Raw genomic sequence first — 57,671 nt, 5'->3', positions numbered from 1 at the left:
GCAGTAGGTAATGTAGTAGGAGATCTCCTCGGGGCGGCTGACGCTGCGGCGGGCGATGACCCAGTGTCGGCGGTCCTCACGATGCCAGGGATGGACTTCGACGCGGGCCCAGTCGTAGATCCGCTGGTCGGCGCCTGCGCCGCAGGAACGGCGTCTCCACTTCTGCCGGGGCAGGCCGGGGAACAGGTCGTGGAGGGGATGGTCGATCGACCAGCGGGTGACGACGGTGTCGTGCCCGGTGGTGGCCATGACGTGGAAGACATCGGCCTGTTCCAGCTCGGATCGCCAGCCTTTGCTGAAGCCGTAGGCGGCGTCCGCGGTCACCCACCCGAACGGGACCCGGTCGGCGATCGCCTTGCGGACCATTGCCTTGGCCATCACCACCTTCGTCTCGAAGGCGACGCGGTCGTCGATACCGGCCCGCCGACAGCGTTCCCGGTCGTCCGTCCAGGACGTGGGCAGATACAGCCGCCGGTCGATCAGAGTGCGTCCGCGGTCGGTGACGTAGGCGAGGAACACTCCGACCTGGCAGTTCTCGGTGCGTCCGGCGGTGCCGGAGTGCTGCCGCTGCACCCCGGCCGACCGCAGGCCTTTCACCAGGAAGCCGGTGTCGTCCACGACCAGGACTGCCCCGGGGTCACCGAGGTTCTCGACCACGTAGTCGCGCACGTCGTCGAGAACCTCATCGACGTCCCACTCGATCCGGTTCAGCATCCGCTGGATACGGTCGGGGCCGTCGTGACCGGCTTCCTCGGCCAGCGTCCAGCCGTTCTTGCGCTGCAGCGGAGCGATCAGCCCCGGCATGTAGGCCAGAGCCGACTCCCGAGGCTCCGACCTGTTGAAACGGTGCACAAACCGCTCATGCACCGCGGCCAGCTCACCTGCCCACAACCTGACATCAGCAAGGTCCCCACCCAAAACCACATCAACGAGCAACCTGGCCAACAGTCACGACAAGAACCGTTGCAGTACTAGGGGCCGCTGCTGGTCCCCCTCCATGACCAAGAGCGGGCTGTGGATGCCGTTGCCCGCCTGCATGACGGCTCGCTGACACGTCGGGCACCTACGGTCACTGCCCCTGGTTCTCCGGGATCTTCGTGAACCGCCCGTACGCGCCGCGCGGGGCTGCCAGGCGTCTCGGTCTCCACCGCGGCCCGTACCGGTCGGCGTGCTGCTACGTGGATGTCTCCGAGCTGGAAAGGCTCGCCCTTCCCCATAGGCTGCGATTGTGTGGAAAGAAGCCGCTACCAGGGCCCTGCCCGGCGTGACATTTCGACCGCCGGTGGACCGGGCCGCTCTCACTGCGGCGGAGCAGCGGCTCGGCCGAGGCTTGCCGGCCCAGTTGGCCTCTCTGCTGCTGGAGACCGATGGGATAGTCGGCGCCTACGCGAAGGACGTCGTCTGGTCCTTGGATCGGATCGTGGAACAGAACCTGCTGTTCTGGTCCCCTGATACGTTCCCGGGGCTGTACATGCCCTTCGATCCGCTGCTGTTCTTCGGCGACAACGGCGGTGGCGACCAGTTCGCCTTCGTGTTGACGCCCGAGCGTCCGGACATCTTCGTGTGGGACCACGAGACCGACAGTCGGCTGTGGGCTGCGCGGGAGTTGGAAGACTACTTGCATCGCTCATTCGCGGATGGCGGCGACTGGTGGTGGTAGCCGAACGCGCCACGGCCAGGACCGCTGGGCGGACTGCTGCTCGACATCACCGGCTAGAGCTGTCCGGCCGATCTTGAGACGAATTGGTATGGCCTCTCGGGCTGCTCGCTGGGAGGGTGTGCTCATGAGCGATCTGGACGCGCCGCCATCGCCGCCCGGCCGCGTAGAAGTGGCTGTTCAGTGGCAGGCATTGGCCCAGGGGGAGGTGACCCGTGAAGCGATGCATGCGTGGGCGCGACCTTGGGTGGAGGGCGAGGCGGCGCTCGCTGACTTCGAGGACCCTTTGGTCGTAACGGCCCTGCAGTACCTGCACGGCTGGCCCTCTTCCAGGTGATCAACCCAGGGTGGCCGTGCGGCGCCGTGGGGAAGCGCAGCCGACGGCCGGTCTGTGCTGGCGCCCGTCGCAGGAGGCAGCGCAACGCCACCCAATGATCCCCGCGCGATCGCCGAAGTCTGGGGTTGCACGCCGAACAGCTCGGCTACCCGTGGCCCTACTGATGCCGCGCACGTGATCACACGGGGACGGCGACACCCTGCCGGTTGCGGGTTGCCCTGGCGGCCGGCCCCCCTGGTCATTGGGCCGGCCTGACAGAGCGGTGCGTGCCCCCGTATCAGTGGACGTCGACGTAGTCGGTGACCTTGGTGCTGGCGAGGTAGTGGTTTCCGGTCTGGCGGCTGAAGGCGACGGCCCAGGTGCCGTCCTGTTTGGCGGTGACCCAGCCGGTGAGGTGGCCGTTGTGGTCGCTGCCGAGTTCGCAGACGTAGTGGTAGGTGGTGGAGCCGCGGGGCTTGAAGTAGAGGGTGGGGCCTTCCTGGAGCGGCTTCCAGGTGGTGCCCTTCTTGTACTGGGCGGTGCCGGCGAACCTGATCGGCTGTCCTTTGCGGACGGGGTGGGAGGAGGCGTGGAAGCCGGTGATGCGGGTGGCGTAGCGGTAGAGGTGCACGGGCTTGGTGGTGCTGGTGCCGAGATCGGGGTTGCCGTTGAAGCGGGCGCGCCAGTAGGCGTCGGTGTCCGGCTTGGTGAGGGTGCGGGCGAACGTTTCGTCGAACAGGGGTTTGTTGTGGTGGATCGGGACCGGAACGGTGGCGGCGTCCTTCCAGCCGCTCTTGCCGTCCTTGGAGTACTGCAGGGTGATGGTGGGGTGGGCGGGCCAGTGGGCGCGGGTGTTTTCGTAGGAGACGTAGCCGTGGGTTCGCAGGGACCCGTCGTCGTCGAGTGATGCGCTCAGCCCGATGTGCGTGGTGTAGGCGACGTGGAGGCTGAAGGGTTGGGTGGCGGTCAGCTGGAAGGGCATGTCGTACGTGCCTGCGACGAGTTCGCCGCTCGGGGCGGCGCCGCCCGAGGAGGGGACGTGCAGGGTGTAGTTGCCCTGACTGTCGGTGGTCGTCCGGCCGGCCACATGCGCCGAGTCCAGCAGCGTGATCGTGGTGTGCGGCAGCGGCTGCCAGCCCGAGGTGGTCTGGACTTCCGCGTGGCCGGTGACGGTTCCCGTCGCGCCCTGTTGCAGGTTCAGGGCGTGGGTGCTGGCGGTGAAGCGGATCGGTGCCGGTGCGGTGTGCAGATCCAGGGGGTCCGACCCCAGATCGATCGCCCCCGGGTAGCTGTTGGACGCCTCGGGCCATGTGTACAGCCGGAAGGTCTGCGTCGTGGGGACGAACGCCGCAGTGAAGCGGCCGTCGGTGCCGGTCGTCGTGGTGGTCCAGGTGCGCCCGGGGCCGCCGACGGCGATGGGGATGCCGGCGGCGGGAGCCGGGGTGCCGGGGTCGCGTGGGTCCTGGGCGACGGCGGCACCGCTGACGGAGACTTCCTGGTGGAGGTAGTCCGGCACGCTCGGGGCGGCGGTGAGGCCGGAGAGGGTGATGACGGTCTGATAGCGCAGCGGGTGCGGTGACACGGCCTCGGTGACGGTGGCGCCGGAGGCGTCCTGGAGATCGACGGTCACCCGGTAGTCGCCGAGTTCGGCCAGGTGCACCGGCGCCCGCCAGACGCCGGAGCGGGCGTCCTGCCCCGAGTACTGGGTGAAGTCCTCTGTCGATCCGGCCTCTTGAGCCCCCTCCGGTGCGTTCAGCGGGTAGAAGTGGGCCGTGATGTGTGTGAGCGGGCTGTCCGAGTGCGCCGTCACGAAGAGCAGGCCCGGCTCGTACCAGCCGTCAGCGTCGGACAGCACAGGGCCGCCGGTGGTGCCGTCCGCGTGGGCCGGGGAGGTTCCCGTGAACAGGGATGCGGACAGGGCGGTCGCCGTGGCCGCGGCCAGGAAGGTGCTGCGTCTCATGGTGGTTTCCAAGTGGTGGGGTGCGAGCGAGGGTGCCCGCCCGCACCCGGGGGCTCCAGGTGCGGGCGGGGCGCTGTGTGAGGGCCCGATGTCAGTCGAGCTGAGTCACCTTGGGCAGGTCACCGCTCGACGCGGCGTCTGCCGGGGGCAGGGCGGTGGGGTAGATGCGGATGTCGCTGACCGCGCCGTTGGTGAATTCGCCGTACGTGCCGGAGGCGAGCTTGCGGCCGACCTGGAGGGGGCCGGTGGCGTTCCAGGGGGTGTAGGTCCAGTCCCTGGTGGCGACGAGTTTGCCGTCGACGTAGAGGCGGATCTCCTTGGCTGCGGCGTCGTAGATGCCGACGAGGTGGGTCCACCGGCCGGCCACGGCCTTGCTGCCGTAGGTCGCACGCCAGACGGCACCGTCGGCGTCCGTGCTGTGGCGGCCGAACGCCCAGGACTGGGCGCCGGAGGAGTAGTACAGCTGGAAGCCGTTGTTGCTGGTGCCGTTCTGGGAGAGGAACGTGCTGTTGACGGTCAAAGAGTTGAGCTTGACCCAGGCGGAGACGGTGAAGCTCTTTGAGGTATCCACGGCCGTTCCGGCCGTACTCCCGTAGCCGGTGCTGCCGTTGAGGGTCACCGCGTTGCCGCGGGTGGTGTCGGACGTCCAGGAGTAGCCGCCGGCCAGGGTGGCGTTCAGGGTGCCGGTGCTGTCGGCGGTCGTGGTGCCGCTGCCTTCCGCGAGCTTCCACCAGTGGGTTGCGGTGTCGGTCACCGAACCCAGCGAGACCGCTGAGCCGAAGCCGTAGGTGGGCGGCGAGGTGAGCACCAGGCTCTGGCGGTAGTTGTATTCGACGAGCTGCCCGAACGGCCCGACCGCGTACAGGTCGGGGCTGCCGTCGGGGGCGCCGGGGGTGGTGTCGCCGGGCTGGACGGGGCTGTTGACGTCACCGGGGGAGGCGACGACCGGGTAGAGCGTGGGCGAGAGGGTGAGCCCGAGGCTGGTGCGCACTGTGGGATGGAGCAGGGCCGGCACCAGGGTGGCCGGGTCGACGGTGATCGGGTAGCTGTAGAGCTGACCGGTGGCGTTGTCGCGGGACCACAGGACGGGCTTGTTCTGGAAGGTGCCCGCGGCGATGAGGGTCTGCGTGGTCCAGTCGCCGTCGCCGAGCAGGAGCGGGTTCTTGAGGTGGTAGCCGCCGTCGGACTGGTAGATCCAGAGTTCCTTGTTCTCGACGGTGATGACGGCGGGGTAGCCGTCGGTGTTGCCGAAGACGTTGCCCGGTGCGATGAGCTGGCTGACGTTCCAGGTCGTGGCGTTGTAGTCGGTGCCGCGGCAGCGGGTGTCGTCCGCGACCACGTCGGCCGGTGCGCAGCCGTCCTTGGGGACGCGGTCGAAGCGTCTGCCGACGAAGCCGCCGAGCTTGGACCAGGACATTCGGGGGAACGTCGCGTCGTCGACGGGGTCCAGGTCGTTCTTGACGACGTAGAGGTTCGCGCTGTTCTTGTTGTACGCCCACAGGTCGTCGCCGTCGGCCCCGTGGAGGTTGCCGCGGTGGGCGATGAGGTAGTTGTTCCAGCCTGTACCGTCCGGGGAGTCATCCTTGGTGGAGACGATCACGGGGCCGTCGACTGCCGGGACCGTTTCACCGGTCACCGGGTCACTGTGGACCGGGGTGGTGGCCTGGGCGGGATCGTGGTTGCCCGGGACGAGGTCGAGATCGCCTGTCTTGGTGGTGGCGAGGAGGTCGGGAACGCCGTCACCCGTGATGTCACCGGGCTTGACCTTGGTGGCCGGGTTCCACGGCACGGTGAAGGTGTAGCCGGCGGGGCTGGTGGAGATGTTGCCGGCTTTGTCGACTCCGGCGACGTACAGGGTGTGCACGCCCCAGTCCTGGATCGGGACGGGGATGGTGGCGGTGGAGCGTCCCTGGCTGTCGGTGCCGGAGACCGCGACGCTCTGGCCGTCGGGGTCGGTGGGCGGTGAGTCGAGCTGCCACAGGAAGGACTTCATGCCGCTGGACTTGCAGGCGTCGGGGTCGCAGGTGTCGTCGCTGGAGGGGGCGTCGGTGCCGGCGACGGTGAAGTCGGTGGTCTTGCCGGGGCCGGCGTAGACGGGGTCGCTCTCGCGCGTAGTTCCGACCGGGGGGAAGGCGGGGTTGCCGGAGATGTCCGGGGTGGGCGGTGCGGTGAAGTCGGTGTTGAACCAGCAGTGGTCGGACTTGCCCGAGGTCAGGGCTTGGTCCGAGTCATCCTCGGCGTAGACGTCCCAGCCGTACTGGTGTCCGTCTTTGAGGGTGGCGCCGATTTTCATTGCCGCGTCGGTGCCGGAGGCCAGTGATCCGCTGTCCGGGGTCGAGACGGCGGCACCGTTGCCGTCGCCGTCGGGGTCGATGGTGCGGTCCCACACGTAGTAGTGCGCTTTGACCTTCTCGCCGGAGATCTGGCTGGTGACGGTGGAATGGAGGGTGATGTCGCTGCCGGCGTCGGAGTAGGTGGTGGCGCCGATCCAGCCGACGCCGCTGGTGGTGCACGGGGCCGAGGCGTCGGTGGCGCCCGGGGTGATGTGCAGGTTGGTGGGGATGCCGGGCGGGACGTCAAACTTGGTGGTGAGGGTCAGTGTGGTGGACAGACGAAGGTAGTCGTCGTTGCTCGAGGACTCCGACTCGTTGCCGTAGAGACCGATGGTCCAGGTGTTGGCACCGTCACCGAAGGTGCCGTCCGCGTCGTAGCCGTTGCCGTCTTCGTCGGCGATCTTCTGGGCCTGGTTCTTAACGTGGAACGTGGCGGTGCTGTTGCTGCAGGAGCTGCCGGAGTTGGCGCCGCTGGGCACCGTGTCGGTCACCGGAGGGAAGGCTGTGTCGTGGACCCCGGGGCGGGACAGCCAGTCGGTGCTGGAGCTGATGGCGTTGGTGGTGTGCAGGGTGAGCGGCTGGTTCTGGCTGCAGTCGTAGCTGGCCGCGAAGGTGGTGGAGATCTTCACGTAGGCGTCGGAGATCACGAACGAGGCGTGCAGTCTGTCGGTGGTGATCGCCCAGTAGGACCGCTCCAGCCCTGTCCCGCAGGCGCCACCCCACCGCTGGTAGCCCGCACCTTGTCCGTTCGTCTGCGCCTTGTCGTACTGCGGGGAGTTGTCGCAGGCCGAGCTGGAGTAGACCTCGGTGTAGTGGCCTGCGGTCGAGGAGACGGGGTTGGTGTAGGGGTCGATGTACACCGGGTAGGTGGTGTCCGGGCCGGTGAGCATGCCGGCGTCGGGGGTCAGCGTCACGGCGTCGCTCGTGGCGGTCATGGCAACCGGCTTGGTGGTTGCCTCTGGGCCGGGACCGTCCACGGAGGACGTCACGTCTGCCACCGGACCGCCGAGTTTGGGCGGGGTGGTAGCGGAGTCCCACATCAGCGGTTGCGGGCTGGTGTAGGCCACGTCGCCATCGGTGGTGGTGGCTTTCATGCTGTCGGAGTCGGTGGCGGCGAGTGTGAGGCCGCGAGTGTCGGCGGCCAGCGTGAGCTTTTTCAGACGCGGGTTGGCCGCCGCGTCCGCGTTGTGGACGATCAGGACGTCGCTGAAGCCACCCTGGCTGGTGACGGACACCGAAAGGTCGACTCCGGGCAGCACCGAAGAATACAGCGCCGTGTCGTCGCTGACGCTCGGTGCCGGCAAGGTGAACGGCAGAGTCAGCGCCATGCTGGGGCCATCTGCATGGGTCAGCGTGACCAGAGGGCCGTCGCCGCCGCCGGAGAGGGTGACCTTGTTCGGCGTGGCCTGGGGCGCGTAGTTGCCGTGGCCGTCTGCGGCAAGGGTGGAATCTACGGGAGTCCACTCGCCGTCCTTGAGGACGCGGGTGGGCAGCGCGCTGGTGGTGCTGGTGAAGGTGCCGTCCGGCAGTGCGTCGGTGGTGGAGACCTCCGTGGTCAGCGCGTCCACCGGGACAGTCTTGCCCGTGGAGAGGGCCTCGGTCCGGGCTGCCAGCAGCGGGTCGGCCGGAGCAGGCACGGAGTCGTCGGCGACGGCGGGCAGTTGAGGGAACATCGCCACCAGGCTCATGAGCGCGGTGAACATGGCCAGTCTGCCGGCCGCAACAGCGCGCCTACGGCGGTTGCGTATCGGGGGTCTCAACACCTGGCAGGCTTCCTTCGGTTCGAGAGGCATCGGGGTGGGAGAGCCCGGGTGCCGCAGTGATCTGAGAAGTGATCAATTCCGGCACAGAAACTACACAGGATCTGTCATGGGCATGCATTGCTTCTCCCTCGAATCGGCAAAGCGTCTTGAGTCGTGATCATGAAGCTACCTAACCTCCGTTCGATCGCTCACCTGTGATCGCACTGTGTGACAGCCCATCAAGAGGGCTGTGTCCTGGGGGGTTTACGCGTGAGTGGCAGACGGCGCTGGTTTGCGGGGACATGGCACCGGACATTCCTCGGCGGACTCGGGCTGTGGACCGTTCCGATCGCCCTGCTCGCGCTTCTGGTGCCGGTAGCCATCACCACGGGCTTCGGCATGCCCGGTTTCATGGCAGGTCACTCCGGCGACGACGGCTTCGGGCACCACGGCGGCTTCTCGTTCGACGGCGAGGTGTGGCGGCCCAAGAGGGTTCCCCCCGTCAAGGCTGTAGGGGCGCACCTCTTGCAGCCCAAGACGTCCAAGCACCCCAAGGGCTACAAGGCGCTGGGCGCGTACCGGGCGCAGGCAGCCCACTGGCCCAAGGCCGGCACCGCCGTCGTCGACCTTGGCCCCCAGACCAAGCCCAAGCCGGTCAAGGCGGGCTCACTGCCCGTCTGGGTGGCGCCCGCCGACACCAAGCACAGGGTCGACTCCGTCCGGGTGCAGGCCGCATCGCACACCCAGACGCTGCGCACCGGCGCCAACGGCATGCTCCTGGGCATCACCCCCTCCGGCACGACGTCTGCCCCCGGCCGGGTCAAGGTGGTCATCGACTACTCGGCGATCGCCCGCCAGTACGGCGGCGGTTACGGCTCCCGGCTGCGGATGGTGCAGCTGCCCGGCTGCGCGCTGACCACTCCGGAGAAGACGGAGTGCCAGAAGGCCACCCCGCTGAAGTTCACCAACCGGGCCTCCGCCGAGCAGCTGACGGCGACCGTCACCATGGTCCCCGCGTCCGGCGACGACGGCACGGCCGATCCCAAGCCGACCGACGACATGGCCAGTTCGACGCCGACCGCGAGCGTCGGCCCCTCGCAGGCCCCGGACGCCACCGCCACCGACACCGCGAAGCCGACCACCGGAGCGGAATCTCCGAAGCCCGACCAGGGCACCGCATCCCCCAAGCCGTCCGAGAGTGCGAACGGGCCGGAGGCGATGTCGGAGCGCACCGCACCGCTGACCGCGGCCGCCGGTACCACGGCGCTCGCCGTGACCTCCGGCCCCTCCGGCTCCCAAGGCGACTACGGGGCAACGGAGTTGTCGGGCGCCGGTACGTGGCAGGCATCCGCCACCGGCTCCTTCACCTACTCCTACCCGGTCTCCGTGCCTGCCGCAGTCGGCGGTAACGCGCCCTCGGTGGGGCTGGGTTATGACTCCCAGTCCGTCGACGGGGAGACCACCGCCCGCAACTCCCAGGCTTCCTGGGTCGGCGACGGCTGGAGTTACCAGGTCGGCTACGTCGAGCGGCGCTACCGCGGTTGCAGCTCGCTGCTCGACTCCGAGGGCAAGAAGCTCGTCAAGGGGTCGGGGGACGAGTGCTGGGGCGGGGACAACGCCATGCTCTCCTTCGGGTCGCACTCCGGCGTACTGGTGCCCGACGGTGTCGACTCCGGCGTGCCCGGCGAGATCAAGCAGTGGAGGATCCAGGGCGACGACGGCACGCTCGTACAGGAGCTGTCCGGCGCGGCCAACGGGCTGCACGACGGCGTCTACTACCGGGTGCTGACCTCGGACGGCACCGCCGCTTACTTCGGGGCCGACCACTCGCCGAAGGACCCCGGCACCAGCACCGCCATGCCCGCCGATCCCGCCGACGCTTCCACGCATTCGGCCTGGGGCGTTCCCGTCCTGCACCCGCGCTCCGCGGACCCTTGCCACGATGACGCCAAGGGAAAGTCGTCGCAGTGCGACAAGCCCGAAGGCTGGCGCTGGAACCTCGACTTTGTTGTCGCGCCCGACGGTTTCGTGCAGCGCTACGACTACACCACCGAGTCCAACTACTACGACCTCGGCGGCGGCCAGGCGGCCGCGACCGACGACCCGGACGACACCGGCACCCTCACCTCCTACACCCGCGGCGGCGCACTGACGCTGATCTCGTACGGCTACACCCTGGATGACGAGCAGGCCGGCCGCACCCCTGGCGCCGAGGTCGATTTCGGGCTGGCGCAACGGTGTCAAGAGACTGGCACGTTCACCGACTGCTCGGCCGACAACCTCAAGGACAGCACCGCCACCCACTGGCCGGACGTGCCGTGGGACCTGCACTGTGACTCCACGGACAAGACCAAGCTTCCCGACGGCGCCACCACCGTCCCGGCCGACGTGTGCGTTACTTCCGGCCCCAGTTTCTGGACCACGACGCGCCTGGACTCCATCACCACCAAGGTCCACGTGAAGGCCACCGACCAGCTCACCGCGGTCGACACCTACAAGCTGGGTCAGGTCTACTCGGACGCGGGCGGCACCGTCGACCCGGTCACCGGTACCACGGTGGACCCGAAGGACGCTGGGATGCTGCAGGCCGTGATGTGGCTGCAGTCCCTCCGCCATACCGGCAAGGGCACCTACGGCAACGGCAACAGCGACATCGCTCTGAACCAGGTGTCGTTCACCGGCACCGAGATCGACAACCGGGTCAACGACGACTCCCCGTCCGCGCCACCCTTGTACCGGCCGCGTATCTCCAGCATCCAGACGGAGACCGGCGAGTCGATCGCCGTCGAGTACAACACGGCCCCCTGCGCGGGCAAAACACTCTCGATCTCCCACGCCGACAGCAACACCGAATCCTGTTACCCCGTCTATTGGACGGTCCCCGGCGCCTCCAAGCCGATCGCGGACTGGTTCAACAAGGTCACGGTCGACAGCGTCGCCACCTCCGACCTGACCATCGCCGGCCAGTACAAGCCGGACGCCCAGAACAACCCGGCCGGCTCCGAGACGCAGATCTCGCACTACAGCTACTCAGGTCCGGCCTGGCACCGTGACGACTCCGCACAGACGGACGACCAGTACCGCACCTGGGACCAGTTCCGCGGATTCCGCACCGTCACCGTGCAGACCGGGCAGGCCCCCGAACCCGTCACTCAACAGACCACCACATATCTGCAGGGCATGGACGGCGACTACAAGGCCGACGGCACCCGTCGCTCCGTCAGCGTGGACGCCAAGGTCGACGGCAACACGGTGCTGAGTGTCACCGACGCCGACCAACTGGCCGGCACCGATTTCCAGGACACCAACTACACCCAGTCCGGCGGCACAGTCGACGCAGTCGGCATCAACGGCCCGTTCACCTTCACCACCACTGCCTCCGCCGCCCAGACCTCCTGGACGGCCTGGACCCAGGACGACAATCCCGGCGGGACCAAACCAGATCCCTCGACCCTGCCCGACCTCACCGCACACCGCATCAAAGCCAGCAGCTCCCTTCAGTACGAGCTCCTCGCCAACAACACCTGGCGGCACACCAAGACCGACACCACCTACGACAGCCAAGGACGGCTGTCCACCGTCAACGCCCACGGCGACGGCGTCGACCCCAAGCAGGAAAAGTGCGCCACCACGACCTACGCCGACACACCGTCGTCGAACACGATGATGCTGTCCTACCCCGACCGCGTCACCTCGGTCGCAAGTGACTGCACCACCGCAGCAAGCGCGAGTACCCTGCTGACAGACAAGAAGATCTACTACCTCGGTGACGGCACCCCCACCGGTCTCGGCACCTACGGGAAGGTCTCCGCCACCGGCGCGTCGACCGCGACACAGACGGCCACCAGCTACACCGGCACGACGGAGAACTGGCTGACCACCTCGGCCATGGGCTACGACGGGGCAGGCCGAGTCACCGACGCCTACGACGCCACCGGTCAGAAGACACACACCGACTTCAGTCCCGCATGGAGCACCGCGGGCAACAACACCAACGCCACCGGCGAGACCTCCATCAACAGCAAGGGATGGAAGGTCACCTCCACGCTCGACGCCCTGCGCGGGGCGACTCTGGAGAGCGTCGACGCCAACGGCCGCAAGACCGACATGACCTACGACGCGCTCGGACGGCGCACCGCCGTGTGGCTTCCCGGCCGGGACAAGGCAGCCGGCCAGAGCGCGGACCGCATTTTCGCGTACTCCATCAACCCCGGCGCCGTCCCCGCGCCGGGAGACACGATCACCCAGCCGGGCGCGCCGACGTCGGTGACCACGAAGTCCCTGCGGGACGACGGTACGTACGCGACCTCCGTATCGATCTACGACGGTATGCTCCAGCCCCGCCAGACCCAGGCCACCGCCATGGGCGACTCCAACTCCGGCCGGGTCATCTCCGACACCTTCTACGACTCCCACGGCTGGCAGGTCTCTGCCTACGCGCCGTACTCGGAGCCGACCACCTTCCCCTCGAGCACGCTGTACGCGGCGAACGAGAACCAGATCCCCTCGGAGAGCACCACCACCTACGACGGTGAGGGTCGGCCCCTGAAGGCGACCCTCTGGCACCAGGCCGTCGAGCAGTGGCACGCCTCCACCAGCTACCCGGGCGCCGACGAGGTCGACACCACGGCACCGGCCGGAGGCCGCTCCACCGCCTCCTTCACCAACGCCGTCGGCCAGACCACCAGCACCGTGGTCAAGAACACCGGCTCCACCGTCACCCTGCCCGCAGGGTCGGTGATCCCCTCAGGAACGTCGCTGACCTCCGACAGCGTGCGCCTGACGATGCAGCAGGACGGCAACCTCGTCCTGTCCGCCCTGGCGACCGGCGCGACCATCTGGTCCTCCGGCACCTCCGGCCACGCCGGCGCCTGGGCCAAGTTCGGCACCGACGGAAACCTGGTCATCTACAGCACGGCCGCCGCCCAGCTGTGGACCACCGGCCTGACCGCCACCACTGGCGCCACCTTCCAGGTCCGCAACGACTCCACCGCAGCTGTGGTCGCCTCCAACGGCACCACGACGCTGTGGAAGCAGGGCACCGCAGGAGCCGTCGCGGCTGCCGACGCCACCACCAAGTACACCTATTTCCCCGCAGGCCAGATCGAGTCGATCAAGGACAACGCGGGCAACGCCTGGTCGTACACCTACAACCTGCTCGGCCAGAAGCTCACCCAGAACGACCCGAACACCGGCACAACCACGTTCGACAAGTACGACGTCGCCGGCAACCTGCTCCAGACCACCGACGCCCGCGGCCAGGCCACATCCTTCACCTACGACTGGGACAACCGCCCCACAGCCGAGTACGCCGCCGCCTGGTCGGCCACTCCCGACCAGTCCAAGCTGCTGGTCTCCCACGTCTACGACACGCTGGAGAAGGGCTACGCGACCTCCGCCACCCGCTACGTCGGCGGCGCCTCAGGTACCGCCTACACCCAGGCCGTCACCGACTACAACACGGCCTACCAGCCGCTGGGCACCACGCTGACCGTCCCGGCCTCCGACGGCTTCGCCGCCGCCGGACAGTCCAGCGCACCAGCATCCGGCAGCGTCACCTACACGGCCACCAACCACTACACCGACACGGCCGGCCTGCTGTCCACCACGCACTTCCAGGCGGATGGCAATCTGCCGGCCGAGGACATCGACTACGGCTACACCCAGCAGGGCAACCTCGACGGCATCGGCGGCTTCATCAACTCCGCCAACACCCCCGCCTACCTCGACACCGCCGTCCACGACGCCTTCGGACGTGTGCTGCAGGCCAACTACGGCCGCACCGGCAAGGAGCTGGCGACCTTCGCCCAGTACGACGCCACCACCGGGCGCGTCACCCAGACCAGCAGCATGCTCCAGACCTCGGCCAACGCCCTGGACGTCACCAACCTGCGCTACAACCAGGCCGGCGAACTCACTGCGATCGACGACCTGCAGGACAACACCACGCACGACACCCAGTGCTTCACCTACGACTCCTTCCAGCGCCTGACCACCGCCTGGACCGACACCGCCGGGATCACGAACCCGAGCGCGGCCACGCCCGGCGCGGTCGGCGGCTGCACCACCGCACGGGTGCAGACCACCACCACATCCCCCATCACCGCCACCACCGTAGGAGGCCCGGCCCCCTACTGGCAGAGCTACACCTACGACCAGCTCGGTGACCGCACCGGCACGGTCAACCACGACACCACCGGCAACGCCCTCAACGACACCACCCAGGCCGTCACTTACCCCGGTGCGAACGGCACGGCGCCCGCGCCCCTGCCCGACCAGGCAGGCACGGCCACCCTCACCAGCCCGGCCGGCACGGCGACCATCGCCCCGACCTACACCGACCCCGCCCACGGCAACGTCAACGCCGGCGACACCATCAGCCGGAAAGTAGCCTCCACCGGTCCGCTGACCAGCTCATTCACCATCACCGGCGGCGTCAAGCGGTGCATCGACGACGCCGGAGGCTCCACCACCGCCGGCACCAAGGTGCAGGTCAACACCTGCAACGGCGCCACCAGCGAGAAGTGGACGATCGGCACCGACGGCACGGTGAAGGTCCTCGGCATGTGCCTGGACACCACCGGCAACGCCACCACCAGCGGCACCCTCCTGGTGATCGACACCTGCAAGACCGACGCCACCCAGAAGTGGAAGGTCACCACCACCGGCACCCTGGTCAGCAACGCCAACACCGCGATGTGCCTGACCGACCCCGCCGCCTCCGCCACCACCGGCACCCAGCTCACCCTCACCACCTGCGGCGGCACCGGCCAGACCTGGACCAACGCCGCCACCGGCGCCGTACCCGCCGGCCAGAGCCAGACCTTCACCTACGACGCCGAAGGCCGCACCGCCACCGTCGCCACCACCTCCGGCACCCACACCAACACCAGCAAGTACCTCTACGACGCCCAGGGCGGCCTGCTGGAGCAGACCGCCGCCGTAGACGGCGCCGACAAGACCCGCATCCTCTATCTCTTCGGCGGCGCCGAGCAGATCACCCTCAACGTCTCCGCCAAGACCTGGACCGGCCTGCGCAACATCACCGGCCCGGACGGCACCACCGTCACCCGCTCCAGCACCGGCACAGTCTCCTACCAGGTCGCCAACGGCCAAGGCACCGCCGTCACCGCCGTGGACGCCTCCACCCTGGCCGTCACCCGCCGGTCTTTCGACCCCTTCGGCAACCCCCGCGGCACGAAGCCGAGTTCCTGGGTGGCTGCAGACGAGAACCACGGCTTCCTCGGTCAGCCTGCCGACCCCGTCAGCGGCCTGAACCTGCTGGGCGCCCGCGACTACGACCCCGTCCTGGGCCGCTTCCTCACCCCCGACCCGGTCTTCGAGCCCGGCGACCCCAACCAGATGGGTGGCTACACCTACGCCGGCGACAACCCGGCCAGCTCCTCCGACCCGAGCGGCCTGATGGAGATGATGGACAGCAGCGGCGGAGGCTGCTCCGCCAAGTGCGCCGCCGCCAACGACAAGGTGTACTCCTCCACCTCCACTTCCAGCGGAACGAAGAAGCACAGCAGCGGCTGCTCGGGCTTCTGGGGATGTGCCGGGCACTACTTCACCAAGGCACTCCCGGTCGCCGAGAAGGTCGCGACCGTGGTCGCAGTCGTGGCCGTAGCTGTGGTGGTGGTCGTGGCCGTTGTCACCTGCGCCGGAACCGTGCTCGCGGCCCCCGCATGCCTCATAGCGGGCGGTGAAGCAGTCGGTGCAGTCGGTGGTCTGGTCGGTGGTGCCGATTGCATGGCCATGGGCTGCGGCGGAGGCGAACCAATAGCCGAAGAAGCAGGCGACTCGCCACCCGCAGGAGGCAGCGCCGGTGAGGCCGGCGAGGCCCCGAAGGCTTCGGCCGATGCCGCACCCCACGATGCCGGCAGCGGCTCGGGCGACGCAGCCGCCGCATCGGGCGCGGGCAAGGAATCCACCAGCGACTCCGCCGGCGCCAACGCGGCCGCCCCCAAGAAGGCCAGCTCCCAGGACGAAGCGGCCGCCTCGAGCAGAGCCGCAGCAGCGCCGGACGAGCCCAGCACCGGCAACTCGGGAACCACACCCGAAGGATCGGGCAGCGGCGCACAGTGCAGCTTCTCGCCGCAGACCCCCGTCCTCATGGCAGGGGGAAAGACCAAGGCAATCGGTAAGATCAAGACCGGCGACAAGGTCGAGTCAGCCGACCCCAGGACCGGCAAACTTCGTGGTGCCCGCACCGTTCAGCACATCTGGATCAACCACGACAAGGACCTGCTCGACGTCACCGTCCGCGACAAGGACGGTCACACGGCAACAGTTCACACCACCGCCAACCACCCATTTTGGAACGCCACCACCCACACCTGGAAACCGGCCGGCGAACTTCATCACGGCGACGCTCTCAACACAGCCGACAACGACCACGCCTACGTCGTCTCCACCCGGATCACTCCTGGGGCGGCGGACCGTTGGAACCTCACCGTCCACGAACTCCACACGTACTACGTGCTGGCGGGCGGCACGCCGATTTTGGTGCACAATACCAATGGCGGCTGCCCTGTAAACGTCACTGTGCGGTGGCGTCCTGGAATGCCCAAGAGTCAATTCAACATGAAGGCAGCCGCTCTGAAAGATCTCAGCGACAGGGGGCTACTCTTTAAAGCACCAAACCCGGTCTCGCGTGATACGACGATCACGAGCAACTATAAATCGAATCTAATCGCCAGGGTGTTTGACCAGTTCGGTGCAAGGAATCCGACATTTGCCGAGGTATTGAAGAGTCGCATTCTCGCGCAGATGAATCCAGACCATGTCTGGGAGCTGCAGCTTGGCGGCCCTGACCATGCAAGTAACCTGCATATTCTAGATGCTTTCACAAATCAAGAAATAGGCTTGAGGCAAATCTGGCCACAGATTCGTGGCCTTGCTGACTACACGCCCATCAGTATTACTATTGAAGGCCCGCCATGATCTCACCTGAAGTTGCGCAAATCCTCTCCGTGGCGCGCGAAGCCGTGCGACTGGAGCCTGAGTGGTCGATGATGAACTCCGTGCCAGAAGGGGGGCGTGTACCCCTCGGTACGGAGGGACCCATCGAATACCTGGAATTCCTAACCATTGCAAATGGTGGCATTTTTGGTCGGGTGGTCATCTTCGACGCCAAGACTGTAGGGAAGATGCAGTTCTACGCCGACGAAGCCGAGGGTGTTCCGATTCATCTTGGGCGGAATGAATGGTTTTGTCTAGGTAAAGTCAACGACGATCCGGTGTTTGTTAAGAGGTCGGACGGCTCAGTTTGGGGCTTTCGAGACGAGGGGGTTATCTGGTGGCAGAGCGATGCTTTCGAATGCTGGGCTGAGAGTGTCGGCGATTTCGTCCTAGATTGCGCCCTGGGGGCGGATTATCGCCGCGTCGCTGGCGTATCAGAAAGTGATCAATGGTGGCGACTGTTGGGGCGCATCGGTCGAACTGGATAGGGCATCCTTTGAGGCCTCACCATTGCAGGCAGTTGGCCGTAGGTCGCATTCCGAAGACTGCTCTTTAGTAATAATAGCTCGCGGCAATAGCGCCAATGGGTGTCGAGTATGCGAATGTCGGCAACTGTATCAGCCTTGTAAAATGTCTAGAAAATTTTAAAGTCTAGAGGATTGAATGCACTACGTTATTGTCGGACTTGTCGGACTTGTCGGACTGTTGGCTGGGGTTCGTGTACTGGCGTTCCGCCGCCGACAGTTGAGCGTGATTCCAATATCGTCCTCCCTGGTGATACTTCGTCCGGCGTTCCTCGGTGTGCTCGGGTGGACTGGTATTTCCGCCGGACTCTTCTTGTTGGCGGGTGGAGTCTTCACCCTTGCCCAGGGCTGAAGGTCCATCGGACGAGCTGTTGACGAGGCACCACTACCGCAACACCGATGACCCCTCACCGATCCGGTCAACCTGCCACTCGATGGCTGCCCGTCAGCAACGAACGCGCATCCACCAGCTCGCCCCGCAGCGTCTCGATATTCGCCTGACCCACCCGGCGCTCCTGGCGCTCGGTGGCGAGCTGCTGGGCTCGCTCGCTGATCCTGGCCTGAGCCGCGGCCAGATCTGCAGCCCATTTCTGCTCCCGCTCCTGTGCTGCGGCCAGATCCGCGGCCCTCTTCTCCTCCCGCCCGCGCCCCGGCGAGATCCCCGGCGCGTTCCTGCTCGCGCCGCTCCAGCTCAATTTCCAGACGAGTCACCTCGTGCGCATGCTGCTTTGCCTGCTGTGTCATGCGCACGCGCAGGTCCTCCGCTGCCTGGAGTGCTTCCTGGCAGCGGATCTCTGTGGCCGCGGCCCGGTCGGCGGCCACGTAGTCGGCGTGCCGGGCCGCGTTGATCGTGGCCAGCGCCTCCATGTACAGCTCGCGGGTCCGCTTACGGACCTCGTCGCCGGCCTGGCTCGCTGCCAGAACTATGCCGACGAGTTCTCGGCTGGGCATGCGGGTGCCGCCGTTGCCGTCCACGGCGTTGAGCCCTCGCGACAGCCACGTCTCGCTCCTGCCTTCGCACGCCGCCGCAGCCTTCTTCTGTGTATCGAAGGCCTGCTTCACCAGCGTCCGCATGTGCGTGCACCAGATCTCTAACTGGGCAGACCGGCCCTTGCCTGCTGGATGCGCCGGCTCACGGCTCCCCTCCTGCTCCTCTTCTCCCATCGCTCCCCCACGCTCGTGATCGATTGCCCCTTCCGGCAACCTCTGTCGTCGCTCTCACGGTAGGCGCGAGAGCGGGAGGGTGAGAGAGGACCGGCGAGTAGCCGTCCCACGGCGCCGGACCAGGATCGATCCCCGGACGCAAGGGCCCCGAGTCATCTGCGGGCTCGGATGAGGATGGCGGCGGCGTGGAATGCGGCCCGGCAGGCGACGCCGAGTTTGCCGCATTGCATGGCCAGGCCACGCCCTTGCTCAAGACGGTCGATGCCACGGTCGACGGGGTTCCGCTGCTTTCAGGCTTCGGGGTCGAAGCCGGGCCGGCTCGCCCGCCGAAATCGGGCGGCGCGTACGAGGGTTCCTCTAGCCCACCCGCCCAGCGGCGAGCGCCCTATCGCCGGGCACAGATCTCCCTGCGAATGCGGACCGCCACTGCGCCGCATCAGTGAGCAGCGGAGCCCCACCGAGGATGATTGCTTCGCCACGAGTAGCCAGCCGGTTCGGGCTTCGGCCCTCGGCTGTCCGGTCTGGCAGGTGATAGTCGGGGTATGGCCTTCAGCTCGTCTCGTTTCCCGGTGCCGAACGCGTTTGAGCTGCTCCGCGAGCAGTACGCCAAGCGGCTGCCTGCGCACCTTCAGGATCTGACGGGTCCCACCGGCGGCTCGGTCGACCTGCCGCTGCACGTGGCCTGGTCGGGACGCCGCTCCTATGAGGTGGAGCAGCCGCGCTCGCGGATGAGTCTTTACCGCACCGTCCTGGCCGAAGGGCAGCGCCAGGACCTGGTCGCTTTTTTGAACCGGGATCTGCTGCTCGAGCAGTGGCCGGTACTGCGCACCCTGATCAGCAGGCCGCTGCGGGAGGCATGGGAGGCCGCCTTCCCCGAGCTAGTGTGATGCGCCTGAAATCCCTGCGTGCCTCCTGTGCCCAGGAGGTGGAGAGTGTTCGCGGTCGTCAGGTAAAGAATGGCTGGTTTTCGACTCTACCCGAGTGCGAGTGCGACCAGGTCAGCCGTCGCAATCAAGGTGGCGGCGTCGACTTCGCCGGGCGTGAGGCGGCAGGCGCACTGCTGCCCCTGCGCGCCGTCCGGACTGGCGGGAGGCTCGAGCCAGGCGTGGGTGAGCGTGTTCAGCACCCGGTCGGTGATCCGCTGCGCCATCTCGAGGACGTCGCCGATTCCGAACGATCCCCAATGCTCCACCGGCTTGCTCCTTGCCGGAGGAGCATAGGGTGCAACAGGGCGAGACGGCGGATCCGCTTTAAGAAGTCAGCCCCCAGTTACACCTCATGCTGCGACCCGTGTTGTGGGACAGGAGCCAGGTCAGTGCAGCTGGTGGCGTCAGTGCTGCTAGGCATAGTGCGGGCATGATCAATGACTTGGAGAGCATCGACTGGGCGTCCCTGGGGCACGCTTACGGATCGGCCAACGATGTGCCTGGATGGCTGCGCGGCATCGTGTCGCCCGACGCCAGCGTGCGGGAGGAGGCATTCGGCAAGTTCTATGGCGCGGCGCTCTACCAGGGGAGGGCGGGACAGGACCCCGGAGGGTGCGGCGCGGGTCTGCAGCTCGGGGATGGGTGTAGCCGGGCACATAGCAGGAGATCGATTGGGGGTAGGCCTGGGAGGTTCCCCGGTTCTGCCGCGCGCCCAGCGCATGCGACGGAGGGCTGAGGAGGACATCCCCTCGGGGACGATCGAGGCAGCCATGCGTTCGAAGGTCGGCACGACGTCGATTGCTGGGTCCTCGTCGAACAGCAGTACCGCCACCTGCCGTCGGCACCGGCTCCATGGACCTGCTTAGCGCGCCGGACCGTCAGGCGGTCGGCCACTGCCGCGATTTATTGGTCATGCGGCGGACTGTGCACACGTCGACGACTTACCGTCTCAGGCTGGTGTGGCAGCCGCCTGGCAGGCGCTGCGGTAGAGATCCGGTGATGGCCTCCCGCCAGATCACGTGCGCGGTGATCTGGGCGTTGTTCTCGTTCGCAGTTACGATGACGCTCGCGGCTTTCCGGCGGATCTCGGATCGTTCCGCGCAGGTAAAGAATCTCTGCGCGTCTGCGCGAACATCTCCCTTTGTCGAAGGACTGCCCGTCTTGGATTTCCTACACCCTGAGAACCCTGCCGCTCGACGCCCTGGACGAACGTGGACCGTTCGCGTCTCTGGACACAGTGACCATACGGCTTCCGTCTCGTGTTCGTCTCCCTGCGTCATGCCGCCGCGCTCTCGTGACCTCGCGGCCCTACGGCGTTTCGCAGAGGCTCATGTCAGCGCGCATGCCCGGGCCGCGACCGTGCGTCCCGACGCGGCCTGTGCCTGCTGGCAGGCGCAGTGCGCCTCTCACGAAGGCACCCGCATCCACTGCGCAGGCACCGTGCTGCTCGTGCTGCGGCACGACCCGGCCGTCGGTCAGGTATGGACCCTGATGGAGGTCTGCGCCGCCTGCGCCCCGGTGATGACGCACACGCGTGTCCTTGGCAAGGCCATTCCCCTCTCTCGTACCCGAACTCCTGCCGCGCCCCCGGCCGCGGCGGAACCCACCGGAGCTCCGACGGGTGTACCTGGGGTTGCAGGCGGCTTCAATGCTCCGAGCGGTCCCGGTTTCAACAGCAGTGACGCGCCCGCGGCGCCGTCACGGTCCCGTTCCGGCGGCCGGGGCCGGCCCCAGCCACGGCAGGGCCGCCGGGATCAGGGCCGCACGTCTCGCGGTTGACCGCCGCTGGTCCAGCCGATCGCACAAGCCGCACGGAGGCACTCCATGTGCGCCGAGCCTCTATAGGGATCATCGGAGCAGGGAGCCTCCGCCAGTTGGAAGGCGCAAGTCAAAAGGGCTCAGGAAACGGCTGCCCCGGGACGCGGGGCCCAATAGCCGCTACTGCGCTAGCGCAATCGCTCCACGATGCCCACCCGTAAGGCGGTTCGACGGTGCCTCCCGAGGCCGCCTCCACAGCGCGCGTCCTCTGGACGCGAACGGGCTGCCCGGGGGCCGCCGCCCGGTCCCCCGGCAGTGCGGAATGGCGTGGGCGTTCGCATCGTTCGCAGCGCGGTGACGGACGCCGGATCGGCGCCCGTCGGGTCGAGGACGCGCGCAGCGCCGCGTACTGGGTGGCGGGTGGCTGGGCTCAGATCCAGGTGTCGAGCCACATTCTGGCGTGCCAGTCGGCGTACGGGATCGTCTGTCCGGTGTAGACCGGGAAGAAGTAGATGAAGTTCCAGGCGATGAGCAGGACCAGCAGGCCCGCGGCCACCGCACCTCGTATGCGGCGCCCCTGAGTCGCTCCCGCAGGATCCAACAGGGCTCCCAGCATCATCGTCACGGCCAGGCACAGGTAGGGCACGAAGACGACCGCGTAGAAGGAGAAGATCGTGCGGTCCTGGTAGAGGAACCAGGGCAGATAGCCGGCACCTACCGCACAGAGGATGGCGCCGGAGCGCCAGTCACGGCGCAGCGCCCATCGGTAGAGCAGGTACACGAGTGCGCAGCACGCCAACCACCACAGGAGCGGTGTTCCCAGGGCGAGGATTGCCTGTGCGCAGCCGGCCGTCGCGTGGCAGCCGTCCTGCCCGGGTGCCGGCGACTGGTAATGGAACAGCACAGGGCGACCGAGGGCTGGCCAACTCCAGGGGTTCGACTGGTACTTGTGGGGAGTACTCAGTCCCACATTGAACTGGTAGACGGCGTGCTCGTAGTGCCACAGGCTGCGCAGCGGAGCTGGGATCCACGACCATGTGCCACCCCGGGCGTCCGCCCAGTGGCGTCCGTAGCCGTTGTCGGACAGGAACCAGCCGGTCCATGCCGTCAGGTACGTCAGGACAGCGACCGGGGCGAGGGACAGCACCGACCAGCCGAGGTCCTTACGCAGCGCCGCGCGGTAGGGGCGGCGCGCTCCTGCCACGCGGCGAGCGCCGACGTCCCACAGCAGGGTGAGGATCACGAAGAAGGCGAGGAAGTACAGGCCGTTCCATTTGGTCGAGGCCGCCAGGCCCAGGCACAGGCCGGCGGCAAGCCGCCAGGGTCGCGCTCCCGTCCCGGCACGGTCGCCGGTGTGTCCGTCCGGGCGCACCCGGCCGTCCTCGTCGACCGGCAGAGCTGCCGCGAGCCGGGCCCGCGAGCTGTCGCGGTCGATGAGCAGGCAGCCGAACGCCGCCAGGACGAAGAACATGACGACGAGGTCGAGCAGCGCGGTGCGGCTCATCACGTAGTGCAGACCGTCCACGGCCATCAGCGCTCCGGCCAGGCAGCCCAGCAGGGTCGAACGGAACAGGCGGCGTCCTATTCGGCACAGCATCAGCACCGACAGCGTGCCAAGGAGCGCCGTCATGAAACGCCAGCCGAAGGGGGTGAGGCCGAAGATCCACTCGCCGAGGGCGATGACCCATTTGCCCGTCGGCGGGTGCGCGACGAAGGACCCGGTGTCGGAGAGCGGGATCACCTGCGGACCGGCGAGGATCTGCGGGTCGGAGATCTTGCTGCTGGGCCAGGTGCCCTCGTAGCCGAACCGCAGCATCGACCAGGCGTCCTTGGCGTAGTACGTCTCGTCGAACACGACCGCCCGCGGGCTGCCCAGGTGCCAAAAACGCGGCAGCCCGGCCAGGAGCGCCACCAGCAGCGGCCCGCCCCACTGCGACCAGCGCGCCAGCCGGCGCCCCGCTGCCGGGGAGAACCCGAGCGTGCGCCAAAGCCATGACCCGGGTTCGGGAAACGGCACGACCAGGCGCTCGCGCACGGACACAGACGGACGCCCGACGTGCCCGAAGTCCCGCAGCTGCCGCTCCCAGGAGGCCGGCCGGCCATTCACCCCCTGCCCTGACTCGTCGACCAACACGGGCGTTTTCTCATGGATCACTGGTAAGCCTTCTCATGTGGAGGACAGGACGAGCGGGAGTAACTGCCCGGCAATCGGTGGTCGGTGGTCGTCACGCCGGCTCAGGCCGGCCCTCGCTGACCGAGGCTGCCTGAACCCGGACAAGACGCAGCCTGGAGGGGGTTGAGGCCGACACTGGCCCAAGCGTTGAAGAACGGTGCGTTATCGGCCCCCTCTTGCGGCCAAGGCGGAACGGGCACACGACGGAGCAGGCAGGAGACGGCGCCGGACCGACGTGGCAAAGGACAGAACAAGCCCGCCGCGCCTTCACGTTGGACACGGAATTCACCTACCAGGAGCGATCGGAGGCCCCGCAGGTTCCGCGTTTCCCGAACCGGTAACCCACTTCGGCGCGAACCGTGCCGGACGGGAGCTGTTCATTGACAGGGAAGCTGGTCGCCGTCGCGTCGCCGACCTGCAGCGACCACGTTGGATGTCACTGGTGCGAGAGGCGTCGGCCGTCTACCTGATCCGGGCCGAGGCGTGCGCGACGAAGTGTTGAGGAACGGGGGGCTGCTCGGGTGCCTCGCACGCGATGACGGTGAACGAGACGGTCATCGCGCTGATCCGCCCCAAGCCCGACCTGGACCTGGTCGCGGGGGAGCCGACTGCAGCGGTCGCTGCGTGAACACGGCCCGGCCGGGCCCGCGTTCTGGCGCTTCGGGCGCGAGCAGCGCCAGCCGCTGCTGGAGGCGATCGGCAACCCCCGCCAGGACGCCTACCTCGCCCGCCGCCTGGCCGCCCAGCAGGAAGAGCGGCTCCGTGAGGAGCGGGAAGCGCGGCGGCCGGTGTGCGCGGACTGCGGACGGAAGTTCACCGACCACCGGTGTTAGGCGATCGACACCCGAGGCAGGGACGAGTCGCACCGACACCTGTGCGAGTACTGCAAGGGCCGGGCCGTCGTGGCGGAGCAGTGGGCTGAACGCGAGCGCCAGGAACGGGCACAAGAGCAAGAGCGCCTGCGCCTGGAGGCGGAGGAAGAGGCCGCTGCGCGGAAGGCCGGCGGCTGGTTCTCCCTTCGCGACCATCATGACCAACCGCGAAGGCGACCGGCTGCCGCACTGGATCGCCGACGTCTGCGCGGACGACCAGTGCGGCCTGGCCGGCTTCGCCGCCGGACTGCTCCCCGACCTCGGCGCCGTCGTCTACGGCATGAGCACCGACTGGTCGTCCGGACCGGTCGAGGGCCGCGTCAACGACCTGAAAGCGCTCAAGCGCAGCATGTTCGGCAGAGCGCAAACACCGCTACTGCGCAAACGACTCCTCCTGATCGCCGCCAGCCGCCGACCACAGACCCTCACGGCCCGCTGATCGACGTCACGGAATCCATGCCCAACCCCAAACGACCAGCCGCCGCCGACAGACCGAAACCAGTCGCGGTGGCACCGGCCCCTGCGGAATGCTTGGGTCGTGCGCCTGAATATCGATGGGGTCACCCCGCTGCCGCGGATGCTCTTGATCAGCGAGTTCCTGCTCCACGCCGACTTCCAGGTCGAGCTGGACGGAGCGGTGTTCGTCGCGGCGGGCGACCGGGTCTCCTACGAGGACGGCAGTGTCGTGGTGACTCGCTCGACCGGTGAGCAATACAAGCACCCGATCCGCGACAGCTACTGGATCTGCCGATGATGGCGACGGGCTCGATGCGCATCGCCATCTTGCAACCACCGGCGTGGTTGTGGGAGACACCGAGCGATTTGCTGGCTCGGGCCCTGGCAGTGCCACGCATCAACTTCGGCGATCTCATGCGCGCTCACGTCCGCCAGGGCCCTACCTGGGGATCCGATCCGCCGAGATCATGAACTCCGGTCGGCCGCTCCCGAACGAGATCATCAATAAGATCGTCCGGGACCACCTGTGCCAGGCAACCCTCACAGCTTTCCTCCTCGACCGGCACCCGCTCAACGTCGCCCAGGCGCTTGCTCTGGACGAGTTGCTCCACGAACTCGACACGCCCCTGGACAGCGTGCTGCGCCTGCACCTTCCCGAGCAGGAGGTGGAGGGCCGCGTCCGCCACCAGTCCGCCCGTCGCCTCTGCCGTAACGACTCGGCCCACGTCTACGAGCCAGCGGTGGACACCCTCGACGTCGATGGCGCCTGCAACGTCTGCGGCGGTGAGCTCTATCAGCGTGAGGACGACAAAGAGAAGAGCATCCGCAGTCGGTTCAGCAGTTACGAAGCGATGGTGGAGCCCATCATCCGGCACTACGCAAGGCAAGGGCTCCTCGTCACGGTCGACGCTGTCGGCACACCCGACGAGATAGCCAGTCGCGCGCTCACCGCGCTGGGACAGCATCAGGCATCCACCTGATATGACAGAGCGTCACCCAGTGCACGGAAGCACGATCGGCTTCACGAAATTCGTGCCTGAACCCATTTCAACCGTCGCCGACAGTCTGGCGACACTCGGCGATCTTCGCGAGCTGCCAACCAGGCCCGGAGGCACGCACCTGCGTGCTCCGCAGTCTGCTCTGATGGATGTGAAGTGGATGATGGTTCAGTGACGAACATCAGTGACGACCACGTGAAGGTCCATTTCCGCATGGAGATAGACGAGGACGGTTGGCCGCCAGCGAGTGTCGAGAGCCTGTGGGCTGTCGACCTGGGCGATGGCACGGTGCGGCTGGACAACACTCCCTGGTTCGTCCGCGGAGTCGCCAGTGGCGACGTCGTCAGGGTCCAACCAGATGATGACGGTCTTCTCTGGGCCGGGGAAACGGTGGAGCCTTCGCAGAACTGCACCATCCGGCTCATCGTGCTGAAGGACGACGGATCCGCCGCTGCCCGGCAGAGCGTGCTGGAGGTCTTCCATCGCCTCGGCACGACGGGCGAGGGCATCGAGCGGTTCGGGATGGTGGCCTTGGAGGTCCCGCCGCAGGCAGATCTGCTGAAAATCCGCGAGCTGTTGGAGCACGGCGAGACGAAGGAGTGGTGGCACTGGGAAGAGGGGTGTATCACTGCCGCCTGGGAAGCCACTGCGCGACCGTGAGGGCAGCGGTGCCCCGTCCCAGCCTGCAGTGAGCCAGGCCGCATCGTTCTCGTGCAGGAACCGTCCGATCACGTTCGTCATATCCATTCGCCGATCGCGGCGACCAGGACGGTGGCCTCGAAGCGAACCGCGAGCTTGTCGAACCGGGTGGCCACCGCCCGGTTGCGCTTGAGCCGGTTGATCCCGCACTCGACCGCGTGCCGGGCCTTGTAGTCCTCACGGTCGAACGCAGGAGGCCGACCGCCGGCCTTCCCTCGCCTCTTGCGATTGGCGACCTGGCCGACAGGCTCCGGGATCGTGCAGCGGATGCCCCGCTGTCGCAGGTAGGCCCGGTTGGCGCGGGACGAATACGCCTTATCGCCCCGCACCCGAAGCGGCCGGACAGGGGGACGGCCCAGTCCGGTGCGGGGTACCCGGATGCCTTCCAGGACGGCGGCGAACTGAGGGCTGTCACCACGTTGACCGGCGGTGACCAGCAGAGACAGTGGCCGTTGGCCTTGCTCGCAGGCCAGATGAATCTTGGTGGTGAAGCCTCCCCGGGACCGGCCCAGGCCGTGATCCTCGGGCCCAGTGCCGGTTCCACCTGGCGGTTCCTTCTGGGCCTGGCCGTGTCGGCGGGCGCCCGCGGCGTGCTGATGGGCCCGGCAGATCGTGGAGTCGATGTTGACCTCCCACGTGATCAGCCCTGCCGCGTCGGCCCGGACCTGCAGCTGGGTCAGCAGTTCGGGCCAGATGCCGTCGCGTTGCCAGCGGCGGAAGTGTCCGTAGACCGTCTGCCACGGCCCATACTCCGACGGAAGATCCCGCCACGGAGCACCGGTCCGCACCCGCCACCGGATCCCATCGACCAGCCTCCGCCGGCCCAACGACGGCCGCCCCAGGCCCGCGATCGGCAACAGCGGCTCCAGCACCGCCCACTGCCTGTCAGAAAGATCCCTTCGCCCCACCCCGCGATCATCACGATGCGAGGCGAGAAGTAGAACCGAATTTCAAAACACGACCTAGCGCGCGCTCTCGGCCGCCGTCGCCCCAAGTAGGGTCGGCGGCGGAGTGCAGTTCGTTTCGAACGACCGCCGTGATCAGGCGGTGAGGCTGTAGTTCTGCTGGTCGGGGCTGGGGTAGAAGCGTTGGTGTTCGCGGGCTGTGTGGAAGGTCCAGTAGTCCTCGAAGTCGCCGTTCGTGATCAGTGCGCGGAGTCGGAGGACGGCTTCGGCGCCGTCGAGTCCCCAGCGGGCGCCGGTGAAGTCGAGGCGGTCGGCGATCAGGTGGCGGCAGGCGCCTTCGACGGCGCCGGTGGCGATGGGCCAGCCGGCTGCGAGGGCGGTGTCGTAGTGGAGTTGGTCGAGGTGGCCGGTGAGGTAGCGGTGGCAGGTGGTGACGGCCTCGCGGCGAGTGGCGGGAAGCTGTTCGGCTGTGGCCTGGGCGGTCATCTCGGTGGCGGCGCGGTCGGTGTGTCCGGCGAGGATCGCGGTGAGTTTGTCCGCGGCCCAGGTCTCGGCCTCCCGGCTGCCGGGAGGGTGGAAGGCGTGCGCGGCCGTCCAGCAGTACTCGGCGACGTGGACGAAGTCGAGCAGGGTGTTCAGGCGGATGTGGCGGCGGGAGGCTTCGTCCTGGATCAGGTTGAGTTGGTGGCGAGCGCCGTCGACGAGCACGATCCAGTCCCGCAGATGCTGCGGGCCGCGGGCCTGGGCCTGGTCGAAGGCGTCGGTGATGACCTGCTCCGCAGGACGGATCACCGAGGCGGTGCACCATTTGCGCTCCGCTTTCGGACCCGGCCGCGGCGTCCGGCTCTCGCTGCGGCCGCCGGGCGGATGCACGATGTCGTGCGGCCGGCGCGGGGCGGGTGCGGTGTCGAAGACGCAGGCCACCGTTGCCATGCGCTTGCGGTTGGGTTTCTCCCCAGGTGCCAGGCGTCCGCGCCGTCCGGCCGCCGCGGTCTTGGCCGTGGCCCGACGGGTGGCCTCGCGCAGGGCTTCGGGGCGCATCACCACGCCTTTGCCGTCGACCTGGAGGACCAGCGGCATCTCGCGGGTGCACGGGGTGGGTATCTTCACCGTGTAGTAGGTGGCGATGTCGACGGCGGCGGCGACCACCAGTTCTTCGAGGCGGCGCTTGCCCAGCACTCTTCCGCATCGTCGCTCGATCGCGGCCTGGGCCTGGTCGAAGGAGCCTCTCACGGCGTCCAGGACCGCGAGCCGGGCCAGGCCGCGGGAGTGCCAGCCGGCGGGCAGCGACAACGCTTCGTCGGCCGGGTGCACGTTGGACACGCCCCGGCCGCGGTAGGTGATCCTGTTCACCCGTACCGGCCCGAACACGCAGGTCAGCCAGCGGGGATGGTTGCTCTCCCGCCAGGTCCGAGGCCGTCCTTCCGGCCCGCGCACCACCGGCCGTTCCACGCTGATGCGGGCCGCCGTTTCTTCCGTCCTCGCCCGCAGGTCGAGGTGATCCTGCATCAACTGCCGCAGCAGTTCGCGTCCTTGCTGTTCGAGCAGGCCCTCCAGCTCGTCATGGGCCATATTCCGCGCCGGGGCGTCGGCCAGCGTCGAGACTAGGCGTTCGAAGGCATCACGCGAGGCGGCATACCCTTCAGGCTCGAGTAAGGCGTCATAGGGTTCCATCTGGGGCTCTTCTTCGGCTCTTCTTGCGGTTCGTTCGGTTGGCACCTTCGAATCTACGGAGAAGAGCCCCTTGGTCACCGGGAGTTGACGTGACCGGCGTCCCCGGCATGGCGGGCGAGGGTGAACCGTCCCGGCATGTTCTCGTCCAGCCAGCCCCGCTCCACCAGACGCTTCAGCTTCCCCCGCGTCCCCTCGATCTTCGCCGTGGTGGCCTCCAGCCCGATCCGCGGCACGATCTGCTTGGCCTGCAACGGACCCGGAGCATCAGCGACGATCTCCACGATGTCCCGGTACACGTCCGGCAGCACCCCAGCGAGGCCCTCCCGCCACGGCGGCACCGCCATCACCCCGATACCGTGAGGAGCCGGCGTTTCCCTGGGTTCCGGCGCATCGTGCGCCTCCACCTCCGGCGCCACGTCCGCAGCCGACAACTCCGCCAGTACCTCCATCACGGTCTCCCGCCTGATCTCCAACCGCGACAGATCAGCCCGGGCCCTCTCCAGCCGGGCAGCCATCTCCACAGCCTCGGCCTGGAGTTCTTCCACCCGCTGTCGAGCCGCGGCCTCCCGCGCCTGGAGTTCTTCCGGCAACGACACCATCGCGCCCCACCTCCACCTCGCCACGGTAGAAGTACGACGACACCGCCCACACGTCAATCAGCATCTTCCCAGCTCAGCTATCCCTCGAAAGGATCCGCACCCAATCAAGTTCAGTACCTGTCTGAGGGGTGCGATGCGGGACGGGTGAACAGGTGTGCGTGCCGTAGCCCGGTCTTGCGTAGTTCGTCTGCCACGATGCGTAGCGCAGTGCGGGCCATGTTCGGAAACATCCCGCCCTTGCAGTCCATCCACACGCGGGGGACCGTGTCGTCGACGGCGACGTAGTTGGGGCTGTAGAGGTCGGTGTCGGCGATGACATCTTCGGCCTCTTCCGGCGAGAGTTCGCGGCCGTCCTCGAGTACGCACTTCAGGCGGCGTTCCGCAGCGCTGAGCGCCGCGACGGCACGGGCCGGGTCGTTCGAATCGACGGCGATCTCCCAGTGCTGTTGAAACGCATCGCCATTGCCCCCGCCCAGGATAGGTAGCGCGCCCGGGTCTACTGTGATGCCGCCCGGCTCGCTCTCCGAGACCACGGCCCGGCGCATCCAGAATGCACTTTCGTCGGTTTCCAGGCATGCCTCGGCCACGCGCCAGAGCATCTGCGGGCCGGAAGCGCCAACCGCCTCCTCGAACAGGCTGCGTGCGCGTTCCCAGTCCCCCGAGTTCATGGCCTGGCACCCGCGTCGGAATGCGATCTCGGCAGGGTGGTCGGCAGATGACAGGACGGAGTCAGTGGCATGCACAGCCCCATACTTACCACCCAGTTCTGGCGTACGGTCACTGAGTTGCCGAATCAACGGCAGCGCCGACACAGATCCGACCGGTCAAACTCGCCCGGCAATTGGTCAAGATCACCTGTCAGAGGACACCTACCACGCTCACCGTGCGTTACGCGGGGGTCCCACGCGCGCTGTCGCACTGCTTGTCACGCCCGCTGCCCACCGCTGGCCCACAGGCAGGAGCCGGCGGCGCGCGGTCGGGCCTGAGCGTTCAACGTCTGGGCTGTCGCCCATGGAGGCGGTGATAGGAGGCCGGGGCCACAAGATGGCCGCGGCCTCCGCCGCGCCGTCCGGCCGCATCGGGACGCCGCCTGAACGCAGACGCCGTCAACTCGCACCAAAGAGCCACACAAGCGAGTGAGATAGACAGCTTCGATGATGCCTCGGCTGCGTGATTTCCCTGATGCGGTGCTCCCCAAGAGCATCTACAGTCGTCTCGGTCATATTTCTAGGGGGCGTATGGAATACCGAATGCTGACCGCGGGTGTGGTGAACCTGCTTTTGGGAGACGGGGAGACAACTCCGAAGGGCATCGAGACCACCGCCCTGGAAATGGTCCGCACGGGCCGACTGCGGGGTGAAGAGAAAGCCGACGGTACGGTGACCGTACGGATCGTCGCGCAGGCCGCCGGCTCGGCGCCGCTGCGGCCCGTCGAGGAACTGGTGGTCGAACGGATCCGCCGGCTCTGCCGAAACGGTGTCGACCGCGTGCCGATAGGCGCCCTCGGACCGGGCGACGGCGACGAGTTCTGGGTATGGTGGCGCGGCTTTCAGAACAGTGTCCGCAACGAGGCGACCGCTCTTGGCCTCATACGGCCAGCCCGGAACAAGTACGTGACGCTGTTGTATCGGGGTGTAGCCCTCGCGGCCTGGTTCGGCCCCCTGTGGGCCGGCGTTGCATTCAGTCCCGAGTCGATGCGCATCCTTTTCAAAATGGTCCTCGTGCTCAGCCTGTTGGGGCTGGTGCCGCTGTCGGACCGCCCGCTCGAAACCGGGCCCAGGTTGACAGCCGATGGACGGCAGGCCGCGCGCGAGTGGCGGACCCACGACCGTGCTGGAGAGCATCGGCTGCCCAAACACCAGGTGGGAGCGGCTGGTCCCGAATCGGCGCTTCCGGTACGCGAGTCGCAGCGGATCTGGTCCTCGTACGGCAGATCGTGGCACGTCGTGGACGCCGGGCCGCTGGACACCCCGCGCTGGGGCCACCTGTGGCAGTTCTTGGTCCTGGCCGTGACCGTGTGCGCCGCCTTCGTCGCCGTGGTTGTGGCGACCCTGAACGCGCGCCCGCCGCTCGGCTGGGAATGGGACACCGCTCCGGTGCTCACCGGCGTACTGCTGTGGGGCCTGTGGCTGCCGGCCCGGCGTCGGGTCCTCGCGGTTCCCGACGACTCGAGCTTTCGCGGTGCCGTCATCTCGCGCTGGGTCTACGAGACTCACTACGACGACCCGTACACGGATGTCACGCACTACTGCTGCTCCATCGAGGACCCGGCGACGCGGAAAGCCTGGTCCTTCGAGGTCGACCAGTGGAGCCGGCCGATGTTCCCACGCACAGTGAACCCGGAGCTCAAGGACCGGTTCCGGGTAGGGGACATCGTCGATGTCCACTGCAGCCCGCGTCGGCGCAAGATCCATCAGATCACTGTGGTCGAGGCCGTGCCGCGGACCGACTGACGATCAGATCCGCTCACCGGCACGCGCGCATCCGCTGGAGGCGCGGGTCCCGAGGCACCTGCGGCCTGAGCAGGTCCTGTTTTGCGGCTGAGGCTCTGCGCGGCGTCACCGATACCCAGTCCGCCCTACCCTGAAACCCAGGCACCTGGGCGGCAGGCCATCATGAACGCCTTCAACCAGCACCCCGACCAAGCGTTCCGGGTCCGCGAACTGCACGAACTCCTCGGCATGCCCACCGACGACCCGGCTATGAACGTCACCCGCAGCCGCCTCGGACGCCTCACCCGCCATGGCTTCCTCACCCAACCCGGACGAGGCCGCTACCAGAAACGGACTTAACGCCCCCTTAGAGGTGGTTGTCCAGGATGTTTCGTACCTCGGCGATCGTGATGGGTCCCGTGCCGTGTGCCACCACCTCTCCCTCGTTCAGCAGGACGTAGGACGGGGCTCCGGTGATCCCGTATCGCTTGGTTGCGGCCGGGCAGCGGGTGATGTCGGTGCGGATGGCCGTCAGACGGCCTGTGTATTCGTCGGCGATGCCGCCTACGACGAGGTCCATCGCCCGGCAGGGCTCGATTGCCTTGGGCCAGGACCCGATGAAGTATGCGAGGACCGGGACTTTGCTCATCCTGAGGATGAAGTCGAACTCGGCGTCCTCACGAGGTTGGTGAACCCTCTTCGACATGGAAGCTCCTGACCCTTGCGTTGGTTCTTTCCGTCCCTTGATCTTCGCAGGGAATCCCGGTTTGCCGGTCGGGCGGGAATGCGATCCTTGGCCTGGAGGTGCGAAGCGGCCGGAGTCCTCTGTCTCTGCGGGGTGACGGTCAGGCCGGCCGCCTGTGGTTCTCGATGTAGTCCTTGACGATGCTCAGCGGTGCGCCGCCGCCGGACCCCGCGAAATACGACGGGGACCAGAACACCGAGCCCGTACCGATTCGGTTGATCGGGCCGGTGTAATCCGCGCGCAGGTAGCGGGAGCTGACGCCCTTGAGTCTGTTGACGAGCTTGGACAGCGCGATTTTCGGCGGGTGGTGCACGAGCAGGTGAACGTGATCGCCTTCACCGTGGAACGGGGAGGAGGAACCATCCCCCGCTTGGTGCGGCAGCGGCAGGCCGGCGCGACCGGCCGTTGGCTGACCCGTGGGAACGTAGATACGGGGCCGGTCGCCAGGCTTCCGTGTGAGGTGCGGTATGGGCAGGCGGTGAGGTCCCTGCTGGACGAGCGTGTGATTGCGGCGCGACTGGCTGCGGCTCCTGGCCGTCGGCCGTGGCAGGGTGTCCACTCGGTGGGGACGTTGTGCTTGTGCCGGTCGGGTACGGGGCTGGAACAAGTGGCTTGCGCGCGGAAGGTCAGATGCTCGTTGCCCGGCCAGGTTGTCGGATCGTCCGGTGCGTGGGCGTCGACCAGGCGCGTGGCCCCCGCGTGCTGGTCCCGGCCGATTGATCGGTCACGGTCCCCGTCCCGGTCGTGGCAGTCGGAGGCTATGTCCGTCGGTGTCGGTTCGCCGTTTGTGTTGCGTAGCGCTGTGCTGTGCGGCTCGGTCATGTGCGGGGTGGGCGGGCGCGCGTGGGGCGCGCCCGCCACGGGTCAGCAGGTCGCGCTGCTCGAGATTCTCACGCCGTTGATGGTGAGCCCGGGACTCATCACAGTGGTCGTGTTCGGTCCGACGCAGAGGGTGCCGGCGTTGCTGCGCAGGTAGGCCACGTCGTCGTTGCGGGTGTTGAGGACGATGTAGCCGTCGCGGGAGGTGACGTCCTGGAATCCGCTGGTGATGACCTGGAACTTGGCGGCGGGATGGCCGGCGTTGACGGCGGCCCGGTCCACGTAGAAGCAGACGTACGGGTACGCGCAGCCGTGCTGGACCGGCTCGGCGTTCGCGGCCGGAGCGCCGGCCATGGACGCGGCCGCGACCGCGCCGACGACGACGGCGAGGTTCGCCGCTTTGCGGATGATGGCGTTCATCAGTCCCCCAGGGATTTCGTTCGGTTCGGGTTCATGGGTGAGCGGTGCTTCGACCGCGGGGAGAGCGCACGCCGTGCCGGGCACAGGTCAGGGTGTCGGAGGTGTTCGCCGTCTTCCGCGGCGACAGGTCCGCGCACCATAGGATCTCATGCGGCCGCACGTGTGATGGATCGTCATGGGGTGTACGAATGGCGGGACTTCGCGTTCAGCGAGTTGTCGACATCGACCCCCGGGTTCGCTTCCTTGCCACCCGGATGTGAGGAGTCACATGGGAGTTGGTGCTGCGGCGGCCACATGCTTGGTGAGCTCCAACTACAGTGCAGCAAAGAGTGTTTGAAGGCCCGTCCGGGTGGATGAGGGGCTCGGGTTCGCCCGCTTGGGGTCGAGGAAGCGCGGGTTGGGCGTCGGGGTGATGCGTGGGAGGGGCTCGTCGGCGGTCTGGTGCGGTCGGGGCTCGTCGCTATCGGCGGGCGCCGTCTTTTCTGACTGGGGTGCGTCCGTGGTACTCGAAACGTCGTGCGAGCGTGGTGGTGTGCGCTGCAGCCGAGTACCCGGACGAGTCGATCGCCTTCTACTACGAAGAGGCCATCAACCCGGTCTCCCAGGGGGCTATCACGCGAGCTACTACGCGACCTTGACCTCCGAGGGCGCCGCGGCGCGGGACCTGCACGGCATCCTCGGTCCCACGTTCAAGGAGACCAGCCGCCCCGACGACGAACGGCCCTTGTGGGGCGGCCCGTAGGGCAGAGGCGTCGCGTTGCTTGCATCCGTGTCCTGGCGTACCGGGAATGCCGGGCGAGGCCGGCCGCGGTCAGGGTGGGGATCCCGGCGCGCTGCGCCATGCGGGGCCAGGAACCGGAGTCGACCCCGCCTACTTCGGGTGGCCCGAAGCCTCGCGTTGAAACTGGTGGCGAATGCGGGGCATACCTACCATGTGCTGCCAATGATTCGACCGGCGTCAATGCCGGGCCACGCTGCCGAGCTCGCCATCGTGACCAACCCGACCGCAGCCCAGTTGGAGCAGACTGTGCTGAGAAAACCGCGCGGGCTCCGCGCCGAGGTCACGCTACGCATGCTCGCCCAGCCGTTAGCCGGGCATCCGGACCACGAGGGCGCGGAGTGGGCGCGGTGAGCGGGACGCTACTCGACCTCGCCCAGGACTACGAGAGCGAGGCCGCCGGCCTGTGGCCGTGGCAACGCGCCCGGCGGGCGCTCCGGACGACGGCGCAGCTGTTCCGGCGCATGGTCTGCAACCGTGCGGCAGTCGACCCCAACCGGATGACCATCACCTGGACGATGCTCATCGACATCCCCCAACGCTGGTGCCGACAACACGGCTACGGAGCCGTCCCGGGACCCGACGGATACGTCATTCAGCGCGGCGACGAGCCAGTGATCATCGCGAAGCCGGGCGACACGCTGTTATGGGACGGTGAGCGGCTTGCCGTGGAAGGAGATCTGTGACTTCCGCCGACGGGTGATGCGGCCGAGGGGGACCGTGTTGTCGTTCGACGTGCGCGCATGTTGTAGCAGCCTGAGTTGTCCGTCGACGGTTTGCTCATGACAGCGCCGCGATTACTGCGCCCGTCCGCATCGCGCACGGGCGCCGCTACGCCGAGTGCCTCCGCGTGGACGTAGAGCCTGTCTCTCGGATCCGCCTGTGGGATCGTCGTGCGCATGATCCAGTCTTGGGTGATCGACGGCGGCAGCCGTGCGCCGGTGTCGTCCGACACTGTGCGAGATGTGCTTCGGGCAAGGATCGCCGGAGGGCAGCATGAGACGTGGCTCGCTGGTTCGTCCGGTGACCTCGTGCCTCCGTCTGGGAAGATCTGCGTCGAGTCCACTCTGAACACTCTCAGCGCTCCCGCCAAGTGTGATGCCTACGCGGGACCCGGCCTCTACGACGGTGTCCTACTTGGTGAGTTTGAGGAGCCGCTTTCCGTCAGCACGTACTGGTGGAAAGCGGCTCCGGGGTCACGAGCCTGTACATCGAGGCCTCCCGTGGCACCGGCCGGGGTCATCAACCCCTCCCTTTCTGCACTTGCTGCCGAGCGGCAAGTTGTGGGCGCGGGCAGACACGCGGCATCCCTGCGGTTCGCGGAGAACGTTCCGTTCACCGCAGCACGCTGTGGATGCGATGGACTGGAGAAACGTGGACGGGCCGGTGACCCACGCTGCTGCGACTTGCCTGGTACGCGGTGAAGGCGGCGAGCCATTCACAGTCCTGTCGCCGGGACCCGAGCTGTACGCACCGACATCACTCCGCTGAACCCAACCTGAACCACCCCGCCTCGGACGAAGGGGGGGGCCGTTTCCCGCGCGAAGCAGCCCCCCTTCTTTCGTCAGCGTCCGGCGCGCAGGCGCGCCTGGCGGGCGATGACCAGGCCAGGCCAGCGGGTGTGCTGTTCGCTGTCGAGCCACCGTGCTGGTGACGGGGAGTCGAGACGGAGGCCGCTCGCATCCCTGAGAGCGGTCAGTGCGCCTGTATTTTGAAGGCGCCTTACGTCACGTTCCGGATGTTGTTTCTGGGCTTCAGCCACACAGCCGGGTGAGATGGCGACTCACACAGGCGGTTCTTCGGCTCGATTCAGCTTCCTCGTCGTGCCGCCCCCGCCAGAATCCATGCTTCGACCGCCTCGTACTGCTGGCGCTGTTCCTCCGCCTTCTGCCGCCCGGAGATCTTCGTCCCTGCCCAGCCGAAAGCGAACCCCAGGGGTATGGAGACCAGGCCGGTGGTGGTGAACGGGAACCAGTTGAAGTCGGACTGGGGGAAGGCGGAGAAGGGGGAACCGGAGACGAGGTTGGTGCCGGTCATGAGGACGAGGGTGGCGAGTGTGCCGCCGATCAGGGTCCACAGCAGACCCGTGCGGGTGTAGCGGCGCCAGAAGAGGCTGTACACCAGTGCCGGTGCGAGCGCGGATGCACCGATGGAGGCCGACAGCAGAGCCAGTGGCTGCAGATTGTGATGCTGGACGAGGGTGGCGAGCAGGATGGTGGGGGCGCCCACCGCCAGGGCGGAGACCCGGGCGATGGTCATCTCACGGCGGGGAGTCGTGCCACGGCGGGCGAGCAGGTCGTGCGCGAGGGTGTTGGCACAGGCCAGGATCATGCTGGCGACCGATGCGAGCAGGGTGAGGAAGAGCGCCGTCGTGACCATGGTGAACAGGAACGTCTCGGACGTCGAAACGCTCGTTCCGAGCGCGGCCCGTGAGCCCAGCAGATAGGCAGTCCTGCCCGTCGGGTCGGCACCGGCGATCGTCGTGCGCCCGATCAGCGCGGTTGCCCCGATGCTGACGACCGTGCAGATCAGCATGAACAGCGCGACGCACGACACCGCCCAGGACATCGACCGGCGCACCTGACGGGCACTGGTCGCGGTGTACATGCGCATGGTGACGTGCGGCAGGCAGGCGCCGCCGAGGATGACGGTGAGCTCCGAGCTGATCATGTCGAGCCGGGGGCTGGGGCCGCCGGCAAACTCGAGACCGGAGTGCAGGAAGGCCGGCCCCACGCCGCTGTTCGCCGCCGCGGCGGCGAACAGCTTGCCCAGGTCCCAGTCGAACTGCCGCAGAATCAGCGCGGCCACGACCGCGCCGGAGCCGAAGAGCATCACAATCTTCAAGACCTGGATGAGGGCGGTGCCCTTCATGCCGCCGATCGCCGCATAACTGATCATCAGTGCGCCGATCCCGACGGTGCATCCGGTCTTCAACGAGTCACTGGAAAAGCCGAGGATGAACGCCAGCAGATCGCCGGTGCCGGCGAGCTGGATGAGCATCATCGGCAGCAAGGCCGTGATCGTTGCCCCGCACGCGGCGATGCGTACCTTCCGGCCGGGCATCCGCCGAGCTAGTACATCGCCCATGGTGAACCGGCCCGCGTTGCGCAGCGGTTCGGCCAGCAGGAACATCAGCAGCATGAGGGAGAGCGCGATGCTCAGCGCCAGGACGACGCCGTCGTACCCGTCGAGCGCGATCACCCCGCCTGTGGACAGGACCGTCGCCGCGGAAATGTAGTCCCCGGCGATGGCAAGGCCGTTGCGCATCGGCGACAGCGACCCGTACCCGGTGTAGAACTCGTCGAGGTCGTCACCGTCAGGTCCTGTCATCACGCACAGCAGCAGGATGATCGTGGCGACCGTCGTGAAGGCCACCAAGGACATTGCCTGCGTGGAACTGCTGAAACCGCTCACCGAGCCCCTCCCCGCTTCACGTCCAGCTCGGCGTGCCTGCGAATGCGGTCCGCGATCGGGTCGACCCTGCGGCGCGCCGTGTGCTCGTACAACCCGATCGACAGACAGGTGACAGGAACCTGGAGCAGCCCGAGAAGCAGACCCGTGGACAGGCCACCCGACACAGTGCCCGTCATCAATGACGGCGCGAACGCGGACAGCACAAGGAAGAGCGTGAAGTATCCGAGCGCCGTGAACGTCGCCACGCGCCGCTGGGTGCGGTAAGCGCGGCGCAACAGACGCAGGTCGCCATGGTGGCCGAGCCTCGGCTGAGGCGATGTCGTCTCCTCGCCGAACTCCTGATGCGGCGGCCACGTGTAAATGACATCGGAAGCGGAGAAGTCAGGCGGTGGACTGTACGGCACCCCTGGTCGGTGCGCCGGGTACTCCGGATACGGGAACGGCTCTGGCATCCCGTTTCTCCTCATGCGGCTCATGGACCCATACGGGACCGAAGGGAAGCGGGGGGCGAGCGCACGCTAACCAACAGGTATGGACCTGCACCAGGACTTTGGCCAAACTGAGCGGTTGGTATGCAGCAGATCGATGGCTGTATCAACTACTTCCGTTCGATCCCGGGGGAATCGTGGGCCCCTCGCCGAGCCCACGACGCAGGCATCACCGTCACAGGTCGAGTTGTGCTTCACCCCGACCTCCGCCTCCTGAGCGAACCCGGTTGAGGCGCACTTCGGACCGCTGCGGCAGATCACCATCGCCAACTCCCACCACCCCGACCACACCGTGCAGACCCGTGCCCTGCGTGCCTACCTGCGCCGGCGCAACGCCAACGCCCGCCACCGGGACGTCCTGGCCGCCGAACGCAAGGAGCGCGCCCGCGTCCGGTGCGAGAAAGACGTCCGCTGGGGCGGGCGTCCCCTCAAGACCGCAGCGTGACCGCACCTCCCGCCCGGCACGGCTCCTCGTGAAAGGCTGGGAGCATGATGGGCGGACGGTCTGAGAACCCAGAACTCTGGACGTTCCTGGAATCACTGCACTGCGGTGAACTCCTTTCCGGCACCGTCACAGCGATCGAGCGGTTCGGCGTGTTCGTAGCGCTGGACGAAGGCCCCGACCACCCCGTCTTCCCCGGCGTCGGGTTCATCACGGTCCCCGAGCTCTCCTGGCGCTTCGAAGCGGCCTCCGACGTCGTGCAGGTTGGACAGCGGGTCTCATGCGAGTTCCTCCAGTTCGACACATGGAACCTGGAGGCCAGACTGTCCTTGCGGGCGACGCGGCCGGATCCCTTCCAGGCATTCGCCGACGGCATCGCGGTGGGACAGAAACTGCACGGACAGGTCACCAAGCTGGTCCCGTTCGGCGTGTTCGTCCAGGTCGCCGAGGGAATCGAGGGACTGGTCCACCTGCAAGAGCTCACCTGGACGCCCGTGCAGACTCCGTCGGAGGTCGTCCAGGCCGGCGACGAGGTCACGGTCGTCGTCACCGAGATCGACCGAGAGCGACGCAGGCTGGCCCTCTCCCGACGACAAGCCTCATCCGAGCACCAGTAACGCTTCCACGTTCCCGCAGCGGTTCCCTTGCACGAGCCTTCTCGAGCACCGGCTCGGTGAAGGGGGCACCCCAACTCGGTGAACCTCTGCGGTCAGAGCACTGGAAAGCCGCACGCACGACGTCGTTCGTGCCGACGCAGCCGACGCAGCCGACGCAGCCGAGGCGGTTCCAGGCGCGTCCGGGCCACGCGGCGAGTTTCGTAACGCGCGCGATTCATCGCTTGTCCGACCGATCCAGCAAGGCGCTGCAGGCGCCAGAGTGACGGCATGACGGAAACCCCCCACCACGAGTCTGCGAAGCAGGCCGACGCCACCCGCAGATCCATCCTCGCCACCCTGGGCGGCACAGCCCTCGGCGTGGCCGCTCTCGGCATCACGGCTTCGCGAGCCGCAGCCGCGGGCCCAAGCAACACCTCGCAGCCCGCAGCCGGGCTGGCCGCTGCCTGCGTCCTGACGCCCGAGCAGACCGGAGGCCCCTACTACCTGGACCTCGAGACGGTCCGCAAGAACATCACCGAGGGCAAGGCCGGCGTCCCACTCACCCTCCGCGTCACGGTCGTCGACACCGCAACCTGCTTCCCGCTGCCCAACACGGCAGTCGACGTCTGGCAGTGCGACGCACTCGGTGTCTACTCCGGCTACGTCGCCGGCGGCTCAACACCGGACACCACATTCCTGCGAGGCGTGCAGCTGACGGACTCCGCCGGCGTTGCGGAGTTCACTTCTGTCTACCCCGGCTGGTACGTCGGCCGCGCACTCCACATCCACATCAAGACCCACGCCGGCGGAACCGTGTCCAACGGGACCTACCACGGAGGCCACGTCTCCCACACGGGCCAGCTCTACTTCCCCGAGACGTACAACACCAAGATCGCCGCCTTGGCTCCCTACAGGAACAACACGGCCACCCGCACACTCAACGCAAGAGACGGCATATACCGCAACGGCGGGTCCTCCACCCTGCTGAGCATCACCCAGGCCGGCACCGACCTGAGCAAGGGAGTAACCGGCACCGTCATAGTCGCAGTCAATCCCGCCGCAACGCCCTGACACCCCCTGGTGGGCAACCAAGCCGACAACCTCGCAAGGTTTCGCCCAGGCGGCCCGCGGTCAGAAACCCGAGATGACCCGGCGCAGGACATGCGAGTTATGCGGAGTGGCGCTGGCCACCGGACCGCGCGACGGTCGGCCACCTCGATACTGCTCCAATGCCTGCCGACAACGGGCGTTCAGACAACGCTCGACGCACAGCCTCCCCGGCAAGGAAAGGTTGGCTTCACCGACTGCCTCCCCTCCGGATTCGGTTCGCGGGCTGCCGCAAGCGCTCGATTCCTTCGTGGGGCGAAGACGGGAACTCTCCCTCCTGCGCTCCCTGCTGCGGACCTCGCGGTTGCTCACGCTGACCGGCGCCGGCGGCGTCGGCAAGACGCGGCTGGCGCTAGAGTTCGCCAAAGGACTGCCAGAGCGCTACGCGCGGGTTGACCTGATCGAACTCGACTCACTGCACGACGACGCTCCGCTCGCACAGTCCGTGGCCACCGCGCTGGGTATGGGCGAACGAGCGGGGCGATCCGGCACCGACGCTCTGATCCGTGCAATCGGCAACTCCTCCCGGCTTGTGATTCTGGACAACTGCGAGCATCTGGCAGAGCCGTGCGCTCACCTGGTCGCGACCCTGCTGAGCCACTGCCATCAGTTGCAGATCCTGGCCACCAGCCGGGAGGCGTTACGGGTTCCAGGCGAGACTGTGTTCCGGGTCGGCGAGCTGTCCCTGCCGCCGACCAGCAGCGGCAACGACCCCGCCGCGCTCCTGCGCTCGGACGCCGTCCGCCTGTTCGTCGAACGCGCCGCCCACCGAGCGCCCGGCTTCACCCTCTCGCGTAGCAACGCTGCGACTGTCGCCGAGATATGCCGCCGGTTGGACGGCCTGACACTCGGCATCGAACTCGCAGCGCGCCGCGTCGGTACGCTCCCCCTGGAAGACATCCTCGCCGGACTGGACGACCGGCTGTTCCAACTGTCCCTTCTCACCGGCGGACACCGGACAGGTCCCCGTCGTCACAACGGACTGACCGCCGCGATCGACTGGAGCCATCGGCTCCTCGATCCGACAGAACAGGCAGTCTTCCGGCGCCTCGCGGTGCTCGTCGGGGGATTCGACATCGGAGCCGCCGAGGCCGTCTGCGTCGGCGGTGGCGTCGCCCCACGCCACATTCTCGGCATCTTGTGCGCGCTCGAGGCCAAGTCATTGATCGTACGGATGCCGGGCAACACCCATCCCGCGCGGTTCCGGCAGCTGAACGTCGTTCGCGCCTGCGCCATGGAGGGCCTGATCGCCTCGGGCGAGCTGGCCGCCGTACGGCGCCAGTCCCTCAATTGGCTGAACAACCTCGCCGAACGAAGTGACGGCGAAGCATTCGCCGACCAGGCCGGCGGCCCGCTCGCCAGCGAAAGGGACAACCTCGCAGCTGCCCTGGCCGGCACTGAGGGCGGCGATACTCCCTCCCGCGACCGGCTGACCCTGGCACTGGCCCGCGTGTATTACCAACACGAACAGCCCTCGGCCGCCCGCTCGCTGTTGCATCGACTCCTCCAGCCACCTGCCCGACCTGCCCTCGGCGGCGCAGTCGCGGCACTCGCCACCCGTGTCGCCTGCCAGCAGAGCGACCCCGCCGCAGCGCTACGCCTTGGTGAGCAGGCGGTAGCCCAGGAACGCACGCGCGACCACCCCGCCGGTCTCGCCAATGCCCTGGACGCGCGGGCGGCAGCACGGCTGTGCCGCGGTGAATTCGCCGCCGCCGTCACGGACCTGCGCGATTGCCTGCGTGTCGTCGCCACGCTCGGCCGACAGGAGGACACCGCATGGTGTACCCATCACCTGGCCTGGGCCCTCCTCCAGGCGGGCGAGGAGGACGAGGCCGACCAACTCATGGCTCGCTGTCTTCCGGTGCTCAGGGCGCAGGGGCACTGGAGCCGGGTTGCCGCGGCCCTACACACCGCTGGCGCGGTACGGCTGTCACTGGGACGTCTGGACAACGCCGAGGAGCTCTTCGGGGAAGTGCTCCGGATGGTCCCTGAAGCAAGCTTCCACGCGCTGTACCCGGTCGAGGGCCTGGCACTCGTGGCTGCCGAGACCGGTGACCTGCGGCGGGCCCTGCGCTTGTACGAGGCGAGTGCGCAGGCACGCCGCCAGCTGGACACGGAACCGGAGGACCCATGGCGCCGTCGGGTGGAGCTGACCGCAGCTCGTGCGCGGGCTGGGCTGTCGGCAGCCGCGGAGCACGCTGTTGTCAGCGGTGGCCGGCGCCTCCGGGGGGACCGGCTCGTCGCATACGCCCTGCGGAGTGGGAGCGGCTACTCTCGCTCGGTGTCTGACGCCACGGTGGTCGTGGTGGACCAGTTCCCTCTCACGGGACGGGAGTTCAGGGTCGCCGAGCTGGTCACCGAGGCGCTGACCAACCGCCAGATTGCGGCACATCTCGGCCTTTCGGAGCACACGGTCGCCACCCACCTGGACAAGATCCGCGACAAACTGGGCTTGCGCTCACGCACCCAGATCGCTGTGTGGGCGGCCGCACGGACACGGGACAATTTCTGACGACGCGAGGACTCTGCCGGAATACGCACCGCGTGCGCGTATCGGCGACGAATCCGCTGCCTAGCCTGTACGAGCCCGCCCCCGATGAAGCCCGGCCAGTGTTACGGCCGGTCGACTGGCCCGGCGCCTACTGCGGACCACGCCGAATGTTCCAAACGGACCGTCGCCGGTGACATGGTCGAAGTGATGCGCTCCATCGGCCATATCCGGTTCGCGCTCGCCGGCACGACCGCGGAGGCCGCATCGCGCTGCGTCTCGCGCTCGATCATCCCGACGCGGTTCGCGGGTGGCGCTGATGACTGCCTGCCCCTCACCGAGCACCTGTCCCGCATCACGATCGAGTTCGCCACGCAGTGGTGGCACCGGTTCTTCTTCGCCCAGCCGGACATCCCTGAGCGAGTCATGAAAGTCGATCCGGACAGCTGGTACCGCGGCGATCCGCAAGTCAAGAGCTGGCGCCATTGGGCACGGGACGTGCGAGGCCACGGCATCGACGACCGGCACCACGTGGCCGAAGAAGCTCCAGAAGTGCTCGCCTCCCCTCTTGCGAACTTCTTCGCCGGACAGCGTGAGTAAAGGCCTCAACCGTCAGGTGCACTCGCGGTGGGCCTAGAACTCGTAGTTGGGGCCGGGCCCCCCGGAGCGGGGAGCACGGACGACCCACCGTAGAAGTCTTTGCGGGCGTCACCGCCCGACTGGACCACCCCCGCAGGGAGCGGTGAGTTCAGACGTTTCGCCCGGGCACGCCCTGCTGCTAAAGGGAGCCGACGCGCGTTCGGGAATACGCGGAACGCTCCGCAACCCGTGCGGGTCACGCGGGACGGGGTTTCGGCACCGATGCCCCGTCCCGCGTGACCCGAGCCGATCGGCTCCTACTTCGTGCAGAATTCGGACTGTGAGAGATCACAGCGGTCGGCGTGCCGTCTCCTGCGTGCTGCCAGTTCAGATCGTTGGCGTGTCGTCGATGACCTCGTGGTGCGGTTCGACGATGAACTTCCAGCCGGCGCTGGCCTCCATGAACCGCACTCGGGTGGGGTAGATGTCCAACGCGCGGCGGTCGCGGTTTTGGCCGCTCGTACTCTTCCGCCCTCGGGCCGGCTCTTCGAAAAGGTCGACCTTGACGTCCGGCACCGCCACGACTTCCTCGTTCCAGCGCTGAACGATTCCAGCGCCGAACGCTTCTCTTGCGGCGGTGTAGAGAGCCTCCAGAGCTTCCTTGTTCCCGCTGGGTACGAAGAGCGCTAGGTTCAGAAGGACGCCAGCACTCTGGAGAACCTCGACTTCTTCCCCTGCATCGTCGGCAACCCAGATCCCAGGCTCTTCGGCGTTGTTCGGGAGGATAGTAATTTCCTTACCGAAGATCGTCATTGCAGTGAAGGATCCTCCTTCAAAATACTTTCCCGGCTTCGTAAGGTGAGCCGGAGCGTAGCAGTCGAGAGAAAGATGGTCGAGTTCAGCTGAGACGAAGATGTCCTCCTGGGGACCCAATTCTGAAACTTCCTCGGCTGTGAGACGTCGAGCCATAATCTTTTCGGTATTCACGCTATTTCTCCTTCTTCATGTGGCCACAGACAGTCCGAAGATGCGCTGCTTGTGTGCCTGGCTGCGGCCCCGCCAGTAGGTAGGACTGGCTTGGGGTCGAGGCGAGTGGTGCCGCCGGCCGTGTTGCCATACTGCGAAGCAAAGCGAATCGACGATGGTGTGCATGGTGTGCGGGACGAGGCGGCGGCCGGTCTTGCCGCCACCAGGAGCTCGGGTAGCCGGGAGGGAAGGTCGATCATCACGCTCTGTTCTTCCATGCCAGGCCAACTGGCGCCCTACAGCCGTCCCCTTCGGGAGTAGACGCCGTCGCAGCGAGTTGAGCCGTCGCATGGCTCGATCGCCGAGACCGGATACAGGCGCCGACTCGTGGCGGCCGTCCGATCACGGTATGCGGGCCCTACTCGTCTCAGCAGTCCCGGTATGTCGCCATCGGCGTACACCAGCAGTCCCGTCTTGGCTTCCCAAAGCCCCTCCCAGAGCCGATGCCCCTGCTGGCTGAGGCAACATACCTGCCCACACTGACAAGAGGGGCTCTGGCCTCGTGCCCGGCTGACCGTCCCCGGACCCTCACGTGCCTTCTACGGCGTGCGCGGCGACCCCAAGGCGCTTTGAGCGTCTACGTCGACACCGACAGGTCGAACTCGGCGTCAACTACCGCGCGACGGACGACGACGCGGGCTCCCCCTGCCGTGCTGCCGTCCTCGTAGGAGGTGGCAACCCTTCCCCAAGGTCCGGGTTACCCATGCGTTTCGCACGGTCAGTTGCTGACGTGTGTGACTGTTGGCGCCCCCTCGCCGGATGACACCGTTCTTCCTGCCAGGCCGACACGGGGCCGGTACCGCCGACCGAGGGAGTGGACGTGATCCAGGGCTACGCCGCCTTCTGTGACGCGGACCCGCACTTCTACGACGCTCCGCACCGGCTGAGCACCGGTCCGACCGGCGGAGCCGACCGCAGGGGAGAGCAGTACGCCGTGGCCCTCGCACCGGTCCCTGAGGGCTGGCAGCGTCACCGCGTCGGCGACTGGCTGGCCATGCAGCCGGCAGACTGCCAACTCCCCGAGCAAGGCTGGAAGATACATGTGTCCGCGTGCCTCGGCAACGCCGAGTCCGTACTCGCGAGGGTCTCCACCTACTGCCAAGAGCATCGTGTCGCCCACAAGTTCGTGCCCAGCCGCTATCTGCTGCACCATCGCAACGCCAAGTACGCGGATCGGGCTGCGAGCGGCAAATTCATTACTGTGTACCCGTGCGACGACGGGCGGTGCCACCGCGTCGCCGAAGACCTCGCCGCTCTCCTCGACGGCGAGCCTGGGCCCTACATTCTCAGCGACCTGCGCTGGGGCACCGGACCGGTCCACCTCCGCTATGGCAGCTTCACCCGCCGCCATTGTTACGACGAGGAGGGGGAACTACGGCCCGCGGTTCGGCGCCCCGACGGACGCTTCGTCCCCGATCTGCGCGGGCCCGCCTTCCGGGTACCCGACTGGATCGAGCCGCCGGCCTTCCTCGCGCCGCACATCGAGGCCCGGGCCGCGGTCACCGTCGGTGAACTTCCCTACGCCATCGAGAGCGCCCTGCACTTCTCCAACGGAGGCGGGGTCTACGTCGGCCGCGACCGTGCCACCGGTGAGAAGGTCGTCCTGAAAGAGGCCCGGTCGCACGCAGGACTGGCTGCCGACGGCGCAGACGCAGTTGCCCGACTGCGCCGCGAACAAGAAGCGCTGGAGCGGCTGTCCGGGCTCGGCTGCACCCCGGAGGTACGGGGGACGTTCTCCGTCGGAGACCACCAGTTCCTGGCGATGGAGTTCGTGGAGGGCAAACCGCTCAACACCTTCTTCGCGAGCCGTCACCCCCTCATCGAGTCCGACCCCGGCCCCGAGGCGCTCGCCGAATACACCGCCTGGGCCCTGCGTATCCACCGGCTGGTCGAGGACGCGGTGCACGCGGTGCACGCTCGCGGAGTCGTCTTCAACGACCTTCATCTCTTCAACATCATGGTCTCCGAGGACGAACAGTCCGTGACACTCATCGACTTCGAGGCCGCAGCCCATATCGACGAGGGCCGACGCCAGACCGTCGCGAACCCCGGCTTCGTCGCCCCCGCCGACCGGCGCGGACACGACGTGGACCGTTACGCCCTAGCCTGCCTGCGGCTCGCCCTGTTCCTGCCGCTGACCAGTCTGCTTCCCCTCGACAGGTCCAAAGCCCGACACCTGGCGGACATCACCGCCGAGCAATTCCCCGTGGACAGAGGCTTCCTGGACGAGGCCGTCGAGGAGATCACCCGCGGCACCGACCGACCCGCTGCCGGACCATACCTGCCCGTCGACCCGGGCGACTGGCCACGCAGCCGCGACTCGATGGTCCGCGCCGTGCTGGCCTCCGCCACCCCCGAGCGCGACGACCGATTCTTCCCCGGCGACATCGCCCAGTTCGCCACCACCGGCGGCGGAGCGACCTTCGGGTACGGCACCGCCGGTGTCCTGTACGCCCTCGCCGAGACCGGCTCGGGCCCCCACACCGAGGCGGAGGAGTGGCTTTTGCGCCACACCAAGGCACCGGAGTCCGGCACACCGATCGGCTTCTACGACGGACTGACCGGCATCGCCTGGACACTGGACCGCCTCGGCCACCCCGAACGAGCCCTGGAACTCGCCGAGTCGGCGCAAGCTCGGCCCTGGGAGGGCATCGCCCCCGATCTCCACGGGGGCCTCGCCGGCGTCGGACTCGCCCTGGACTCCCTCGCGACCACGACCGGAACACCGGCCCTGAACGACGCGGCTTGGCGCTGCGCCGAACTGGTCGCCGAGGCCGTCCCGGGCATCACCCGCGCCGGGCTCCTGTACGGGGCGTCCGGACCAGCCCTGCTCTTCGTCCGACTCTACGAACGTACCGGTGATACCACGCTGCTCGACCGGGCAGGCGACGCACTCCGGCAAGACCTCGCCCGGTGTGTCAGCAGCGCCTCCGGAACGCTCCAGGTCGACGAAGGCTGGCGGACCATGCCGTACCTGGGCGCCGGCAGCGTCGGCATCGGCATGGTGCTCGACGACTACCTCGCCCACCGGGCGGACGACGACCTCGAAGGAGCGCGCCGCGCGATCGCGCAGGCCGCACAAGCCACCTTCTACGCCCAACCTGGGCTGTTCCGTGGCGCCGCCGGCATGGTGCTGCACCTCAGCCGGACCACCGCGCCCGGCCCCGGCACCGCGCCGGGGGACGTCCGCCGACAGATCGACGCCCTGACCCGCCATGCCGTCCCCTACGAAGGCCACCTGGCTTTTCCCGGCGAGCAGATGATGCGGCTGTCCATGGACCTCGCCACCGGCACCGCCGGTTGCCTCCTCGCCCTTGGCAGCGCCGCCTCCGGCGGAGCCGTGCATCTACCCTTCCTCCCGCCGCCCCGGCGGAACCCACAAGCCGGTCCCGTACAGGGATCGTGAAGTGCACCACACGCAGGACGTACGAACCGCTCAGAGTCCCCGATCGAAAGGAAAGACGATGACGCTTCTTGACCTGCAGTCGATGGAGACCCCGAAGGAAGAGGCCACCGGCGACGTCGCCACCGGCAGCCGCGCGAGCCTGTTGCTCTGCGGCGACAGCAGCCTGTCCGTCACGACCTGCAACTGACACACCGGCCGGTCCGCGCGGCGTCACCGCTGCGCGGACCGGCGCCGGTCACCGGCCCGACCACGCTCACGCCCGACGTCTGAGCCCGACGAGGACAGCTCATCGACCCGAGTCCCGACGCCGGCCCCCACACCACCCATCGCAGCCGTTCCCGGGGAGGAGACCTCCGCGATGACCTCCGCCCGGGAACTCCCGGCCACCCCGTCCATCACTGGGAACGACACCGAGGAAGATTCGGAAGTCCGTGCCGCCCGTGACGGCCTATGGCGCCAGGCACTCCGGCACAGCGGCACACACAGCCTCGTGATCCTCCTCTGCTCCGTCACCTCCGCGCTCGTCTCGCTGGCTGAACCCGCGGTCCTCGGGCACGCTCTGGACCTGCTCCTCTCCCAGTCGCCGGGCGCCACCCGATGGACCCTCGCGTGCGCCGCGCTCGTCGTTGCCGAGATCCTGCTCGACTCCGCGGACGCCCTGCTCGTCGGAACCGTCAACGCCCGCTCCACCGCCTGGCTGCGCACCCGGACACTCGACCGGCTCCTGCGCGCCGACCCCAACCGCGCCACCGCCGCCTTCGCGCCCGGCGATCTGGCCACCCGGCTCACCGCCAACGCCACCGAGGCGGGCACCGTTCCGGCCGCTTCGGCAGGAGCGTCGGCGGCTCTGCTCCCGCCGCTCGGTGCCTTTGTCGCGCTGGCCGTCATCGACATGTGGACCGCCGCGGCCTTTCTCCTGGGGGTCCCTCTGCTGGTGCTGCTCCTTCGAACGTTCGCCCGCTCCTCGTCCGTGGCGGTCGGCCGCTATCAGCAGGTCCAGGCGGAGATCGCCGATCGTCTCGCCGAGGTGCTGGGCGGAGCCCAGACCGTCGCCGCCGCGGGCACCGCACCCAGGGAACGACGCCGCGTGCTCGCGGACCTGCCACGCCTGGGCACCGAAGGCCGTGCCATGTGGCGGGTCTACGGGCGCGCCGTCGCGCACAGCGGAGTGCTGATGCCGCTGCTCGTCTGTCTCGTTCTCGGTGTGGGAGGCCTGCGGCTCGCCGCCGGCCACCTGAGCGTGGGTGACCTGGTCGCCGCCTCCCGATACGCGGCGCTGGCAGCGGGCGCCGGGGCAGTGGCCGGGATGGTCGGTTCCCTCGTGAAGGGAAGGGCGGCCGCTCGACGCACGGTCGAACCGGCACTCCTGCCCCCGGTAGCCCATGGTCCGTCGGCCCTGCCGGCAGGCGGACGGGGGACATTGGAACTGCGCGGTGTCGGTGTCGTGCGCGACGGCGCCCACGTCCTTGACGACGTCACCGTCACCGTGCCCGGCGGAACCACGTTGGCCGTCGTGGGCCGCTCCGGTTCGGGCAAGTCCGCCCTCGCCGCAGTGGCGGGCCGGCTGACCGACCCCGACGAGGGCGGCGTGCGTCTGGACGGCGTCCCCCTTGACCGGCTCACCGAAGAGGACCTGCGCATGGAGGTGGTTCACGCATTCGCACAGCCCGCCCTCTTCGGAACCACGGTCGCCGACGCCATCGCATTCGGCGCCGTCGCACCGTCCCCCGCAGCCGTACGGGCCGCCGCCCGTGCAGCTGGAGCGGACACCTTCGTGACGCGTCTTCCGCAGGGATACGACACCCCGCTCACGTACGCACCGTTGTCCGGAGGTGAGCGCCAGCGCCTGGGGCTGGCCCGGGCGTTCGCGCACGCCGGACGACTGCTCGTGCTGGACGACGCGATGTCCGGCCTGGACACCGTCACCCAGCGGGAGGTGGAGCGCGCGCTCGCCCATGACGTCCGTGCCGGCACCCGGCTGCTGGTCGCCCATCGATTGTCGACCGCGGCCGGCGCCGATCTGGTCCTCTGGCTGGAGAAGGGCCGCATTCGGAGGGTGGGCAGGCACGATGTGCTGTGGCGGATGCCGGACTACCGCGCCGTCTTCACCGCCACGGACGCCGGACCGGACCATCCAAGCAACTCTCGAACAGCCCCGGAGATCGGTTCGCGGCCCGGTGCCACCTCCGGACACCAGGCAGCGGGGGAGAGGGCCTGATGAACGACGCCCGCCCCGCGGCAGCCACCTACGGATCCTCGCCCTGGCACAAGGCCGGACCTTCGACACGGCCAGCCCCGGGTGACACGAGATCGATCGGGAACGATGAACGTGGCTCCCCGAGAGGGGTGTTGCCGGACGGTCGACGGTTCCTGCGCCGACACCGACCTGTCCTGATCGCATTGTCCGGCTGGTCCCTCCTGGAGAGCGGCCAGACATTCCTCGGTGGCTACGGCGTCGCCCGCTCGCTTGATGACGGCTTCCTCGCCAGCCGTACCAGCACCGGTCTGCTCTGGCTCTGCGTCACGGCCGGCGCCACGTTGCTCGGCGGCTTTGCCGTCCGCCAGGTCTTCAGATGTCTGGCCGACCTGGTCGAACCGTTCCGCGACGGCCTGATGCGCCGGGCGGTGGACCAAGCCCTTCGCGCCGCGCTCGCTGAGCCGGCACGAGCCGACCCCACCGCGGCCGTGTCCCGACTCACGCACCAGACCGAGATCGCCCGCGACAGCTTCGCCGGCCTGGTCCTGACCGCCCGCTCGTTCGTCTTCACCACCGCAGGCGCACTGCTCGGCATGGCCTCGCTCGACCCGGCGCTGTTGATCGTCGTCCTGCCGCCGCTGCTGGCCGGACTCATCCTCTTCCTGTCCACCTTTCCTCCCATGGCGGTGGCACAGCGTGCCTATCTGGACGCCGACGAGGCACTGTCCGCGCTGTCCGGGCAGGTGGCCGCGGGCCTGCGCGACGTGGCGGCCTGCGGGGCCAGAACCCGGATCGCTGCCGAGGTCGGCAGACTGATCGCCGTCCAGGCACGACTGTCCCGGAGGCTGGCACGCTGGACGGCCGTACGATCGTTCGCGCTCGGCGTCGCCGGCCGGCTTCCCCTGGTGGCACTTCTCGCCGCGACCCCCCTTCTCCTCAAGGGCGGGCTGACCGCGGGCGCCCTGCTGGGAGCGCTGACCTACCTGGTCCAGGCACTCCTGCCCGCGCTGCACGCCCTGATGACCGCCGTCGGAACGGCCGGCACCCGCCTCCTGGTCGTGCTGGAGCGGTTCACCGATCAACCCGACTACCCTGCCCCGGCAACCCCGACTGCCCAGCCTCCGGTCGAACCTCCTGCGCATACGTCCGGACGGATATCTGCCGACGACCCCCGACCTGCCCGGCCCGCGAGGTCAGGCCGCTCCGGACGGATACCTGCGGCCGAGCTTCGAGGCGTGACCTTCGCGTACGGCACCGGAGCCCGCTCCGTGCTGCGGGAGCTGGACCTGACCCTTGAGGTCGGCGAGCACCTCGTGGTCGTAGGGCCGAGCGGTATCGGCAAGTCCACGCTCACCTCTCTGCTCGCCGGGACGCTCACGCCCGATGCCGGTTCGGTGCGGGTGGCGGGAGCGCCGGCAGGACCCGACGGACCGGCGCATCCGCAGCTGCGCCGAGCACTCCTACCCCAGCGGGCGTACGTCTTCAGCGGGACGGTCAGTGAGAACCTCGCGTACTTTCGGCCCGACGCCTCCCGTGCCGACCTCGAACGCGCCACGCGCCTCCTTGGTTTGGAAGACCTGGTGAGGAGGCTCGGCGGCCTGCACGGAAGGGTCGACCCGCGTCTCCTCTCACTGGGGGAGTGCCAGCAACTGGCCGTCGGGCGCGCCTATGTGTCCCCCGCCCCCCTGCTATTGCTGGACGAGGCCACCTGTCACCTCGACCCGGAGACCGAGGAGCGGACCGAACGTGTCCTCGCCGAGCGCCCCGGCACTCTCGTGCTCGTCGCCCACCGGATCAGCTCCGCCCTGCGGGCCGACCGAGTCCTGGTCCTGGACGGCGATCGAGCCCTGTGTGCACCGCACGACGCCCTTCTGTCCGAGTCGGAGCTCTACCGCGACCTGGTCGGCACTTGGTACCACGACTCCGAATCCGCTGCGCAGGAGCGTGAATCGACCCCCGCATCGGAGCGCCGCGCGCACGGAGGAGTCGGAGGGCCGGGGTGTGAGGGCACCCCTGCCCAGGCTTCGTGATGAGGACCCTGCGGCGTCGAACGGTGCGGTCACAGCGGTCGGCCCGGTCTGCGACCGCCACGTCAGACCCAGCCGGCGCCCTGCGTGATGCGGATGGCGTCGATGCGGTTGCGGGCGCCGACCTTGCGGGTCGCCGCGGCCATGTAGTTCCGCACCGTTCCGCTGGCCAGATGGAGTCGACGGGCGATCTCCGCCACCGTCTCACCTTCGGCGGCCCGTGCCAGCACACTCAGTTCCCGGGTGGTCAGCGGCATTTGAGAAGCCTCGAGGAACCCACAGGCCAGTGACGCGTCCACGAACCGCTGACCCGCGGCCACTTCCGTGATGCCCTTGATCAACCGGTGTGCGGAGCTGTGTTTGTCCACGAATCCCAGTGCCTGAGCATCAAACGCTCTGCGCAGCGCTCCGGGTCGTCCAGCCGACGCCAGGACGACGAGCCCGGCGCGCGGCACCGGCACCCGCTGGGCCGTGTTGCCGGCGCCGCCCTCTAATAAGGAGGTCGCGCCGGGACAGTCGAGGTCGACCAGGCACACGTCGGGGTGCAGCGCGCTTGCGTCCTCACGGGCGGACGTCCAGCCCGCCGCATCCACGTCGAACGTAGGTTCGGTCTGAAGGAGGGCCGCCAGCGCGGAGCGCATCAGGCTGACGCTGTGCAGTACGAGCACCGTGGTCATGGTTGTCACCTCTCGATCCTCCACCCGGCATGCATACACCGGACATCCGTCTTGTCGTCCCTCCGGCTTCCCGAGAGGCCGGGACGGAACCCCGAACGGTTTTCGGCAGTGGCTCACTTCATGCCGTGTCAGCGCGCCATGATCCTTCTGGATATCAGCCGGACAGTCGCCCTTCGATCGCGTCCGGAGGCATACGCCCTCATGACAGGGCGCTGCTGTCCGCGGCAGCGATCGTCTGTCGGCCCTGGGCGGACCGTGACGGTCGTGTTGTTCGCTAGGACAGGGGGCCAAGAAAGGCGTGATCCATGCAGGTTCGGCGTCCACGCTGACCGACGGTCGGTGAGGGCTCGGGCACTCGGTCGAGGTTCGCGTGCTCTGCCGGGCCGAGTCGGTCGGACGACACATCGATCCGCAAGGGTTCCAAGGTCGACCCTAAAGTCTGCGGGCGTCCTCATCGATCACGCGGCCCGGTTACACGTGGACGAGCTGAGCGAAAGCGCACGGAGCCTGCAGTCTCGGGTCGAGTCACACCTTGACGCGATCACGGCAGCTCTTCCCCCGCGCTGGTGCCCATGAGCGAGCACTGACCATTGCGGCTGGGGAGACAGCAGCTCTTGCCGGGTGGGTCGCCTGGGGTCTGGGGCAGCACGAGAAGGCCGACGCCTATCACGGGGTGACCTCAGAGTGCGCGAAGGAGGCCGGACATCCCCCTCTGCGTGCCCTGGCGCTGGGCTACGCCAGTTACGGTGCCGCCACTCCGACCAGGGCGATGAAGATGCTGTCGCAGGCGGCCCAGGATGTGCGTGGGCGAGGCAACGCAACCGCTGCAGCGTGGGGTTTGGGGCGGTGTGCGGAGGAGGCGGATCAATCAGGGGACCATGCCAGCGCGCTCCGATCCTTGGACCAGGCACGATTCGCTTACGACTTTGCCGACCACACGAGCGAGCAGGCGTGGGTCCGTTTCGTGACGCCGTTCCGCATGGACTCGTTGGCTCTCTCGGTGTACGGCGAACTCCAACGTCAGAAGCTGGCGGCTACAGCCGACTCCGCGGTTGAGCGTCTCGGTATGGAACTGCATGACGCCGGAGTGGTTGTCCTAGGGCGTGTGTCGGAAGTGCTCTAAGTTGGCTGACGTGATTGCGCGGGGGCGGAGTTATCGATATGTCGGGCCGGTCGAGCTCAAAGCTGCGGTCCGTCCTGGTGACGGCGGGCGTCGGATCGACTCGGCGGCTGACTTCGGTGGCTGGATCGTGGGGCAATCGATGGCGGAGCTGGCCGAACCGTTCACCTTCGTGGTCGGTATGGACGGTGTGCTTCGGCTGGCGCCGCGGCGAAGCGAGCACGTGGCCTGTGCCGGCGGAGACATGGTTCTGAGTGCCGGCGAGATCAGCTTCGGGCGCGAGGCAGAGCGGTGGACCGTGATCGAGGTCAGCAACCAGTCCACCGGGTACTGCCCAGACGTCACCTCTTGGGCGGAGGTCGCCCGCGCTCTGGACGCTGCAGGGCTCCGGCGGCCATCCGGCTTCACCCACGAGGTGGTGTTCCGGCGGTGCCCCGACTGCCAGGAGCACAACATCGTCCGCGAGGACGACTTCGTCTGCGTCTTCTGCGGCAGCGATCTGCCCGCGGCATGGAATGTGGATCCCACCGCGTGACGGCCAAGGGTCACAGCCACTCGCTGATGGCAGCGACGAGAACGGTCGCCTCGTAGCGGACGGCGAGCTTGTAGTAGCGCGTGGCGACAGCACGGTGTCTCTTGAGGCGATTGATCCTGCACTCGACCGCGTGGCGCTCGCGGTAGTCGACCGGGTCGAAGCGCGGTGGTCGGCCGCCGCGGGAACCGAGCTTCTGACGGTTGCGTGCCTGGTCGGCCTTGTCGGGGATGGTGCAGCGGATTCCGCGACGGCGCAGGTAGGCGCGGTTCTTGAGGGAGGCGTACGCCTTGTCAGCTCGCACCCGATCGGGACGAACGCGTGGCAGGCCCGGCCCGATGCGGGGCACGCGAACCTTCTCCAGCACCGGTTCGAACTGCGGGGAGTCTCCACGCTGTCCTGCCGTGACCACGATCGACATGGGCTTCTGGCCCTGCTCGACGGCCAGGTGCAGCTTGGTGGTGAACCCGCCGCGCGAGCGGCCCAACCCGTGATCACGAGGCTCGGTGAACACGCCACCCGGCGGTTCCTTCTGCAGATCACCCTGTTTGCGAGCCCCGGCCGCATGCTGGTGGGCGCGGCAGACCGTGGAGTCGACGTTCAGGTCCCACGTGATCGCACCCCTCGCATCAGCCAGGGACTGGAGCCGGGTCAGGATGCGGTGCCACGTGCCGTCCCGCTGCCACCGGTGGAACAGGTCGTAGACCCGGCCCCACGGCCCGTATTCGACGGGCACGTCCCGCCACGGAACACCAGTCCGGACCCGGAACCGTATGCCGTCGATCAGCTGGCGCCAGGCCAGACAGGCGGTCGCCCCGCCTTCGTCCCCTTCGGCAACAACGGCTCCAGCACCATCCACTGCTCGTCCGTGAGATCTCCCCGCCCCATGAACCGTGATCATTCACAGCCCAAGATCCACTTTCGATACACGGCCTAGGGGACCTGGCGTCGCACTTCTGCGCGGTGGCGACGTAGACCGGGGGGCCTACGTTGCGCACCAATTCGCGGCAGTAGCGGAGTCGCTCTGTCGGTGTGGTGGTGCCGTGCTGGTTGCGGTGGTGTCGTTCGATGTGCGCGCGGGTTCCGTTGCGGACGGGTTCTGGCTCACGTTTTGTGGTGTGTGGGCGCTGGGTTCGTCAGGGCGTCCGGTGCGGCGGGGTTGGTGGCGGGGTTTTCGTCGCGGTTCTTCAGGAGCCTGGCCAGAACGGCTTTGAGGAGGAGGTCTTCTCCGGAGGGAAGCAGAATCTCAAGCTGTCGCCCGGCTACGTTGCACACCAGCATCGAGAGCTCAGCGACGACTTCGACTGTGTCACGTGTGTCTGGTGTCCCGAGCTGATGTTTCGCGATGGTGCGGTCAGAGGTGGAAAGGAAGACACCCTCGGCCTTGACTGTCAGGTGAGCTCGGTGACGACCTCCGCCGGAGTTCCGGAAGCGTGCGGCACAGCGGATTCGGACGGCGTCCCCACGGTTCAGTGCGGCGACCGTCTGGGAGACGCGCATCTTGCGCCATCGCGTCAGCATCGGGCGGAGGAGCCACTCGGCCACGATGGCGAGGGTCACGGCGACGGAAATCTTGTCCCACACAAACTTCTCCCGCGGCCTCGCTCATTGATGATCAAGATGGTGCTCAGCCCGCCGTTGACCTCAGGAGCTGGCGCGCCACGGAATGATCCCATGGCTCTGTTCACTCTGGCTTCGACTGCATCCGGAAGGCGCCTGTACGAGGTGACGAGCCGCTGCTCTTGGGCCGACTCTCGCGGACTTTGGCCTGGATTCTGCTTGGCCATGTTGTGGTTGGTGGTTGGTGGTTGGTGGTTAGTTGTTGGTTGGTGGGTGGTGGTGGGTGAGGGTTGTGGTGGTGGTGAAGGTGGTTTTGTTGTTTTGGGTGCCGGTGATTTCGATGGTGGTTGTGGTGTTGTCGGGTGTGATGCGGGTGATGTGGATGTGGGTGGGTTGGTGGAGTTCGGTGTAGCGGTGGAAGGTGGTGGTGGTGCTGGTGGTGCCGTTGTTGGGGTTGTTGGGGTTGTTGGGGTTGTGGGTGGCGTTGTAGGTGGCTTGGCGGGCGGCTTCGAGGAGGACCATGCCGGGGATGTGGTCGTTGGTGTGGTCGAAGAGGGTGGGGTGGTTGAGGTTGGGGGTCAGGAGCCAGGTGTGGGGGTGGTCGGTGGGGGTGAGGACGACGTCGTGGGGGGTGAGGCGGCCCACGGTGGCGGGGGGCATGGGCTGACGGTGGGGGATTGTTGATGCGGTGCCCGTGATGCCGCCCGAGCCGGTTGTGCCGTCCGTGCTCGTGATGCCGTCCGTCCCGCCCGTGCCTGACGCTCCGCCCGTACCGCCCGGGTCTGCCGTGCTGGTGCCTGGCGTTCCGCCCGTGTCTGCTGTGCTGATGCCGACTACCGCGCCTGTGCCTGGTGTGCTGCGTTTGCCTGATATTCCGCCCGTGCTGCTCGTGCCTGCGGTGCTGCCCGTACTTGCTGTGCCGCCCGTGCCGGTTGTGCCGACTGCCGCAATGGTGCCGGTTGTGCCGGCTGCCGTGCCGCCTGTGTCTGACACGCCGCCCGTGCCGCCGGTGCCGCTCGTACCCGCCGCGCTGCCGGTTCCTGACACTCCGCCTGTGCCCACCGTTCCGCCCGTGCTTGCTGTTCCGCCTGTGCCGGC

Annotated in this window: 40 protein-coding genes and 2 pseudogenes (1 of these 42 running past the window's edge); 22 read left to right on the top strand and 20 right to left on the bottom strand. The window is 67.8% G+C overall.

What is annotated here, in order from left to right; genetic code table 11:
- Positions 1-918, bottom strand: partial view of an IS701 family transposase gene (locus ACIQ7M_RS27250; RefSeq protein ID WP_403649080.1) — the 5' portion only. 264 nt of this gene lie to the left of the window's left edge; the window shows 918 of its 1,182 coding nt (coding positions 1-918); the start codon lies at positions 916-918; its stop codon lies beyond the left edge, outside the window.
- A gap of 310 nt (positions 919-1,228) precedes the next feature.
- Between ACIQ7M_RS27250 and ACIQ7M_RS27245 the strand changes: the two genes are divergently transcribed.
- Positions 1,229-1,660, top strand: a complete 432-nt coding sequence (locus tag ACIQ7M_RS27245; RefSeq protein ID WP_403649077.1) for an SMI1/KNR4 family protein — start codon at positions 1,229-1,231, stop codon at positions 1,658-1,660.
- 124 nt (positions 1,661-1,784) lie between these two features.
- Positions 1,785-1,994, top strand: coding sequence for a hypothetical protein (locus ACIQ7M_RS27240; protein WP_403649074.1), 210 nt, complete (start codon positions 1,785-1,787; stop codon positions 1,992-1,994).
- A 277-nt stretch (positions 1,995-2,271) separates the two neighbouring features.
- Here ACIQ7M_RS27240 and ACIQ7M_RS27235 read toward each other — a convergent pair whose 3' ends face one another.
- Both ACIQ7M_RS27235 and ACIQ7M_RS27230 read right to left on the bottom strand, forming a co-directional pair.
- Positions 2,272-3,933: a hypothetical protein gene (locus ACIQ7M_RS27235; protein WP_403649071.1), complete on the bottom strand. Its 1,662-nt coding sequence runs from the start codon at positions 3,931-3,933 to the stop codon at positions 2,272-2,274.
- A gap of 91 nt (positions 3,934-4,024) precedes the next feature.
- Positions 4,025-7,969 carry a LamG domain-containing protein gene (locus ACIQ7M_RS27230; protein WP_403649068.1) on the bottom strand — a complete coding sequence of 1,315 codons (3,945 nt, stop codon included), beginning with the start codon at positions 7,967-7,969 and terminating at the stop codon, positions 4,025-4,027.
- Positions 7,970-8,278: 309 nt separating this feature from the next.
- On the opposite strand from ACIQ7M_RS27230, the gene ACIQ7M_RS27225 reads away from it, so the two are divergent.
- On the top strand, positions 8,279-16,954 hold the full coding sequence (locus ACIQ7M_RS27225) for a ricin-type beta-trefoil lectin domain protein (RefSeq protein WP_403649065.1): 8,676 nt from the start codon (positions 8,279-8,281) through the stop codon (positions 16,952-16,954).
- Positions 16,951-17,460, top strand: coding sequence for a hypothetical protein (locus ACIQ7M_RS27220; protein WP_403649062.1), 510 nt, complete (start codon positions 16,951-16,953; stop codon positions 17,458-17,460). Before ACIQ7M_RS27225 ends, ACIQ7M_RS27220 begins: the two co-directional genes overlap by 4 nt.
- Positions 17,461-17,915: 455 nt before the next feature.
- On the opposite strand, the gene ACIQ7M_RS27215 is transcribed toward ACIQ7M_RS27220, so the two are convergent.
- Positions 17,916-18,191: a hypothetical protein gene (locus tag ACIQ7M_RS27215; protein ID WP_403649059.1), complete on the bottom strand. Its 276-nt coding sequence runs from the start codon at positions 18,189-18,191 to the stop codon at positions 17,916-17,918.
- Positions 18,192-19,202: 1,011 nt separating this feature from the next.
- Between ACIQ7M_RS27215 and ACIQ7M_RS27210 the strand changes: the two genes are divergently transcribed.
- Positions 19,203-19,547, top strand: a complete 345-nt coding sequence (locus tag ACIQ7M_RS27210) for a hypothetical protein (RefSeq protein WP_403649056.1) — start codon at positions 19,203-19,205, stop codon at positions 19,545-19,547.
- Positions 19,548-19,633: 86 nt separating this feature from the next.
- On the opposite strand, the gene ACIQ7M_RS27205 is transcribed toward ACIQ7M_RS27210, so the two are convergent.
- Positions 19,634-19,852 carry a hypothetical protein gene (locus tag ACIQ7M_RS27205; RefSeq protein WP_403649053.1) on the bottom strand — a complete coding sequence of 73 codons (219 nt, stop codon included), beginning with the start codon at positions 19,850-19,852 and terminating at the stop codon, positions 19,634-19,636.
- Between the two features lie 1,922 nt (positions 19,853-21,774).
- Positions 21,775-23,451, bottom strand: coding sequence for a dolichyl-phosphate-mannose--protein mannosyltransferase (locus tag ACIQ7M_RS27200; RefSeq protein ID WP_403649050.1), 1,677 nt, complete (start codon positions 23,449-23,451; stop codon positions 21,775-21,777).
- A gap of 1,095 nt (positions 23,452-24,546) precedes the next feature.
- Between ACIQ7M_RS27200 and ACIQ7M_RS27195 the strand changes: the two genes are divergently transcribed.
- The 4 genes from ACIQ7M_RS27195 (at position 24,547) to ACIQ7M_RS27180 (ending at position 26,503) form a co-directional block, all read left to right on the top strand.
- Entirely contained in the window at positions 24,547-24,828 is a 282-nt protein-coding gene (locus tag ACIQ7M_RS27195) for a hypothetical protein (RefSeq protein WP_403649047.1), read from the top strand.
- Between the two features lie 99 nt (positions 24,829-24,927).
- On the top strand, positions 24,928-25,143 hold the full coding sequence (locus ACIQ7M_RS27190; protein ID WP_403649044.1) for a hypothetical protein: 216 nt from the start codon (positions 24,928-24,930) through the stop codon (positions 25,141-25,143).
- Positions 25,094-25,825, top strand: coding sequence for an adenylate kinase family protein (locus ACIQ7M_RS27185; protein ID WP_403649041.1), 732 nt, complete (start codon positions 25,094-25,096; stop codon positions 25,823-25,825). The genes ACIQ7M_RS27190 and ACIQ7M_RS27185 overlap by 50 nt, the downstream gene beginning before the upstream one ends.
- 189 nt (positions 25,826-26,014) lie before the next feature.
- Positions 26,015-26,503 (top strand): DUF4265 domain-containing protein, encoded by a 489-nt coding sequence (locus ACIQ7M_RS27180; RefSeq protein ID WP_403649038.1) that lies wholly within the window; start codon positions 26,015-26,017, stop codon positions 26,501-26,503.
- Positions 26,504-26,580: 77 nt separating this feature from the next.
- Here ACIQ7M_RS27180 and ACIQ7M_RS27175 read toward each other — a convergent pair whose 3' ends face one another.
- From ACIQ7M_RS27175 to ACIQ7M_RS27160, 4 genes are all read right to left on the bottom strand, one after another.
- A complete protein-coding gene (locus tag ACIQ7M_RS27175) occupies positions 26,581-27,450 on the bottom strand; it encodes an IS5 family transposase (RefSeq protein ID WP_403649035.1) in 870 nt (289 codons plus the stop codon).
- 132 nt (positions 27,451-27,582) lie between these two features.
- Complete coding sequence (locus tag ACIQ7M_RS27170; RefSeq protein WP_403649032.1) at positions 27,583-29,121, bottom strand: ISKra4 family transposase; 1,539 nt, start codon at positions 29,119-29,121, stop codon at positions 27,583-27,585.
- A 74-nt stretch (positions 29,122-29,195) separates the two neighbouring features.
- Complete coding sequence (locus ACIQ7M_RS27165) at positions 29,196-29,720, bottom strand: hypothetical protein (RefSeq protein ID WP_403649029.1); 525 nt, start codon at positions 29,718-29,720, stop codon at positions 29,196-29,198.
- A 110-nt stretch (positions 29,721-29,830) separates the two neighbouring features.
- Complete coding sequence (locus tag ACIQ7M_RS27160) at positions 29,831-30,388, bottom strand: hypothetical protein (RefSeq protein WP_403649026.1); 558 nt, start codon at positions 30,386-30,388, stop codon at positions 29,831-29,833.
- A gap of 582 nt (positions 30,389-30,970) precedes the next feature.
- On the opposite strand from ACIQ7M_RS27160, the gene ACIQ7M_RS27155 reads away from it, so the two are divergent.
- Positions 30,971-32,173 (top strand): hypothetical protein, encoded by a 1,203-nt coding sequence (locus ACIQ7M_RS27155; RefSeq protein ID WP_403649024.1) that lies wholly within the window; start codon positions 30,971-30,973, stop codon positions 32,171-32,173.
- 162 nt (positions 32,174-32,335) lie between these two features.
- Positions 32,336-32,512 carry a hypothetical protein gene (locus tag ACIQ7M_RS27150; RefSeq protein WP_403649021.1) on the top strand — a complete coding sequence of 59 codons (177 nt, stop codon included), beginning with the start codon at positions 32,336-32,338 and terminating at the stop codon, positions 32,510-32,512.
- Positions 32,513-32,519: 7 nt separating this feature from the next.
- On the opposite strand, the gene ACIQ7M_RS27145 is transcribed toward ACIQ7M_RS27150, so the two are convergent.
- From ACIQ7M_RS27145 to ACIQ7M_RS27135, 3 genes and pseudogenes are all read right to left on the bottom strand, one after another.
- Positions 32,520-32,858, bottom strand: coding sequence for a thioredoxin family protein (locus tag ACIQ7M_RS27145; RefSeq protein ID WP_403649018.1), 339 nt, complete (start codon positions 32,856-32,858; stop codon positions 32,520-32,522).
- A 139-nt stretch (positions 32,859-32,997) separates the two neighbouring features.
- Positions 32,998-33,237: pseudogene (tnpA, locus tag ACIQ7M_RS27140) on the bottom strand (IS200/IS605 family transposase); the annotation flags it as partial.
- Positions 33,238-33,761: 524 nt separating this feature from the next.
- Complete coding sequence (locus tag ACIQ7M_RS27135; protein ID WP_403649015.1) at positions 33,762-34,136, bottom strand: hypothetical protein; 375 nt, start codon at positions 34,134-34,136, stop codon at positions 33,762-33,764.
- A gap of 1,128 nt (positions 34,137-35,264) precedes the next feature.
- Here ACIQ7M_RS27135 and ACIQ7M_RS27130 point away from each other — a divergent pair.
- Entirely contained in the window at positions 35,265-35,600 is a 336-nt protein-coding gene (locus ACIQ7M_RS27130) for a hypothetical protein (RefSeq protein WP_403649012.1), read from the top strand.
- Positions 35,601-36,723: 1,123 nt separating this feature from the next.
- Here the strand turns inward: ACIQ7M_RS27130 and ACIQ7M_RS27125 are convergent.
- Both ACIQ7M_RS27125 and ACIQ7M_RS27120 read right to left on the bottom strand, forming a co-directional pair.
- Positions 36,724-38,328, bottom strand: a complete 1,605-nt coding sequence (locus tag ACIQ7M_RS27125; protein WP_403649009.1) for a cation acetate symporter — start codon at positions 38,326-38,328, stop codon at positions 36,724-36,726.
- Entirely contained in the window at positions 38,325-38,780 is a 456-nt protein-coding gene (locus ACIQ7M_RS27120; RefSeq protein WP_403649007.1) for a DUF485 domain-containing protein, read from the bottom strand. The genes ACIQ7M_RS27125 and ACIQ7M_RS27120 overlap by 4 nt, the downstream gene beginning before the upstream one ends.
- Before the next feature lie 217 nt (positions 38,781-38,997).
- Here ACIQ7M_RS27120 and ACIQ7M_RS27115 point away from each other — a divergent pair.
- The 5 genes and pseudogenes from ACIQ7M_RS27115 to ACIQ7M_RS27095 form a co-directional block, all read left to right on the top strand.
- Positions 38,998-39,261: pseudogene (locus ACIQ7M_RS27115) on the top strand (IS630 family transposase); the annotation flags it as partial.
- Between the two features lie 47 nt (positions 39,262-39,308).
- A complete protein-coding gene (locus ACIQ7M_RS27110) occupies positions 39,309-39,875 on the top strand; it encodes a S1 RNA-binding domain-containing protein (protein WP_403649004.1) in 567 nt (188 codons plus the stop codon).
- Positions 39,876-40,142: 267 nt separating this feature from the next.
- Positions 40,143-40,925, top strand: coding sequence for an intradiol ring-cleavage dioxygenase (locus tag ACIQ7M_RS27105; RefSeq protein ID WP_403649002.1), 783 nt, complete (start codon positions 40,143-40,145; stop codon positions 40,923-40,925).
- A 340-nt stretch (positions 40,926-41,265) separates the two neighbouring features.
- A complete protein-coding gene (locus tag ACIQ7M_RS27100) occupies positions 41,266-43,473 on the top strand; it encodes an ATP-binding protein (protein ID WP_403648999.1) in 2,208 nt (735 codons plus the stop codon).
- A 174-nt stretch (positions 43,474-43,647) separates the two neighbouring features.
- Positions 43,648-44,049: an alpha/beta hydrolase gene (locus ACIQ7M_RS27095; protein WP_403648996.1), complete on the top strand. Its 402-nt coding sequence runs from the start codon at positions 43,648-43,650 to the stop codon at positions 44,047-44,049.
- A gap of 366 nt (positions 44,050-44,415) precedes the next feature.
- Here ACIQ7M_RS27095 and ACIQ7M_RS27090 read toward each other — a convergent pair whose 3' ends face one another.
- Positions 44,416-45,015 (bottom strand): hypothetical protein, encoded by a 600-nt coding sequence (locus tag ACIQ7M_RS27090; protein ID WP_403648993.1) that lies wholly within the window; start codon positions 45,013-45,015, stop codon positions 44,416-44,418.
- Between the two features lie 859 nt (positions 45,016-45,874).
- Here ACIQ7M_RS27090 and lanKC point away from each other — a divergent pair.
- The 4 genes from lanKC to ACIQ7M_RS27070 all read left to right on the top strand — a co-directional run bounded on the left by lanKC (position 45,875) and on the right by ACIQ7M_RS27070 (position 52,687).
- Positions 45,875-48,460, top strand: a complete 2,586-nt coding sequence (lanKC, locus tag ACIQ7M_RS27085; protein ID WP_403648989.1) for a class III lanthionine synthetase LanKC — start codon at positions 45,875-45,877, stop codon at positions 48,458-48,460.
- A 58-nt stretch (positions 48,461-48,518) separates the two neighbouring features.
- Positions 48,519-48,647 (top strand): SapB/AmfS family lanthipeptide, encoded by a 129-nt coding sequence (locus ACIQ7M_RS27080; RefSeq protein ID WP_058940762.1) that lies wholly within the window; start codon positions 48,519-48,521, stop codon positions 48,645-48,647.
- A gap of 171 nt (positions 48,648-48,818) precedes the next feature.
- Entirely contained in the window at positions 48,819-50,678 is a 1,860-nt protein-coding gene (locus ACIQ7M_RS27075) for an ATP-binding cassette domain-containing protein (RefSeq protein ID WP_403648986.1), read from the top strand.
- A 182-nt stretch (positions 50,679-50,860) separates the two neighbouring features.
- The gene (locus tag ACIQ7M_RS27070; protein WP_403648983.1) at positions 50,861-52,687 is read left to right on the top strand and encodes an ATP-binding cassette domain-containing protein; all 1,827 of its coding nucleotides are present in this window, start codon (positions 50,861-50,863) and stop codon (positions 52,685-52,687) included.
- Positions 52,688-52,749: 62 nt separating this feature from the next.
- Here ACIQ7M_RS27070 and ACIQ7M_RS27065 read toward each other — a convergent pair whose 3' ends face one another.
- Complete coding sequence (locus tag ACIQ7M_RS27065) at positions 52,750-53,361, bottom strand: LuxR C-terminal-related transcriptional regulator (protein WP_403648980.1); 612 nt, start codon at positions 53,359-53,361, stop codon at positions 52,750-52,752.
- A 1,133-nt stretch (positions 53,362-54,494) separates the two neighbouring features.
- On the opposite strand from ACIQ7M_RS27065, the gene ACIQ7M_RS27060 reads away from it, so the two are divergent.
- Positions 54,495-55,016, top strand: coding sequence for a hypothetical protein (locus ACIQ7M_RS27060; protein ID WP_403649735.1), 522 nt, complete (start codon positions 54,495-54,497; stop codon positions 55,014-55,016).
- Between the two features lie 10 nt (positions 55,017-55,026).
- Here the strand turns inward: ACIQ7M_RS27060 and ACIQ7M_RS27055 are convergent.
- From ACIQ7M_RS27055 to ACIQ7M_RS27045, 3 genes are all read right to left on the bottom strand, one after another.
- Positions 55,027-55,901, bottom strand: a protein-coding gene (locus ACIQ7M_RS27055; RefSeq protein ID WP_403648977.1) for an IS5 family transposase whose coding sequence is annotated in 2 segments (ribosomal slippage) — positions 55,027-55,818 and positions 55,821-55,901 — 873 coding nt in all. Because the reading frame shifts where the segments join, the coding sequence is not laid out codon by codon here.
- 216 nt (positions 55,902-56,117) lie between these two features.
- The gene (locus tag ACIQ7M_RS27050) at positions 56,118-56,597 is read right to left on the bottom strand and encodes a hypothetical protein (RefSeq protein WP_403648974.1); all 480 of its coding nucleotides are present in this window, start codon (positions 56,595-56,597) and stop codon (positions 56,118-56,120) included.
- A gap of 231 nt (positions 56,598-56,828) precedes the next feature.
- The gene (locus ACIQ7M_RS27045) at positions 56,829-57,233 is read right to left on the bottom strand and encodes an AfsA-related hotdog domain-containing protein (protein ID WP_403648971.1); all 405 of its coding nucleotides are present in this window, start codon (positions 57,231-57,233) and stop codon (positions 56,829-56,831) included.
- Positions 57,234-57,671: the final 438 nt, after the last annotated feature.

This window comes from Streptomyces sp. NPDC096324 (assembly GCF_044763015.1).
In the GTDB taxonomy this organism is placed as follows: domain Bacteria; phylum Actinomycetota; class Actinomycetes; order Streptomycetales; family Streptomycetaceae; genus Streptomyces.
This window is presented reverse-complemented; position numbering and strand designations above follow the sequence as displayed.

Excerpts from the sequence above, each read along its gene's own strand:
- ACIQ7M_RS27240 (WP_403649074.1), top strand. The coding sequence starts at position 1,785 with ATGAGCGATCTGGACGCGCCGCCATCGCCGCCCGGCCGCGTAGAAGTG.
- ACIQ7M_RS27235 (WP_403649071.1), bottom strand. The coding sequence starts at position 3,933 with ATGAGACGCAGCACCTTCCTGGCCGCGGCCACGGCGACCGCCCTGTCC.
- ACIQ7M_RS27230 (WP_403649068.1), bottom strand. The coding sequence starts at position 7,969 with ATGTTCACCGCGCTCATGAGCCTGGTGGCGATGTTCCCTCAACTGCCC.
- ACIQ7M_RS27220 (WP_403649062.1), top strand. The coding sequence starts at position 16,951 with ATGATCTCACCTGAAGTTGCGCAAATCCTCTCCGTGGCGCGCGAAGCC.
- ACIQ7M_RS27210 (WP_403649056.1), top strand. The coding sequence starts at position 19,203 with ATGGCCTTCAGCTCGTCTCGTTTCCCGGTGCCGAACGCGTTTGAGCTG.
- ACIQ7M_RS27195 (WP_403649047.1), top strand. The coding sequence starts at position 24,547 with ATGACCAACCGCGAAGGCGACCGGCTGCCGCACTGGATCGCCGACGTC.
- ACIQ7M_RS27170 (WP_403649032.1), bottom strand. The coding sequence starts at position 29,121 with ATGGAACCCTATGACGCCTTACTCGAGCCTGAAGGGTATGCCGCCTCG.
- ACIQ7M_RS27165 (WP_403649029.1), bottom strand. The coding sequence starts at position 29,720 with ATGGTGTCGTTGCCGGAAGAACTCCAGGCGCGGGAGGCCGCGGCTCGA.
- ACIQ7M_RS27160 (WP_403649026.1), bottom strand. The coding sequence starts at position 30,388 with ATGAACTCGGGGGACTGGGAACGCGCACGCAGCCTGTTCGAGGAGGCG.
- ACIQ7M_RS27155 (WP_403649024.1), top strand. The coding sequence starts at position 30,971 with ATGCTGACCGCGGGTGTGGTGAACCTGCTTTTGGGAGACGGGGAGACA.
- ACIQ7M_RS27150 (WP_403649021.1), top strand. The coding sequence starts at position 32,336 with ATGAACGCCTTCAACCAGCACCCCGACCAAGCGTTCCGGGTCCGCGAA.
- ACIQ7M_RS27145 (WP_403649018.1), bottom strand. The coding sequence starts at position 32,858 with ATGTCGAAGAGGGTTCACCAACCTCGTGAGGACGCCGAGTTCGACTTC.
- ACIQ7M_RS27135 (WP_403649015.1), bottom strand. The coding sequence starts at position 34,136 with ATGAACGCCATCATCCGCAAAGCGGCGAACCTCGCCGTCGTCGTCGGC.
- ACIQ7M_RS27120 (WP_403649007.1), bottom strand. The coding sequence starts at position 38,780 with ATGCCAGAGCCGTTCCCGTATCCGGAGTACCCGGCGCACCGACCAGGG.
- ACIQ7M_RS27110 (WP_403649004.1), top strand. The coding sequence starts at position 39,309 with ATGGGCGGACGGTCTGAGAACCCAGAACTCTGGACGTTCCTGGAATCA.
- ACIQ7M_RS27105 (WP_403649002.1), top strand. The coding sequence starts at position 40,143 with ATGACGGAAACCCCCCACCACGAGTCTGCGAAGCAGGCCGACGCCACC.
- ACIQ7M_RS27095 (WP_403648996.1), top strand. The coding sequence starts at position 43,648 with ATGGTCGAAGTGATGCGCTCCATCGGCCATATCCGGTTCGCGCTCGCC.
- ACIQ7M_RS27080 (WP_058940762.1), top strand. The coding sequence starts at position 48,519 with ATGACGCTTCTTGACCTGCAGTCGATGGAGACCCCGAAGGAAGAGGCC.
- ACIQ7M_RS27075 (WP_403648986.1), top strand. The coding sequence starts at position 48,819 with ATGACCTCCGCCCGGGAACTCCCGGCCACCCCGTCCATCACTGGGAAC.
- ACIQ7M_RS27065 (WP_403648980.1), bottom strand. The coding sequence starts at position 53,361 with ATGACCACGGTGCTCGTACTGCACAGCGTCAGCCTGATGCGCTCCGCG.
- ACIQ7M_RS27045 (WP_403648971.1), bottom strand. The coding sequence starts at position 57,233 with ATGCCCCCCGCCACCGTGGGCCGCCTCACCCCCCACGACGTCGTCCTC.